Origin of the sequence: Brevibacterium luteolum, from assembly GCF_025147615.1 — a bacterium.
GTDB classification, from domain to species: Bacteria; Actinomycetota; Actinomycetes; order Actinomycetales; family Brevibacteriaceae; genus Brevibacterium; species Brevibacterium luteolum.
In genome coordinates this window covers 1-54,879 of the sequence record NZ_JALXPM010000014.1, presented here as the reverse complement: position 1 = coordinate 54,879, position 54,879 = coordinate 1, and the positions used below count along the sequence as shown (strand labels likewise).

Annotated in this window: 49 protein-coding genes; 10 read left to right on the top strand and 39 right to left on the bottom strand. The window is 68.1% G+C overall.

All coding sequences use genetic code 11. The annotated features are described in order from the left end of the window. On the top strand, positions 1 to 1,181 hold a 1,181-nt coding region (locus M3C25_RS05385), incomplete at its 5' end, for a S8 family serine peptidase (RefSeq protein WP_259855287.1). 214 nt (positions 1,182 to 1,395) lie between these two features. Here M3C25_RS05385 and M3C25_RS05380 read toward each other — a convergent pair. Beyond that, entirely contained in the window at positions 1,396 to 2,274 is an 879-nt protein-coding gene (locus M3C25_RS05380; RefSeq protein ID WP_259855286.1) for a helix-turn-helix domain-containing protein, read from the bottom strand. A 515-nt stretch (positions 2,275 to 2,789) separates the two neighbouring features. On the opposite strand from M3C25_RS05380, the gene M3C25_RS05375 reads away from it, so the two are divergent. Next, positions 2,790 to 3,797, top strand: a complete 1,008-nt coding sequence (locus M3C25_RS05375) for an IS481 family transposase (RefSeq protein ID WP_259855285.1) — start codon at positions 2,790 to 2,792, stop codon at positions 3,795 to 3,797. Positions 3,798 to 4,069: 272 nt separating this feature from the next. Here the strand turns inward: M3C25_RS05375 and M3C25_RS05370 are convergent, their stop codons facing one another. Further along, positions 4,070 to 4,585, bottom strand: a complete 516-nt coding sequence (locus M3C25_RS05370; protein ID WP_259855284.1) for a hypothetical protein — start codon at positions 4,583 to 4,585, stop codon at positions 4,070 to 4,072. Between the two features lie 46 nt (positions 4,586 to 4,631). Here M3C25_RS05370 and M3C25_RS05365 point away from each other — a divergent pair, with 46 nt between their 5' ends. After that, complete coding sequence (locus M3C25_RS05365; protein WP_259855283.1) at positions 4,632 to 4,913, top strand: tyrosine-type recombinase/integrase; 282 nt, start codon at positions 4,632 to 4,634, stop codon at positions 4,911 to 4,913. A gap of 399 nt (positions 4,914 to 5,312) precedes the next feature. Here M3C25_RS05365 and M3C25_RS05360 read toward each other — a convergent pair whose 3' ends face one another. Then, on the bottom strand, positions 5,313 to 5,801 hold the full coding sequence (locus M3C25_RS05360) for a DedA family protein (RefSeq protein WP_259855282.1): 489 nt from the start codon (positions 5,799 to 5,801) through the stop codon (positions 5,313 to 5,315). Between the two features lie 156 nt (positions 5,802 to 5,957). Between M3C25_RS05360 and M3C25_RS05355 the strand changes: the two genes are divergently transcribed. Continuing rightward, entirely contained in the window at positions 5,958 to 9,956 is a 3,999-nt protein-coding gene (locus M3C25_RS05355; protein WP_259855291.1) for a Pls/PosA family non-ribosomal peptide synthetase, read from the top strand. Beyond that, a complete protein-coding gene (locus M3C25_RS05350; RefSeq protein WP_259855281.1) occupies positions 9,953 to 11,260 on the top strand; it encodes a M1 family metallopeptidase in 1,308 nt (435 codons plus the stop codon). Before M3C25_RS05355 ends, M3C25_RS05350 begins: the two co-directional genes overlap by 4 nt. A 31-nt stretch (positions 11,261 to 11,291) precedes the next feature. Here the strand turns inward: M3C25_RS05350 and M3C25_RS05345 are convergent, their stop codons facing one another. From M3C25_RS05345 to M3C25_RS05305, 9 genes are all read right to left on the bottom strand, one after another. Next, positions 11,292 to 11,786 (bottom strand): GNAT family N-acetyltransferase, encoded by a 495-nt coding sequence (locus M3C25_RS05345; protein WP_259855280.1) that lies wholly within the window; start codon positions 11,784 to 11,786, stop codon positions 11,292 to 11,294. A 76-nt stretch (positions 11,787 to 11,862) separates the two neighbouring features. Beyond that, positions 11,863 to 13,236 carry an MATE family efflux transporter gene (locus tag M3C25_RS05340; RefSeq protein WP_311200502.1) on the bottom strand — a complete coding sequence of 458 codons (1,374 nt, stop codon included), beginning with the start codon at positions 13,234 to 13,236 and terminating at the stop codon, positions 11,863 to 11,865. A 76-nt stretch (positions 13,237 to 13,312) separates the two neighbouring features. After that, on the bottom strand, positions 13,313 to 14,986 hold the full coding sequence (locus tag M3C25_RS05335) for a class I adenylate-forming enzyme family protein (RefSeq protein WP_259855279.1): 1,674 nt from the start codon (positions 14,984 to 14,986) through the stop codon (positions 13,313 to 13,315). A gap of 83 nt (positions 14,987 to 15,069) precedes the next feature. Beyond that, the gene (locus tag M3C25_RS05330) at positions 15,070 to 16,269 is read right to left on the bottom strand and encodes an acetyl-CoA C-acyltransferase (protein WP_259855278.1); all 1,200 of its coding nucleotides are present in this window, start codon (positions 16,267 to 16,269) and stop codon (positions 15,070 to 15,072) included. A gap of 58 nt (positions 16,270 to 16,327) precedes the next feature. After that, positions 16,328 to 17,464 carry an acyl-CoA dehydrogenase family protein gene (locus M3C25_RS05325; RefSeq protein WP_259855277.1) on the bottom strand — a complete coding sequence of 379 codons (1,137 nt, stop codon included), beginning with the start codon at positions 17,462 to 17,464 and terminating at the stop codon, positions 16,328 to 16,330. After that, complete coding sequence (locus M3C25_RS05320; protein WP_259855276.1) at positions 17,461 to 18,648, bottom strand: acyl-CoA dehydrogenase family protein; 1,188 nt, start codon at positions 18,646 to 18,648, stop codon at positions 17,461 to 17,463. Before M3C25_RS05320 ends, M3C25_RS05325 begins: the two co-directional genes overlap by 4 nt. A gap of 4 nt (positions 18,649 to 18,652) precedes the next feature. Then, on the bottom strand, positions 18,653 to 19,405 hold the full coding sequence (gene fabG, locus M3C25_RS05315; RefSeq protein WP_259855275.1) for a 3-oxoacyl-ACP reductase FabG: 753 nt from the start codon (positions 19,403 to 19,405) through the stop codon (positions 18,653 to 18,655). Between the two features lie 48 nt (positions 19,406 to 19,453). Beyond that, the gene (locus tag M3C25_RS05310; RefSeq protein ID WP_165882674.1) at positions 19,454 to 20,659 is read right to left on the bottom strand and encodes an acyl-CoA dehydrogenase family protein; all 1,206 of its coding nucleotides are present in this window, start codon (positions 20,657 to 20,659) and stop codon (positions 19,454 to 19,456) included. Positions 20,660 to 20,674: 15 nt separating this feature from the next. Beyond that, the gene (locus tag M3C25_RS05305; RefSeq protein ID WP_259855274.1) at positions 20,675 to 21,490 is read right to left on the bottom strand and encodes an SDR family oxidoreductase; all 816 of its coding nucleotides are present in this window, start codon (positions 21,488 to 21,490) and stop codon (positions 20,675 to 20,677) included. A 126-nt stretch (positions 21,491 to 21,616) separates the two neighbouring features. Between M3C25_RS05305 and M3C25_RS05300 the strand changes: the two genes are divergently transcribed. Then, complete coding sequence (locus M3C25_RS05300; protein ID WP_259855273.1) at positions 21,617 to 23,119, top strand: class I adenylate-forming enzyme family protein; 1,503 nt, start codon at positions 21,617 to 21,619, stop codon at positions 23,117 to 23,119. Between the two features lie 11 nt (positions 23,120 to 23,130). Next, positions 23,131 to 23,811 carry a TetR/AcrR family transcriptional regulator gene (locus M3C25_RS05295; RefSeq protein ID WP_259855272.1) on the top strand — a complete coding sequence of 227 codons (681 nt, stop codon included), beginning with the start codon at positions 23,131 to 23,133 and terminating at the stop codon, positions 23,809 to 23,811. Between the two features lie 63 nt (positions 23,812 to 23,874). Here the strand turns inward: M3C25_RS05295 and M3C25_RS05290 are convergent, their stop codons facing one another. From M3C25_RS05290 to M3C25_RS05170, 25 genes are all read right to left on the bottom strand, one after another. Continuing rightward, positions 23,875 to 24,510 carry an L-threonylcarbamoyladenylate synthase gene (locus tag M3C25_RS05290; RefSeq protein ID WP_259855271.1) on the bottom strand — a complete coding sequence of 212 codons (636 nt, stop codon included), beginning with the start codon at positions 24,508 to 24,510 and terminating at the stop codon, positions 23,875 to 23,877. 41 nt (positions 24,511 to 24,551) lie between these two features. Continuing rightward, the gene (locus tag M3C25_RS05285; protein ID WP_165882669.1) at positions 24,552 to 24,773 is read right to left on the bottom strand and encodes a hypothetical protein; all 222 of its coding nucleotides are present in this window, start codon (positions 24,771 to 24,773) and stop codon (positions 24,552 to 24,554) included. 24 nt (positions 24,774 to 24,797) lie between these two features. After that, entirely contained in the window at positions 24,798 to 26,033 is a 1,236-nt protein-coding gene (locus tag M3C25_RS05280; RefSeq protein ID WP_259855270.1) for an AI-2E family transporter, read from the bottom strand. Further along, positions 26,030 to 27,571 (bottom strand): ribosome biogenesis GTPase Der, encoded by a 1,542-nt coding sequence (gene der / locus M3C25_RS05275; RefSeq protein WP_102160777.1) that lies wholly within the window; start codon positions 27,569 to 27,571, stop codon positions 26,030 to 26,032. Before der ends, M3C25_RS05280 begins: the two co-directional genes overlap by 4 nt. Before the next feature lie 5 nt (positions 27,572 to 27,576). Further along, positions 27,577 to 28,242, bottom strand: a complete 666-nt coding sequence (gene cmk / locus M3C25_RS05270; RefSeq protein WP_259855269.1) for a (d)CMP kinase — start codon at positions 28,240 to 28,242, stop codon at positions 27,577 to 27,579. Continuing rightward, a complete protein-coding gene (locus M3C25_RS05265; protein ID WP_311200501.1) occupies positions 28,239 to 29,339 on the bottom strand; it encodes a prephenate dehydrogenase in 1,101 nt (366 codons plus the stop codon). The genes cmk and M3C25_RS05265 overlap by 4 nt, the downstream gene beginning before the upstream one ends. Then, a complete protein-coding gene (locus M3C25_RS05260) occupies positions 29,336 to 30,181 on the bottom strand; it encodes a pseudouridine synthase (RefSeq protein ID WP_259855268.1) in 846 nt (281 codons plus the stop codon). The genes M3C25_RS05265 and M3C25_RS05260 overlap by 4 nt, the downstream gene beginning before the upstream one ends. 73 nt (positions 30,182 to 30,254) lie before the next feature. Beyond that, the gene (gene scpB, locus M3C25_RS05255) at positions 30,255 to 30,953 is read right to left on the bottom strand and encodes an SMC-Scp complex subunit ScpB (RefSeq protein ID WP_259855267.1); all 699 of its coding nucleotides are present in this window, start codon (positions 30,951 to 30,953) and stop codon (positions 30,255 to 30,257) included. Beyond that, positions 30,950 to 31,843: a segregation and condensation protein A gene (locus M3C25_RS05250; RefSeq protein ID WP_259855266.1), complete on the bottom strand. Its 894-nt coding sequence runs from the start codon at positions 31,841 to 31,843 to the stop codon at positions 30,950 to 30,952. Before M3C25_RS05250 ends, scpB begins: the two co-directional genes overlap by 4 nt. A gap of 8 nt (positions 31,844 to 31,851) precedes the next feature. Further along, positions 31,852 to 32,688: a ParA family protein gene (locus M3C25_RS05245; protein WP_259855288.1), complete on the bottom strand. Its 837-nt coding sequence runs from the start codon at positions 32,686 to 32,688 to the stop codon at positions 31,852 to 31,854. 147 nt (positions 32,689 to 32,835) lie between these two features. Then, positions 32,836 to 33,798: a site-specific tyrosine recombinase XerD gene (gene xerD, locus M3C25_RS05240; RefSeq protein WP_259855265.1), complete on the bottom strand. Its 963-nt coding sequence runs from the start codon at positions 33,796 to 33,798 to the stop codon at positions 32,836 to 32,838. Next, positions 33,798 to 34,535: an NUDIX domain-containing protein gene (locus M3C25_RS05235; RefSeq protein WP_259855264.1), complete on the bottom strand. Its 738-nt coding sequence runs from the start codon at positions 34,533 to 34,535 to the stop codon at positions 33,798 to 33,800. Before M3C25_RS05235 ends, xerD begins: the two co-directional genes overlap by 1 nt. Further along, complete coding sequence (gene pyrG / locus M3C25_RS05230; protein ID WP_375545098.1) at positions 34,535 to 36,199, bottom strand: CTP synthase; 1,665 nt, start codon at positions 36,197 to 36,199, stop codon at positions 34,535 to 34,537. Before pyrG ends, M3C25_RS05235 begins: the two co-directional genes overlap by 1 nt. Positions 36,200 to 36,259: 60 nt before the next feature. After that, complete coding sequence (locus tag M3C25_RS05225) at positions 36,260 to 37,441, bottom strand: group 1 glycosyl transferase (RefSeq protein ID WP_259795276.1); 1,182 nt, start codon at positions 37,439 to 37,441, stop codon at positions 36,260 to 36,262. A gap of 60 nt (positions 37,442 to 37,501) precedes the next feature. After that, complete coding sequence (locus M3C25_RS05220; RefSeq protein WP_375545097.1) at positions 37,502 to 38,590, bottom strand: glycosyltransferase family 4 protein; 1,089 nt, start codon at positions 38,588 to 38,590, stop codon at positions 37,502 to 37,504. Positions 38,591 to 38,730: 140 nt separating this feature from the next. Continuing rightward, positions 38,731 to 40,359, bottom strand: a complete 1,629-nt coding sequence (murJ, locus tag M3C25_RS05215; RefSeq protein WP_259855262.1) for a murein biosynthesis integral membrane protein MurJ — start codon at positions 40,357 to 40,359, stop codon at positions 38,731 to 38,733. Further along, positions 40,359 to 41,204, bottom strand: a complete 846-nt coding sequence (locus M3C25_RS05210; protein WP_259855261.1) for a hypothetical protein — start codon at positions 41,202 to 41,204, stop codon at positions 40,359 to 40,361. Before M3C25_RS05210 ends, murJ begins: the two co-directional genes overlap by 1 nt. Continuing rightward, positions 41,201 to 42,205 carry a copper transporter gene (locus M3C25_RS05205; RefSeq protein ID WP_259855260.1) on the bottom strand — a complete coding sequence of 335 codons (1,005 nt, stop codon included), beginning with the start codon at positions 42,203 to 42,205 and terminating at the stop codon, positions 41,201 to 41,203. The genes M3C25_RS05210 and M3C25_RS05205 overlap by 4 nt, the downstream gene beginning before the upstream one ends. Beyond that, positions 42,202 to 43,473 (bottom strand): putative cytokinetic ring protein SteA, encoded by a 1,272-nt coding sequence (steA, locus tag M3C25_RS05200; RefSeq protein WP_102160649.1) that lies wholly within the window; start codon positions 43,471 to 43,473, stop codon positions 42,202 to 42,204. The genes M3C25_RS05205 and steA overlap by 4 nt, the downstream gene beginning before the upstream one ends. A gap of 27 nt (positions 43,474 to 43,500) precedes the next feature. After that, positions 43,501 to 45,210: a DNA repair protein RecN gene (gene recN / locus M3C25_RS05195; RefSeq protein WP_259855259.1), complete on the bottom strand. Its 1,710-nt coding sequence runs from the start codon at positions 45,208 to 45,210 to the stop codon at positions 43,501 to 43,503. Further along, entirely contained in the window at positions 45,207 to 46,184 is a 978-nt protein-coding gene (locus M3C25_RS05190) for an NAD kinase (RefSeq protein WP_170274333.1), read from the bottom strand. The genes recN and M3C25_RS05190 overlap by 4 nt, the downstream gene beginning before the upstream one ends. Positions 46,185 to 46,263: 79 nt before the next feature. Further along, complete coding sequence (locus M3C25_RS05185; protein WP_259855258.1) at positions 46,264 to 47,049, bottom strand: TlyA family RNA methyltransferase; 786 nt, start codon at positions 47,047 to 47,049, stop codon at positions 46,264 to 46,266. After that, on the bottom strand, positions 47,046 to 47,222 hold the full coding sequence (locus tag M3C25_RS05180) for a hypothetical protein (protein WP_259855257.1): 177 nt from the start codon (positions 47,220 to 47,222) through the stop codon (positions 47,046 to 47,048). Before M3C25_RS05180 ends, M3C25_RS05185 begins: the two co-directional genes overlap by 4 nt. After that, entirely contained in the window at positions 47,219 to 48,082 is an 864-nt protein-coding gene (locus tag M3C25_RS05175; protein ID WP_259855256.1) for an HAD-IIA family hydrolase, read from the bottom strand. The genes M3C25_RS05180 and M3C25_RS05175 overlap by 4 nt, the downstream gene beginning before the upstream one ends. Before the next feature lie 42 nt (positions 48,083 to 48,124). Continuing rightward, positions 48,125 to 48,994, bottom strand: coding sequence for an ICP22 family protein (locus tag M3C25_RS05170; RefSeq protein WP_259855255.1), 870 nt, complete (start codon positions 48,992 to 48,994; stop codon positions 48,125 to 48,127). Here M3C25_RS05170 and M3C25_RS05165 point away from each other — a divergent pair. Together M3C25_RS05165 and M3C25_RS05160 are read left to right on the top strand one after the other, a co-directional pair. After that, the gene (locus tag M3C25_RS05165) at positions 48,953 to 49,819 is read left to right on the top strand and encodes a hypothetical protein (protein ID WP_259855254.1); all 867 of its coding nucleotides are present in this window, start codon (positions 48,953 to 48,955) and stop codon (positions 49,817 to 49,819) included. The genes M3C25_RS05170 and M3C25_RS05165 overlap by 42 nt on opposite strands. 180 nt (positions 49,820 to 49,999) lie before the next feature. Then, entirely contained in the window at positions 50,000 to 52,096 is a 2,097-nt protein-coding gene (locus tag M3C25_RS05160; protein WP_259855253.1) for a choice-of-anchor I family protein, read from the top strand. Between the two features lie 62 nt (positions 52,097 to 52,158). Here the strand turns inward: M3C25_RS05160 and M3C25_RS05155 are convergent, their stop codons facing one another. Further along, positions 52,159 to 53,160, bottom strand: a complete 1,002-nt coding sequence (locus M3C25_RS05155; protein WP_102161566.1) for an IS481 family transposase — start codon at positions 53,158 to 53,160, stop codon at positions 52,159 to 52,161. Between the two features lie 111 nt (positions 53,161 to 53,271). Between M3C25_RS05155 and M3C25_RS05150 the strand changes: the two genes are divergently transcribed. Beyond that, positions 53,272 to 53,961, top strand: coding sequence for a GNAT family N-acetyltransferase (locus tag M3C25_RS05150; protein ID WP_254220830.1), 690 nt, complete (start codon positions 53,272 to 53,274; stop codon positions 53,959 to 53,961). A 9-nt stretch (positions 53,962 to 53,970) separates the two neighbouring features. Here the strand turns inward: M3C25_RS05150 and M3C25_RS05145 are convergent, their stop codons facing one another. Next, positions 53,971 to 54,690, bottom strand: a complete 720-nt coding sequence (locus tag M3C25_RS05145) for an SIR2 family NAD-dependent protein deacylase (RefSeq protein ID WP_259846832.1) — start codon at positions 54,688 to 54,690, stop codon at positions 53,971 to 53,973. Positions 54,691 to 54,879 lie beyond the last annotated feature (189 nt).

The window sequence follows — 54,879 nt, the reverse complement described above, 5'->3', positions numbered from 1 at the left end:
GGCCCTACCTGGACGATCACCGCACCAACTCCGAGACCTCACCGATCGAGGACCCCGGACAAGCATGGAACGCGCTCACCGTCGGCGCGTACACCGACCTCGCTGACACTCCACAACATCCGCAATACGCAGGCTGGTCTCCACTCGCCGAGTCGGGTGAACTGTCCCCGCACAGCCGCACCTCCCTGCAGTTCGACCAGCGTCGGTGGCCCATCAAACCCGACATCTGCATGGAAGGCGGCAACGTCCTCGCAAACGGGGTCGGGGACTTCAACGAGCGACACTCGCTGCTGTCGTTGCGCTCCACCGGCAACACCAGCGATACCGCCCTCACCTCCGCGAACGCCACCAGCGCGGCCACAGCCCAAGCCTCCCGGCTCGCCGCGCTCGCGATGGGCCGATACCCCGACTACTGGCCCGAGACCATCCGTGGCCTGCTCACGCACTCCGCCGAGTGGACGCCGGCAATGGCGCAGCAGGTGAAGGCGAAGATCGGCAAGAACGAACGGCACCAGCTGCTGCGCCAGTACGGGTGGGGCGTACCCACCGAGGACACGGTCCTCAACTCCTCCCGCCAGGCCGTCACGCTCATCTCGCAAGACCAGTTCGTGCCTTTCCACGGAACAAGCCGCGCCATGCGTCACTTCCGGCTCCACTCCCTGCCATGGCCGGCAGAGGTCCTCGAAGAGCTCGGCAGCACCGACGTGCGTCTACGGATGACACTGTCCTACTTCATCGAGCCCTCCGCGGCCAGACGCGGCTGGCACAATCGATACGCGTACGCCTCCCATGGGCTGCGGTTCGATCTGCAAGGCCCACTCGAGAGCCAGACCGACTTCATCGCCCGGATCAACCGCGAAGCGCACGACGCCGAAGACGGATCAGCACCCGGCAAGAACTCCTCCGACCGGTGGCTGGTCGGAGCACGGGCCAGAAACCTCGGCTCCCTGCACCAGGACGAATGGCACGGCACCGGAGCCGAGCTCGCCCGGTGCAACAGCGTCGCGGTATTCCCCGTTGGCGGCTGGTGGAAATACAACACCCGCGCCGGACGAGCAGACCTGCCCGTCCGCTACGCACTCCTCCTCTCGCTGCAGACCACAGAACAGAACGTCGACCTCTACACACCGATCGCGACGCAGCTGCACGTTCCCATCGCGACCACTGTTCCGGCGACCTGAGCGTCGCGCACTCCCCACCGGATCACATCACGTGACCGGTGATGATCCACGCCAAAGCAAGCGGAGGGGTCGAGACGACCAGGACGAGGACAGAAAGCCGTACGGTGCGCCCCCAGCTGTCCAGGGCCGACCGGACGGTCTTCCACCCGGCATCACCAAGCTTGGGACCCAGCACTCGTATCACCTTCCTCTCCTCGTTCATGACGGATCGTCTCTATTTCTTCTTCCGGGCCTTCTTTGGGTCCGACGGCATCCGAACCTTCGACGTCGTCTTCTTCGCACGCGCCTTCGTCTCCTGCTGCGCGGTCTTCTGCAACTTGCTTCGCGCGCTGTAGCTGAACGTCCCCGTTAGCGAGTAGTGCATCCGAGTAGTCATGCCCGTCGCCGAGAGCGGCGCCTCGATCCGCTCTTCCCGAACCGTCAACAGCCCGAGATCCTGCAGCTGCTTCACGCCGTTCTGGACAGTACGAGCCTTCAGCCCGTACCAGTCATCCATCCGGTCGTAGGTGAACCAGCAGTCCTGCTTCCCATTCGTCTCACTTGCCACGACCAGTAAGACGGCCAAGCCCGGCAGAGAAAGTTCGGCGAACACTCCCTTGTTCCAGAATGCGTCCGGAAGCGCGAAGTACGTGTGCCAACGATCATCACGCCCACCCGGGAAGCTGTAGGGCTCGCCGGCGTCCTCTCGCCTGGGTGTCACACGCACGAGACGATCCACACGCTCGCGCGGCTCAATGAGCCCGAGATCCTCCAGTCGCTTCCAGCAGCGCGAGAGCGTCGTATCCGACCAGGTCAGCCCGCCAGATGCGGTCAGTGCCCGTGTCCACGCCCCGGCAGGAAGCGGCGTCCTGCGCTCCTGCAGCCACGGCCAGCAGGTCAGCAAGAGCAGATAGAGCAGAAGCTCGCGATGGCGTCGCCCAGAGACCATCCGCGAGAGGGTGCTCGCCCGCGGCTTCCCTTGGTCTGGGAGCTGCACCAGGATGTGGCGCAGCTGCGCGTAGCCACGGCCCGAAAGCTTCGTCATATACGCGCGGGTGCTCTCAGGCGTCGCTCCGCCTGGCTTGTCGAGCGGCTCGGATGTTCTGTCGTTCATGCCTCCTACCAAACCACACTTCGCTACCGGGTCTATTTCTGTGAGACCGGATCCACTTGCCGTTTGGTGCTAGATCATGTGACGCCTCCCTGCGACACCCTGATGAGATGCCGAGATGTAAAGCCATGCGATACCCGTTACAAGGGCTGGCTCCCACGCGGGCTGCCTCGGCTGCACGCCACTGAGCAGTTCGCTCGCGACTTCAATCCGGAACTGTTTCGACGCCTCTCGCGGCGTGTCGTGTTTCCGCCCAGGGCAGCACGGCAGATCAAGCCCTCCCTAAAGCCTCAACAAGCGCGTCTTGTCAGTCTGAACTGATGCAGACATAAAGACCTTTCCTGAGTCCAGAGCCTTCAGTACGCCTGACGGGACGCAGCGTCGAAGCGAGGTGCGAGATTGGCTAGGTGTTGTGGGTCATGACGTTGTAGTCACCGACTGGGGATGAAGGAACGGGTCCCTGGACTGCACGATGGGTGGTGTCTAAGCAACCATCCAGCAGAAAGAGACCCGCTCCGATGACCCACGCTAACGCCCCGCTGACCCCGGAAGGAAGACACCGCCTCGTCACCCGCGTCCTCGCAGGCGGCCGGCCCATCGCTCACGTCGCCGCTGAAGCCGGCATCGCTCGCTCCACACTCACGAAATGGGTGGCACGCTACCGCGATGAAGGCACCGACGGGCTTGAAGACCGCCCCAGCGCGCCAACAGGCCGCCCCACGCGAATCCCCCTCGAGGTGCTGGAGCTGATCGATCGCTGGCGTCGCGATCACAAGTGGTCAGCACGGCGGATCCACCACGAACTGGCCCGGCTCGGCCATCACTGCTGCCTGCGCACAGTGTCCCGGTGGCTGAAGTGGCTCGGGATCAACCGTCGTCGCGACCTCGACCCGACAGGAGAGAACAACCGGCAGGTCGGGACGATCACCGCCAGGTTCCCCGGCCACATGCTCCACATGGACGTGAAGAAGGTCGGGAAGATCCCCGACGGGGGCGGCTGGTGGGCGCACGGTCGCGGCAGCAGCAAAGCGCTGGCGTCCAAGCGCGCGCACAAGCAGCGCGTCGGCTACACCTACCTGCACTCAGCCATTGACGGGTACTCCCGGCTGGCTTACACCGAAGCGCTTGAGGACGAGACTGCACAGACCACGATCGGGTTCTTCGCCCGGGCTCGCGCGTACTTCGCCGCCCATGGCATCACCCGACTCATCCGAGTCGTGACGGATAACGGGGCGAATTACCGGGCCTCACGGTTCGTGGCGGCTGTGCAGTCGCATGCCTCACGGCATCAGCGCACTCGTGTGTACACGCCGCGGCACAACGGGAAGGTCGAACGTTACCAGCGGCTGCTTTCCGAGGAGTGCCTCTATGCGCGCGTCTATGAGTCCGAGCAGGCTCGCCGGAAGGCGGTCGGGGTGTGGGTCCATCACTACAACTATCATCGGCCTCATACCGCCTGTGCAGATCAGCCACCGGCCAGCCGAGTCCACGAACGTGTAGACAACGTCATGACCTCATACAGCTAGGCCGCGCACTCCGATCGGTATGCACGGCCGCATCGCCTGTCGACGGCTCTCCAGCGGCCGCTACGAGGCGCACCCGGTACCGAGACTGGGAAGGTAAGTCCCGAGCGGTCCAACACACCGGCGGTTCCGTCGCCTCGGCCGAACTTCAGCTGAAACGCAAGCTGTCCGAGCGCCCGCTGTATCAGCCGATGTTCACCGGGATGAGCACCGACAGCAGCTTCGCCCACCTGGTCGACTACTGACTTGAGGACATCGAGGTTGAGGACCGGCTCTCACGAACGACCCGGCTCTTTTACGAGCGCAACATGCGCACCCTCGTGCTGCCGGTCTTCCCGAATCTGACCCTGCGAGAGATCGGTGTGGCCCGGTGCAACTACTTCATCAAGCAGCTCGCCAAGCAGAGCTACAACCGCGCCCGCCAAGCCCGCAACGTCATGCGCCTCGCACTCGGCCTCGCAGTTCGGCACGAACTCATCCCGCGCAACCCAATGGACAACGTCTGCCGACTGCGCCGCCCGGCCCGAGAGGTCAACTCCTTCACACCGGAAGAAGTCTGTCTCATCCGTGCTGCCGTTCGGCAGTGGGAAGAACGAGAGATCACCGCAGGGCCGCGCCCCGACGGTCAGCTCGACCAGATCGTCGAGATCATGCTCGGCACTTCCGCCCGCGTCGGGGAGGTGCTGGCCATCCGGCTGTGTGACCTCGACCTCAAGTCGGCAACACCCACGGTGCGAGTCTGCGGCACAATCGTCAGCCGCGCCGGAGATCCCACGCACCGGCAAGACCATCCGAAGACTGCCCGCTCCTTACGGCGGATTGCGCGGGCAGGACACGTTGCTGTTCTCTACCCGCAGCGGAATCCCGCACACCACGAACAAAATCCGCCGCCGGCTCCGCGACATCACGAGCAAGGCAGGACTGGACGAGGTCACGCCGCACCGCTTCCGTCGCTCAGTCGCGACCGCGATCAACGACGCCGCCGGCATCGACCTCGCAGTAGCGCTCCTCGGCCACACCGATACCCGGATCGCCCAGATGCATTACGTACCCCGAGATGAGATCGTCGACCCCGCCACCGCGTACCGTCTGGAGTCCGCCTTCGGTGCCGCCGGATAGAGAGGGTGTGGCTCGGCTGCTCATCGGTGGCCGAGCCACACCTCGACATCTGGGAGACCTCTCGCGATCCTCGCGGCGCATGACCGCGAGGAGATTTAATGCGGCGCGCGAGAACCCCGCGTAAACTGAATATCAGCACGATCCCGCGGCCCTCGGTCCTCACGACGAGCCGGGACCAAACCGGGACCAGAAACATGGGATGCAGGCCTTGCAGGAGACCCAGAAACCCGCAGAAATCCCAGAGAATCCGCCAAATATTCTCAAAGAGGTACCTGGGGGTGCAGAGGTCGTGAGTTCGAATCCCGCTAGCCCGACCAGCGATGAGGGCCCCGGTCGCCGACCGGGGCCCTTGTGCATCTGCGGGCACCCTGGGCTGAGGCTGAGGCCAGTCGCGTGGGTTCAGTCTTCGGGTTCCGGGCCTGTCTCGGCGCGGCGCAGCCCGACCGTCAGCCCGACGATCGCGGCGACGAAGACGGCACTGAGCCCGAGCGTGACGGCCGGGCTCTCCCGGTAGGCGGTGACGATCGCACTGAGGCCGACGAGCCCGACAGTCGAGTAGATGAGCGCCCACACGGCTCCGCCCAGACCGAGGGCCGGCAGATAGCGGCGCAGGCTCATGCCGATCGATCCGGCAGCGAGGTTGACGACCGTCTGCACGCCGATGAGCAGGAAGCTCACCGCCACTGCTGCCGCCCCATAGCGGCGCAGCAGCTGCTCGGCGTGCTGATAGCGACCCGACTGCATGATCCGCTCGACCCGCTGGATGCGGCTGACACCGCGCCGGGCGAGCCTGCCGAGCAGGTAGGTGCCGCCGGCACGGAAGATGATGACGGCATACATGATGAGCCACACGACGAAGAGCGGCAGCGGCCAGTCAGCGGGATTCACCGCTCCATCGTAGACCCTCACTTCGGTTCACTCACCTGCAGAACCCGGCATCCGGTGTGAGCTTGCCTACCCCAGGCTCCGGCCCGGTGCTCCCGCGCTGCCACCCGGCCACGGGCTAGGATTCACTCAGAGCCCGTCTGAGCCCGGAGGAACCACATCATCGTGCATGCACCGCAGTTCCCGGGAGCGCACCTCGCTGCCCCTGAACGCACGCTCATCGACATCCTCATCGACGTCGCAGCCCAGCACCCCGAAGCACCAGCCCTTGACGACGGTGTGCGCTCCATCAGCTACACCCAGCTGCTGGAGGCGATGCGCGACTTCGGCCACCAGCTCCACGCTGCCGGTGTCGGCCCCGGCGACAAGGTCGGCGTGCGCGTCCCCTCAGGCACCCTCGACCTCTACATTGCGATCCTCTCGACCCTCATGATCGGCGCAGCCTACGTCCCCGTCGACGTCGACGACCCGGATGAGCGGGCCGCCACCGTGTTCTCCGAAGCCGCCGTCACTGCGATCGTCACCGCCGGGCTGCAGATCGAGTCGCGCCGCGACCCCGCGACCGAGGCGGTGCCCGCCCTGCGTGCCCCGGAGCCTGATGATGACTGCTGGGTGATCTTCACCTCCGGTTCGACCGGCAAACCCAAAGGCGTGGCCGTCACCCACCGCTCAGCTGCCGCCTTCGTCGACGCCGAAGCGCGGATCTTCTGCCAAGACGAGCCGATCGGCCCCGGCGACCGGGTGCTCGCAGGCCTCTCGGTGGCCTTCGATGCCAGCTGCGAGGAGATGTGGCTGGCCTGGGCGCACGGTGCCTGTCTCGTGCCCGCCCCGCGCGCACTTGTGAAGTCCGGCATGGATCTCGGCCCCTGGCTGGCCGGCCGGCGCATCAGCATCGTCTCGACCGTGCCCACCCTGGCGGCCCTGTGGCCGGCCGAGACGCTTGAAAGCGTCCGGCTGCTCATCTTCGGCGGCGAGGCCTGCCCACCGGAGCTCGCCCAGCGGCTGTCCGATGGCACCCGCGAGGTGTGGAACACCTATGGGCCGACCGAGGCGACCGTCGTCGCCTGCGCCGCCCCGCTCGGCGGGCCCGGTCCGGTGCGCATCGGCCTGCCGCTCGACGGCTGGGACCTCGCCATCGTCGACTCCGAGGGCATCGCGGTTGCCGAAGGCGAGACCGGTGAGCTCATCATCGGCGGCGTCGGCCTGGCCCGCTACCTCGACCCGGCCAAGGATGCCGAGAAGTACGCACCCATGCCCACCCTCGGCTGGCAGCGCGCCTACCGCTCCGGCGACCTCGTCGTCAACGACCCGGCCGGGCTGCTGTTCGTCGGCCGCGCCGATGAGCAGATCAAGCTCGGCGGCCGCCGCATCGAACTCGGTGAGATCGACGCCGCCCTCCAGGCGCTGCCCGGTGTCGCCGGCGGAGCTGCCGCAGTCAAGGACACCCCGGCTGGCACCCAGCTGCTCATCGGCTATCTCGCTCCAGCCGACACCTCGGCGCCGGCGCCCCTGACCGGCTGGGAGGCACAGCTGCGCGAGGTGCTGCCACCGGCGCTCGTCCCCCGCCTGGCGGTCGTCGACACGCTGCCGACGAAGACCTCGGGCAAGGTCGACCGCAATGCTCTGCCGTGGCCGTTGGAGGAGATCCTCGATGACGACTCCGGGGAGGCCGTGCCCGAGGAGGCCGCCTGGATCGCCGAGCAGTGGCAGGCCGTCCTCGGCGGCCGGCCCGGCATGGACACCGACTTCTTCACCGCCGGCGGCGGCTCGCTGGCTGCCGCCCAGCTCGTCTCCCGGCTGCGCGCCCGCCACACCTCGATCACCGTCGGCGATGTCTACTCCCGGCCGCGCTTCGGTGCACTGGCCGAACTCTGCCTGGGCGAAGAAGGCGCCGCCAGCCCCGTCGCCGGCCGGCACCGGGACGTCACCCGCACCCGCCGGTCGATGCAGTGGCTGCAGACCCTGCTCGGCATGCTGCTGCACATCCTGGCCGGCATGCGCTGGGTCGTCCTCGTCATGGCCGGTGCCAACCTCGCCGCCTGGCAGGGCGCTCCGCTCATCACCACCCCGTGGTGGCTCATCATCGCCCTGTGGCTCGTGTTCGTCTCCGGCTGGGGCCGGATGCTCGTCTCGGCTCTCGCCGCCCGCGCCCTCATGGCAGGTGTGAAACCCGGGGTGTATCCGCGTTCGGGCAGCGTGCACCTGAGGCTCTGGCTGGCCGAGAGCATCCAGGACCTCGCCGCCGCCGTCTCGGTCGCCAACGCCCCCTGGGTGACGTGGTATGCCCGGCTGCTGGGCAACAAGATCGGCCGCGACGTCGACATGCACACCATCCCGCCGGTCACCGGCCTGCTGACGATCGCCCGCGGTGCGGCCGTCGAACCCGAAGTCGACCTCAAGGGCTGGTGGGTCGACGGCGACCTGCTGCGCATCGGCACCATCGACATCGGCCGCGACGCCACCGTCGGGGCACGCTCAACACTCATGCCCGGCACCCGCATCGGCCAAGACGCCCACGTCGAACCCGGCTCCGCGGTGACCGGGAAGGTGCGCAAGAACCAGGTGTTCTCCGGCTCACCGGCCGTGCGCATCGGCAAGAAGAAGCGCACCTGGCCCGACCCGCCCGACCGGCGTGCGCGCACGCCATTCCTGTTCTACGCCCTCGGCTCCCAGCTGCACGCCCTCATCCCCTACATCGCACTCATCCCCGGGATCGCGCTCATGCTGGCACTCACCGGGCCCGAGGTGTTCGCCCAGCCGCTGACGCTGCTCGCCTGGGCACCAGTACAGGCGCTCATCTGGTTCCTCACCACCGCACTGCTCGTCGTCGTCTCCGTGCGCACCTTAGCGATCGGGATGCGCGAGGGCCTGTTCCCGGTCCGGTCGATGATGGGCTTCAGGCTGTGGGCCACCGAGCGGATCCTCGATATGGCCCGCGACCTGCTCTTCCCGCTGTATGCCAGCCTGTTCACCCCGATCTGGCTGCGCATCCTCGGCGCGAAGGTCGGCCGCAACGTCGAAGTCTCCACCGTCCTGCTTGTGCCCTCGATGACGCAGATCGCCTCCGGGGCGTTCCTAGCCGATGACACGATGGTCGCCTCCTATGAGCTCGGCCACGGCTGGATGCGCATCGGCCGGGCCAAGGTCGGCAAACGCGCCTTCCTCGGCAACTCCGGCATCGCCGCAGCCGGACGCCGTGTGCCGAAGAACGCGCTTGTCGCCGTGCTCTCAGCCGCACCGATCAAGGCGAAGAAGGGCAGCTCGTGGATCGGCTCCCCGCCGGTCGAGCTGCGCCGCAGCGAAGTTGATGCCGATGAGGCACTGACCTACAACCCGCCTGTCCGCCTCAAGGTCGCCCGCGGCTGCTGGGAGGTGCTGCGCGGCCTGTCCGTCATCACCGCCGGGCTGCTCATCACCGGGCTGCTCATCACGCTCTACGGACTGCTCGCAGCCGGTGCCGCAGTCGCCGAGGCGACCGGCGCCTCGGCAGCGGTGCTGGCACCCCTGACGCTCGTCATCGGCTCCGGTGTCGTCATGATGGCCGCAGGAGCTGTGGCCGCCGGGGTCGCGGTCATCGCCAAGTGGGTCTTCGTCGGCCGCACCGGGCCGAGTGAGCATCCGCTGTGGTCGAGCTTCATCTGGCGCAACGAGGTCGCCGACTGCTTCGTCGAGCTCATCGCCGCCCCGTGGTTCGCCCGCACCGCCGTCGGCACCCCGGCACTCGTGTGGTTCCTGCGCGCCCTCGGCGCCAAGATCGGCCACGGCGTGTGGTGTGAGACCTACTGGCTGCCTGAGGCCGATCTCGTGACCCTGTCCGACAACTCCACGGTCAACCGCGGCTGTGTCGTACAGACCCACCTGTTCCACGACCGGGTGATGTCCCTGGACACCGTCACCCTCGATGCGGGTGCCACACTCGGGCCCAACAGCGTCATCCTGCCAGCGGCCACGATCGGCCAGGCCGCCACCGTCGGGCCGACCTCGCTGGTCATGCGCGGGGAGTTCGTGCCCCCGCACGCCTACTTCTCCGGCAACCCCGTCGTCCCGTGGATCGACGCCCCGCCCCTGCCGGAGACCCCGCACCGGCCCGAACCGGCCGGCACAGAACGCACCACCTGCCCACCTGAGACCCCGACCGATTCCGAGGACGCCCGTTGACCGCTGTCGACTCCTACACACCTGACTCCGGCACCACCATGCTGCGGGTCGAGCACTACGACCTCACGCTCGACTACCGCATCGCCCCCAACCGGCTCGCCGGCCATGCGCGGCTGCGGGTCCGCCTGCTGGAGGACAGCAGCGCCTTCGAACTCGACCTGGCCGGCCTGCAGGTGTCCAAGGCGATCGTCGACGGCACCCGCGCCCGGTGGCGGCAGCGCGGACGCAAGCTCATCGTCCAGCCCCGCCGGGCCTATCAGCGCGGCAGCCTGGCCACCGTCGAGATCTCCTATGCCGGCAATCCGCAGCCGGCGATGGGCATGTGGGGTGATGTCGGCTGGGAGGAGCTGACCGACGGGGTGCTCGTCGCCGGTCAGCCCAACGGGGCGGCCACCTGGTTCCCGTGCAACGACCATCCTTCGAACAAGGCCGACTTCCGCATCTCGGTGCTCGTCGAATCGCCCTACACGGTCATCTCCAACGGCCGGCTCGTGAGCACCTCCCGCAAGGCCGGGCGCACCCGCTGGGTGTGGGAGTCCCAGGCGCCGCTGGCCCCGTACCTGGCGACCGTGCAGATCGGGCAGTACGAGACGACCGAGCTGGCACCGGCCCAGCGGCCGGGCCCGGTGCCGATGAGCATCGCCTGCTCACGCGGACTCCGGGAGCGCACCCAGCGTGCACTGGGCAAGCAGCACGACATGATGCGCATCTTCAGCGACTGGTTCGGCCCGTACCCCTTCGAGCACTACGGCGTCGTCATCACCGATGACGTCCTCGAGATCCCGCTGGAGTCCCAGCCGCTGTCGATCCTGGGACCGAACCACCTGGCCGCGACCTGGGAGGCCGAACGGCTCGTCGCCCACGAGATGGCCCATCAGTGGTTCGGCAATTCGCTCACCCTCACCCACTGGTCGGACATCTGGCTCAATGAGGGCTTCGCCTGCTACTCCGAATGGCTGTGGTCCCAGGCCGCCGGGCGCGGGCGCACCGATGAGCTCGCCCGCATCCACTGGGATCTGCTCGAGCGCCAGCGCCAGGACCTGGTGCTGGCCGACCCAGGCCCAGCCGATATGTTCGATGATCGGATCTACAAGCGCGGGGCGCTGACGCTTCACGCCCTGAGGCTGCACATCGGCGATGAGTGGTTCCGGCGGCTGCTGCGCGGCTGGACGCAGCGCTACCGACACGGCTACGTCACGACCGCCGACTTCCTCGACCTGGCAGCAGAGGTCACCGGCTCCTCGGTCGCACCGATCGTCGACCCGTGGCTGTACGAGGAACGGCTGCCGCAGCTGCCGAGCTGACCGGTCCCCGTCGCGCGCCCCGGCGCTGGACTCAGAGCCGTTTGAGCATGACATCGCTGTCGCCTGAGCGGCCGATGTCTGAGAATCCGAGCTGAGTGTAGAGGTGCTTGGACATGTTGCCGTCGGACACCGACAGGCTGAGCGCCGGATGACCGGACACAGCAGCAAGCCGGCACAGCGTGTGCAGCAGCTGGCGGCCAGCACCCTTGGCCTGGAAATCCGGTGCCACAGCGATGGACACCTCGGGAATGTCATCGGCCACCCAGCCGAAACCGGGCGGATCGCTCAGCAGCCGGCACCAGGCCGCACCGACCGGCTGGTTCTCGTCATCCCAGGCGATGACGGCGATGTCACCGTCGCGGCCCCAGCCGTCGATGTAGGCGGTGAGCTGGTCGTCGGCTTCGATGACTGAGGCATCTCGCTCAGGGGCGCCGGGTGACCAGTTGATGCACTGCAGCAGGAAGGGCAGCAGCAGCTCGCGTGCTGCTTCCGGCGTGCGGTCTGCTGGCAGCGGTGTGATGTGCATGGATGTCCTCTCCGTCTTCGGCCTCCACCAGCGTAATCGCAGTCAGCGCGAAGTCTGTGCAGATTCCGTCTGCTGATCAGGAGCGTTCGGCAACCGCCTCGGCGCGGCGGATCCAGGCGTCGTTGCGGACCCGGAAGCCCAGGCCGAGTGCGCGCAGGGCGACGAACCCGATGCCGAAGCAGGCCCACAGCACCGTCACCGTCGGCCACTGGGTGTAGATGAGCGCGAGGATGCCACAGTAGCCGAGGAAGGCGGCCAGCTGCGCGAAAGCGAGGTAGCGGGCGTCTTCAGCACCCATGAGCACGCCGTCGAGGGTGAAGACGTACCCGGCGATCGGCATGCCGATGGCCAGCACGATGACAAGCGGGGTCAGCAGGCCGCGCACCTCCGGATCGGAGGTGAACACGAACCCGATGAGCGGTGAGACAGCGGCGAGGATGATGCCGACGAGGGCGCCGAAGCCGATCCCCCACTGGATGAGCCGCCGGTTGATCGCAGCCACCCGTTCGCGGTTGCGGTAGCCCAGCTGCAGGCCGATCATCGCCTGCCCGGCGATGGCGAGCGCGTCGAGGACGAGGGCCAGGGAGTTGAACAGCGTCTGGATGATCTGGATCGCGGCCAGCTGGACGGTGCCCAGACTGGTGGCGAGCACGATGAGGACGATCATCGCTCCGCGCAGGGACATATTGCGCATGAGCAGCCAGCCCGACGTGCGGGCTGAGGCGAGCACTCCGGACCAGTCCGGGCGGATCGGTGCGTGATGGCGGCGGGCGGCACGCACGGCGATGACGAGGTAGATCGAGCACATCCCGACATGCGCCATGACTGAGCCGAGTGCGGAGCCGGCCACGCCCATGCCGAGGCCGTAGATGAACAGCGCATTGAGACCGATGTTGGCGAGGAACCCGCCGACGGCGACGTAGAGCGGGGTCTTGGTGTCCTGCAGTCCGCGCAGCAGCCCGGTGGCGGCAATGACGGTGAGCATGAACGGCAGTCCCCACCAGGAGATCGCAAGATACGCATGGGCGCCGGCTGCCACCTCGGGAGCGGGGTTGAACCAGCTGATCGGCAGCTGAAGCAGCGGCAGTCCTGCTGCCAGCAGGATGAGCGAAGTCAGCAGCGCCAGCCAGATGCCGTCGAAGCCGGCGCCGATCGCTGCCGGGGTGTTGCCTTCGCCGAGTCTGCGGGCGACCCGCGGAGTGGTGGCGTAGGCGAGGAAGATCATGAGGCCGAGCACCGTCTGGATGATCGTCGAGGCGATCGCCAGCGCACCCAGCGATGGCGGTCCCAGGTGGCCGACCATCGCGGTGTCGGCGAGCAGGAAGACCGGCTCGGCGGCCAGCGCTCCGAGTGCCGGCAGCGCGAGGGCGAGGATCTCCTTGTCGAGGAAGCGGTTGCGGGTGGTGATCGGTGGGGCCTTTCGACGGGCGGTGGGGCTCGGACATGCCAAGAGGCGGATGCCGGGTGGCATCCGCCTCTTGATCATAGTCCCGCAGGTGTGTGCGGGAGCGGTTCGAGACTGTGACTCAGCTCGCCTCGCTGGAGGCCTGCTCGGCTCCGATGCGGCGCATCTCGCGGCGCAGGATCTTGCCCGAGGCGGTCTTGGGCAGCGCTTCGATGAAGTTGACGTGGCGCGGGGCCTTGTAGGAGGCCAGGTGCTCACGGCAGTAGGCGACGAGTTCGTCCTCGGTGGCCTCAGCGCCGGGCTGGAGGCTGACGAAGGCGGTGACGGATTCGCCGCGGTACTCATCGGGCACGCCGACGACGGCGGCTTCCAGCACGGCCGGGTGGGTGTAGAGGACGTCTTCGACCTCGCGCGGCCAGACCTTGAAGCCGGCGGCGTTGATCATGTCCTTTTTGCGGTCGACGATGAACACCCAGCCGTCTTCGTCCATGAATCCGACGTCGCCGGTCTTGAGCTCCCCGTCGGGGATCTCCGAGGCCGAGGCGCCGGGGTTGTTGATGTACTGGCTGACGACCATCGGGCCGCGCACGCAGATCTCGCCGACCTCGCGGGGGCCGAGTTCGTTGCCCTCGTCGTCGAGGACGCGCACGACGGTGTCGGGCACCGGCAGTCCGCAGGACAGGTTGCCGCTGTCGGGATCGACTGGGGCGCGCATCCCCGGCGGGACGACGACGCACTGGGCGGTCGTCTCGGTCAGCCCGTAGCCCTGGCCGATGTAGTGGCCGGTGCGCTCCTCGAACTTCCGCACGATCGCATCGGGCAGCGGAGCACCGCCGGACATGAGCGACTTGAAGGAGTCGAAGGCGTCGGTGTCGAAGGTCGGGTGTGCCAGCAGCGCCATGTAGGCCGTAGCCGGGCCGACCATGTACTGCGGCTTCTCACGGCGGAAGATCTCCAGGGTGCTGGCCGGTTCGAACCGGTAGTTCATCGCCAGGGCCGCGCCGATGGCGACAGAGGCGATGAACTGGCAGACGAAGCCGGTGATGTGGAAGACCGGTGCGAGGGTGAAAATGACGTCGTTCTCGTCCAGACCCTGGTGGATGCCCAGGGACAGGGAGTTGACGCTGACACCGCGGTGGGTCACCGCCGCGCCCTTCGACCGGCCGGAGGTGCCGGACGTGTAGCCGATGATCGCGGTGTCATCGGGGCTGAGCTCAGAGGCGGGCACCGAGCGGCCCTCGTTGGCCTTGACGACGTCGAGGAGCTCTTCGCAGCCGGTGTCGTAGTGGTCGGCGAAGATCCCGAAGATGCGCTCATCGTTCGTCGTCTGGAAGTCGGTGTCCTGACAGGTGAGCACCCATTCGAGATCCTGGCTGTAGTTCTTGACCCGGTCGAGGTAGGCCGCAGCGGAGACGACGAGGCCGCGGATGCCGGAGTCGGCGAAGATGTGGCTGAGCTCGTCGCGGTACATCGGGTTGAGCGGCACCGGGATCGCACCGACCTTCCACGCCCCGAACACAGCGATGTGGTAGTGCGGGGTGTTCTGCAGGTACACGCCAATCCGGTCGCCCTTGCCGATGCCCTTGTCGGTCAGCCAGGCAGCATAGGCGTCGGTCTGCCGATCGACCTCGGCCCATGTCGGTTCGTAGCCGAAATAGGTGATGGCGCGGCGGTTGGGGAACTTCTCGACCGTCTCGCGCAGCAGCGCGTCACCGGTGGTGTGCGGAACGGGCTCATTGAGCTGGGACAGGTGGCTGTAGGTCTTGAGCCAGGGGCGGGTCTCCGAAATGCTCATCGTCTCTCCTCGGATCGTCATGTTCGGAATTCGGGGTGTGCCCGGCGGTCAGCGGTGACCGCCGGGCGCAGGCCGGCTGATGATCAGCAGACCTCGAAGAGCCCGGCGGCGCCCATGCCGCCGCCGATGCACATCGTGACGACGACGAACTTGGCGCCGCGTCGCTTGCCTTCGATGAGGGCGTGGCCGGTGAGCCGGGCACCGGTCATGCCGTAGGGGTGGCCGACGGAGATGCCGCCGCCGTCGACGTTGTAGCGCTCGGGGTCGATGCCGAGGCGGTCGCGGCAGTACAGCGCCTGCACGGCGAAGGCTTCGTTGAGCTCCCACAGGTCGATGTCGTCGACGCTCAGGCCGTGCTGGTCGAGCAGCTTCGGCACGGCGAAGACCGGGCCGATGCCCATCTCGTCCGGTTCGCAGCCGGCGACAGCCATGCCGCGGTAGATGCCCAGCGGTTCGAGTCCGCGGCGGGAGGCCTCGTCATCGGACATGAGGACAGCAGCCGAGGCGCCGTCGGAGAGCTGCGAGGCGTTGCCGGCGGTGATGGACGGCTGGGCGGAGGCGACACCGGGTTCGAGCACCGGGTTGAGGCCGGCGAGGCCCTCCAGGGTGGTCTGCGGGCGGTTGCCCTCGTCCTTGGTCAGGGTGACGGTCTTCTCGGAGATCTCCTTGGTCTCTTTGTCCTGGATCAGCTGCACGGACTCCAGCGGCACGATCTCCTCATCGAGGCGGCCGGCCTCCTGGGCGGCGGCGGTGCGCATCTGGGATTCGTAGGCGTAGGCGTCCTGGTCTTCGCGGGAGACGTCGTAGCGTTCGGCGACGACCTCGGCGGTGTGCAGCATCGGCAGGTACAGGCCCGGCATGTTCTCGACCAGCCACGGGTCCTTGGCGCGGAAGGTGTTCATCTTGTCGTTCTGGACGAGCGAGACCGATTCGACGCCGCCGCCGACGGCGATCTTCATCCCGTCGTGGATGATCTGCTTGGCGGCAGTCGCGATCGCCATGAGGCCCGAGGAGCACTGCCGGTCGAGCGTCATGCCCGAGACGGTGACGGGCAGGCCGGCGCGCAGGGCGGCCTGGCGGGCGATGTTGCCGCTCTGGGAGCCCTGCTGGAGGGCCGCACCGAGGATGACGTCGTCGACGTCGGCGCCCTCAATGCCAGCGCGCTCGACGGCATGGCGGATGGCGTGGCCGGCGAGTTCCTGCGGCTGGGTGTTGTTGAAGGCTCCGCGATAGGCCTTGCCGATCGGGGTGCGGGCGGTGGAGACGATGACTGCGTCTGTCATGGGTGTCCTTTCTGGATGACGAGGGGCGCCTCGTTAGTCTATTTCGTCTGTGTGATCCTCAGCACGTCGGAAGTTCGAGGAGTTCGGCCAGGGCTGCGCGGTTGGCTGCTGGGTGCCCGAGGATGAGTTCGCCGGCCTTGGCCCGCTTGAGCAGGAGGTGGACCGGATATTCCCAGGTCATGCCGTTGCCGCCGTGCAGCTGCACGGCTTCCTCGGCTGCCTGCACGGCGACCGGGGCGGTGTAGGCGAGCGCGGTGAGTGCGCAGATCTGGGCTTCGTGCAGGTCCTCCTCGCCGTGTTGCCAGTTCGCGGCCGTCTGGGCGGCGTAGGTGGCGGCGGCGTCGGCCTGGCTGACGGCCAGCCAGAGATCGGCCAGCCGGTGCTTGATCGCCTGGTAGGAGCCGATCGCCCGGCCGAACTGCACGCGGGTACGCACATAGTCCAGGGTCGTGGAGAACGCCTGGGCTGCGGTGCCGGCGAGTTCGGCCGCGAGCGCCACCTGCCCGGCCAGCGTCGCGGCGGTGGCCGCTGCCTCCGCCTCGGGCCCGGTGGCGATGACCCGTGCGGCAGCACCCTCGACGGTGACGTCGGCGAGCCGGCGGGTCTCATCGAGGCTGAGGAAAGGCGCGATACGCGCATCTGCCGGGTCGATGACGACGATCGTCGTGTCCTCCCCGCTGCCGATGACGGCGATGAGGTCATCAGCGCCGTCGGCTTCCATGACGCCTGCCACGGTCCCGCTGACGTGAACCGTTGCCGCATCCTCCGCGCCCGAGGCGTCACTCGCCTCAAGCCCGCTGGTCAGGATGGGGCTGGTGGCGGGGAAGGTGACGGCGGCGTAGCGCTCACCGGCAGCCAGGGCGGCTGCCAGTTCGGAGTCCCCGGCGTGGGTGACGAGCGTGGTGGCGATGACGCCGGAGGTGAGGAAGCGCAGCGGTGCGGCATGCCGGCCGATGGCGTGGGCGACGACAGCGGCCTCGGCGAGGCTGGCGCCGGCTCCGCCGTCTGCTTCGGGCACGAGCAGCCCGGCAAGGCCGAGTTCGCGTGCCCACCCGACGTTGAGCTCACGGGAGGCGACAGCTGGGTCGTCGTAGACCTCGGCGACGGTGCCGGGATCGCAGCGTTCGGTGAGGAACGCGCGCACGGTGCGTCTGAGGTCGGCGGCCAGCTCGGTTTCGAGCATCTCGATGGTCATTTGGGCAGGTCCTTAAACGGCAGGTCTTTGTCGGTGCGGTGTTCGCCGGGCAGGCCGAGGACGCGTTCGGCGATGATGTTGCGGATGATCTCGCTGGTCCCGCCTTCGATCGAGTTGCCTTTGGCGCGCAGGTACCGGTAGACCGGCGTGCGGCCGGTCATCGAGTAGTGCTCGGGCCGGCGCATCTCGTAGCTGTCATGCCGCAGCCCGTCGACACCGCGCATGCGCACATCGAGAGCCGAGAGCTGCTGAGCGTTGCGGGCGAATGACAGCTTCGCACCCGAGCCTTCGGGTCCGGGCTGGCCGGCGGCGACCTGCTGGGCGGTGCGCTCTCCGAGCATCCGGGCGGTCTCGGACTCGACCCACAGGCGCATGAGCTCATCGTGCAGCAGCGGGTCGCGGACCTCGGGCTGTTCGCGCCAGGCCTTCGTCACAACCCCGAGCATGCCGCCTTCCCGGGGTGCTCCCCCGCCGATGGCGACCCGTTCGTTATTCAGCGTCGTGTTCGCGATCTTCCAGCCCTCACCGGGCTCACCGAGCCGCATCGAGGCAGGCACGGGCACATCGGTGAGGAAGACTTCGTTGAACTCGGCCTCGCCGGTGATCTGGCGCAGCCCGCAGGTTTCGACGCCGGGGGCGTGCATGTCGAGCAGGAAGTAGCTCAGTCCGCGGTGCTTGGGCACGGTCGGGTCGGTGCGGGCGATGAGGATCGCGAGATCGGCGTTGTGCGCTCCGGAGGTCCACACCTTCTGCCCGGTCACGCGGTAGGTGTCCCCGTCGAGGACGGCCTTCGTGGCGACGGCGGCGAGGTCGGAGCCGGCGCCGGGTTCGCTGAAGAGCTGGCAGACGATCGTCTCGAGCGTGTAGATGCGTTTGAGCCACGTCTTCTGCTCATCAGTGCCGTAGCCGGCGATCGTCGGGGCGGCCATGCCGAAGCCGATCGCGTTGTCGTGCCGGTCTGGGCGGTGCAGTCCGGCGGCGTCGACGGCGGCATCGGCGTAGTCCTGCAGGCTCGCCGAGACGCCGAGGCCGCCGGCGCCTGGCGGGAAGTTCACCCAGGCCAGGCCGTGGTCGTAGAGCAGTCCGGCGTGCGCGCCCTTCGACTCGGCGTCGGTGCCGGTGAGCCCGGCGGCCGCGGCTGTGGCTGCCGCGACCGCCTCGTCGATGCGTGCGTGTTCGCTCACCGGATCAGTCCTTGGGTCCGCCGGCGACGTAGATGACCTGACCGGAGACGAAGCCTGCTCCTTCGCTGGCGAGGAAGGATGCCGTGTGCGCGATGTCCTCGGGCTTTCCGGAGCGGCCGACCGGGATCTGGCTGACGGCCATCTTGACGAAGTCGTCGAACTCGACGCCGACGCGCTCGGCGGTCGCCTTCGTCATGTCGGTCTCGATGAAGCCCGGGGCGATCGCGTTGGCGGTGACACCGAACTTGCCGAGCTCGATCGCGTAGGTCTTCGTCATGCCCTGGATGCCGGCTTTGGCAGCCGAGTAGTTCGTCTGCCCGCGGTTACCCAGCGCCGAGGTCGAGGACATCGAGATGATGCGGCCGAACTTCTGTTCGACCATGTGCTGCTGGCAGGCCTTGGTCATGAGGAAGTTGCCGGTCAGGTGGACGTCGAGGACCTTGGTGAAGTCGGCCGGGGTCATCTTGAACAGCAGGTTGTCCTTGATGATGCCGGCGTTGTTGACGAGCACGGTCGGAGCGCCGAGCTCATCGGCGGTGCGCTGCACGGCGGCGTCGGCCTGGTCCTCATCGGTGATGTCGGCTCCGATGCCGATGGCCTGTCCGCCGGATGCTCCGATGCGGGTGACGACGTCGTTGCAGGCGTCTTCGCTCAGGTCGACGACGGCGACCTTCATGCCGTCAGCAGCCAGTCGCTCGGCGATCGCTGCGCCGATGCCGCGGGCGCCTCCGGTGACGATGGCGGTGCGCTGGGTCATGGGTTCTCCTTCAGGTTCGGGGTGTGTGCGCTCAGGTGGTGCTGCAGCTCAGGATGCGTACTTGCGCAGCTCGCGGCGGGCGATGGTCATCTTGTGAACCTCATCAGCGCCGTCGACGATGCGCAGGGTGCGGGCGTGGGAGTACATCTCGGCCAGCGGGAAGTCATCGGTCACGCCGGCGCCGCCGTGGACCTGGATGGCCCGGTCGATGACGGTCAGAGCGACCTTCGGGGCTGCGACCTTGATCTCGGAGATGAGGTTGCGGGCCTCCTTGTTGCCGACCTTGTCCATCATGTCAGCGGCATGCAGGGTCAGCAGGCGGGCCTGGTCGATGTCGACGCGGGCTTCGGCGATCCAGTCCTGGATATTGGCCTTGGCGGCCAGCGGCTCACCGAAGACGACGCGCTCGTGGGCGCGGCGGCACATGAACTCCAGGGCGCGCTCTGCCATGCCGATGGCGCGCATGCAGTGGTGGATGCGGCCGGGGCCGAGGCGGGCCTGAGAGATCGCGAATCCCTCTCCTTCGCCCTTGAGCACGTCCTTGGCCTCGACGCGGACATCGGTGAAGGTCACCTCGGCGTGGCTTTCGCGGTCGAGGTAGCCGAAGACCGGCAGGGAGCGGACGATCTCGACACCGGGGGCGTCGGTGGGCACGACCATCATCGACTGCTGGCGGTGCTTCTCGGCGTTCGGGTCGGTCTTGCCCATGACGATGAGGACCTTGCAGTCGGGGCGGGCGCCGTTGGAGGTGAACCATTTGCGGCCGTTGAGGATGTAGCCGTCGCCGTCCTTCTCCATGCGCATCTCGATGTTGGTGGCATCCGAGCTGGCCACGGCCGGTTCGGTCATCGCGAAACCGGAGGCGATCTCACCGTCGAGCAGCGGGCGCAGGTACTTCTCCTTGTGCTCATCGGTGCCGAAGAGCGTGAAGACCTCCATGTTGCCGGTGTCTGGGGCGTTGCAGTTCGTCGCCTCGGGCGCCAGGTTCGGTGAACGGCCCATGATCTCGGCCAGTGGGGCGTATTCGAGGTTCGTCAGGCCCGGGCCCCATTCCTCGTGCGGGTGGAAGAGATTCCAAAGTCCCCGGGATCGGGCTTCGCCCTTGAGCTCCTGGAGGATCGGCGGGACGGCGTGCGGGTCGTCCTGGGCTTCCATCTGCTCCCGGTAGACGGGCTCGGCAGGATAGATGTGGGAGTCCATGAAGGACTCCAGCTTCTCGCGCAGCTCCTTGGCGCGGTCAGTCTCGTCGAACATCGGCTGGCCTTTCTTTCAGGTGTTGTCGTGTGTGCGGGCCTCGGCTTTGAGCCAGGCCTGGTAGCGGCGCATGCCGCGCAGCCATCGGTCGTAGTCGGAGCCCTTCATCTGGAACATCTCGGCGACTTCCGGGTGGGGCAGGATGAGGAATGTGCCGTCGTCGATCGCGTCCATGACGCAGGTGGCGACGTATTCGGGACTGAGCACCTCGCCGGATTCGGCGACCGAGCGGCTGGCGACCCGCTCGGCTGGAATGTCGGAGGTGAGCCCAGCCATGAGCAGTTCGGTGCGCACGCCCATCGGGCACAGGCAGGCGACCTGGATGCCGTCATCGCCGTAGGTGATGGACAGCCATTCGGCGAAGGCGAGCGCGGCGTGCTTGGACACCGCGTAGCCGGCCTGCCCGATCTGGGTCAGCAGGCCCGCCGCCGAGGCGGTGGTGACGAAGCAGCCTGCTCCCCTGGCCTGCCAGGTGGGGATGAGCGCCTGGGCAGCGCGGATGTGGGCGCGCAGGTTGATGTGGAGGATCGCGTCCCAGTCGGCGTCGGATTCGCCGAGTCCGCGTGCGCCGGCGATGCCGGCGTTGGCGACGTAGAGGTCGATCTCACCGAGTTCGGCGCGGGTGCGGGCGAGCAGTTCGGTGATGCCGTTTTCGGATGCGCAGTCGCCCTGCCAGGCGCGGCAGCCGAGTTCGGAGGCGACCACGGAGACCGTGTCGGCGACATCGGCGAGCATGACGAAGGCGCCGCGGTCGATGAGCTGTGCGGCGATGGCTCGGCCGATGCCACCGGCTCCGCCGGTGACGACGGCGACTGCGCCTGAGACGTCCATGGGTGTCCCTTCTGGAGAATTCTCCTGCTGCCTATGTGATGCAGGTGACATCTCAACTTATAGTTGACGTGAGCGTCAATTTCAAGAACTAACGAACGAACGTTTACCTCCTGGAAGGAGATCCCCATGTCGCAGGTGTCGCTTCTCGCCCCGCTGCTGGAGCATGCGCGCACCCGTCCGGAGCACATCGCGGTGCGCGGCCCGCGGGCTGACCAGCGCACATCCCTGACCTACCGGCAGTTCATCGATGCGATCGCCGCTCGCACACGCGAGCTCCAGGCCTCCGGACTCCGACCAGGTGAGCGTGTCGGGCTCATCGCCCCGACCTGCCGGGAGTTCCTCATCGAGTTCCTCGCCGTCGAGGCCTGCGGGGCGATCACCGTGTGCTTCAATCCCCTCTCGACGGTGCCCGAACTGGACTTCGTGCTCTCCGATTCCGGTGCCGGCCACCTCATCATGCACCCGCTCTGCCCCGAGGCAGGCTCTGCGGCCGCAGAGGCGCTCGGCATCGCCGCTGAGCTTCTCACGCCCATCGACATGGATGCGCTGCCAGCAGCGAGCCCGGACTTCGCCCCGGTCACCCGGGACCCGGAGGACTGCGTGCTGCTGCTCTACACCTCGGGCACCACCGGCCGTCCGAAGGGGGCGATGCTCTCAGCGCGCACCCTGCTCACCGCCGTCACCGCCGCCGAGGCGGTGGCCGGCCTGTCCCCTGCTGATCGGGCCGGCACTGCGCTGCCGCTGTTCCATGTCTTCGGGCTCGGCTCGGTGGCCTACCCGGTGCTGGCCAACGGTGCCACCATCACTCTGCTGCCGCGCTTCGATGCTGATGAGCTGCTGGAGACGATCATCGCCGATGAGCTCACGATCGTGGCAGGCGTGCCGACGATGTGGAATGCGCTCACCCACGCGACCGCCGGTGAGGGCGTCACGACGCCGCAGCTGCGCTTGGCGCTTTCGGGCGGGGCGGCGATCTCGCTGGAGCTCATGCGCGCCTTCCACGCTCGGTTCGGCGCCTCGATCACTGAGGGCTACGGGCTGACCGAGACGTGCGCTTTCGGCACCTTCAACGCCGCCGAGGGCGAGGACAAGATCGGCTCAGTCGGTCTGCCGGCCCCGACGATGGACGTGCGGATCGTCGATCCTGCCACCGGTGAGGCGTGTGGTCCCGGGCAGACCGGGGAGGTGCGGCTGTGCGGCCCGCTCGTCATGCTCGGCTACTGGAACCGGCCTGAGGCCACCGCTGAGGTCTTCGACGCCGACGGGTTCTTCTGCACCGGTGATCTCGGGCATGTCGATGAGGACGGTTATCTCTACATCGTCGACCGGCTCAAGGACCTCATCATCCACGGCGGCTACAACGTCTACCCGCGTGAGGTCGAGGAGGTTCTCTACGCCCATCCGCAGGTCTTCGAGGCCGCTGTCATCGGGGCGGCCGATGAGCACTACGGCCAGCAGGTCGCCGCTGTCGTCACCCCGATGCCCGGTACCGAGCTGACAGGTGATGAGATTGAGGCGTGGTGCCGGCAGTCGCTGTCGGCGTACAAGATCCCGCGCATCATCCGCATCGTCGACGGCCTGCCGAAGGGCCCGACGGGCAAGATCCGCAAACGCTCGATGGAACTGTGAAGGAGTGAGCGATGACCATCCAGCGTCAGCCCGGTGCACCGCTGACCGAGCGCGGCCTCCGCACCCGGCAGGCCCTCATCGACGCGGCCATCGACGTGTTCTACGAGCAGGGCTACTTCTCCACCCGGCTCTCGGCGATCACCGAACGGGTCGGGTGCTCGACCGGCACGCTGTACACGTACTTCGCCAACCGGCAGGAGATCCTCGCCGCGATCATCGAGGAGTCCTATGCTCCGGTGGTCGCTGCCGATCATGCGTGGGGCGACCCGGATCATGATGCAGGCACGGGCGTTCCCGGCCCCGAGGCGCTCATCGCCAAGATCCGGAAGGCGACAGGAGTGTACGTGCGCCGGTACCGGGACAACGCCCGGGAGGTGGCGCTCATGGACCAGGTCGCTGCGGTCGATCCGGAGATCCGGGACATCCGGCTGGCGCGCAACCGGGTGTTCTACCGGCGCAATATGCGCAGCATCGAGCAGATGCAGGCCGCCGGGCACATCCGCGCCGATCTCGATCCGGATCTGACGGCCAAGGCGCTTTCGGCGATGGTGAGCCGCACGTGCAAGTCGATCTACGTCGATGAGCCCCAGGAACGCTATTTCAGCGATGCCGGCGTCGAGGAGCTGGCCGACAAGCTCTCACAGCTGTGGGTCTCCGCCCTCGAACTCGCCCCGGACAGCACTGAGGACTGAACACTGAACAATGAGCTCCCATGGCTCGGCGCCTCGGCACCTCGGGACCGCGGGGTCTGCCGGTTACGCTTCGTCGATGTCGTCGAAGCGGGAGATGTCACCGGCACCGATCCGGCGCACGACCGGAGCGCCAGGCGTGAAGTCGATGACCGAGGTCGGGGTGGTGCCGGGCACTCCGGAGTCGATGATGACGTCGACGTGCTTGCCGAGCGCCTCGGCGACGTCCTCAGCGTGGGTCAGCGGCTCCTCGTGATCGGGCAGCAGCAGCGTTGAGGACAGGATCGGCTCACCGACCTCTTCGACGAGGGCGAGCGCGGTGGCGTTCTGGGGGATCCGGGCACCGACCGAGTGCTTCTTGGGGTGCATCATCTTCCGCGGCACGTCCTTCGTCGCCTTCATGATGAAGGTGTAGGGCCCCGGCGTCAGGGACTTGATGGTGCGGAAGGCGTAGTTGTCGACGATGACGAACTGGCCCAGCTGTGCGAAGTCGTGGCACATGAGCGTGAAGTGGTGCTTGGAGTCGAGCTGGCGGATGCGGATGATCCGTTCGATGCCGTCCTTGTTCTCCAGCGCGCAGCCGAGCGCATAGCAGGAGTCGGTCGGGTAGGCGACGAGCCCGCCATCGGCGATGGCCTTGGCAGCCTGGCGGATGAGCCGCGGCTGCGGGTTCTCAGGATGGATATCGAGTATCTGTGCCATTGGCCAAGTCTATCGAGACATGCAGGCTGTGCACACCGGCCTCAGTCCAGCCCGCAGACCCGCCGTCGGGCCATGAGCGTCACCGCGGTGGCGGCGGCGACCGCGGCCAGTGCTGTGAGGCTGACATGGGTGCCGTCTGGGCGCAGCTCCTCACCTGCCTGCCCGGCCAGCGCGAGGAGCACGAGGGCGGTGAGCGCACACACGGCTGCGGCGCTGACGATCCAGAGCAGAGCACTCACAATGATGCTGAGGAGGGTCTTCACGACTGCGCCTTCCTGCAGGGGCGGTCAGTCGAGGTCGATGACCGCGCGCTTCGGTGAGCGACCGGGGACTGCCGTTTCACTCATCGTCAGCCCCGGCTGGGAGTCCTCCACCGCCTCGATGTGAGACTCCTCACCTGAATTGTCCATCGACTCGCTCGGGCTGGCAAGGAGTGGCGACTCTGCCGCGCGCACATCAGAGGCGACAAGCAGGTTGATCCAGCGGGCGCGCGGATCGGCGTCGACGAGCAGCGCCTTGACCAGCAGGGTCGCCGGCAGGGCCAGCAGCGCACCGAACCAGCCGAGCACCCACACCCAGAACAGCAGGGACAGGAACGAGATGAAGGGGGTGACGCCGACGGACTGGCCGGTGAACTTCGGCTGGATGATCGCCTGGATGACGAAGTTGAGCAGGCTGTAGGTGATGACGACCCACAGGGCGTCCCACCATCCGCCTTCGATCAGCGCCATGATGGCCGGCGGCACCAGGCCGATGACGAAGCCGATGTTGGGGATGTAGTTGGTCAGGAACGCCAGCACACCCCACACGAGCGCCAGCGGCACGCCGATGATGAGAAGGGCGACGACGTCGAGGGCGGCGACGATGAGGCCGAAGACGGTGGCGACGACCCAGTAGCGGCGCACGCCGACGGCGAAGGTGCTCATCGCCTGCACGAAGCGCGGCTGCACGCCCGAGGCCAGGGTCATGCGCCGTGGGAAGGCCAGAGAGTCCATGACGATGAAGAAGGTCGCCATGATCGCAGTCGTCACGAGCGTCACGACCAGGGTTGCGTTCGACAGCACTTCGCGCAGCGCGGCGGCGAGCTGGTTGACGTCGAAGTTGGCCATCTGCTCCTTGACGAACTCAGGCGTCAGACCCAGCGATGAGCTGCCGGCGAGCAGGTCGCGGTAGAGGTTGTCGAGCTCATCGGAGTATTCGGGGATGACGAGGACGAGCTCGGCGATCGACCAGCCGGTGAGTGCGAAGAACCCCGCGACGACGCTGAGCACCAGCAGTACGGTCACCACAGCGGCAGCGGCGGCCGGGATCCGGCGGCGGATGAGCCAGGCCTGCACCGGATAGCCGACGATCACGAGGTTGAAGGCCAGGAACACCGGCGCGATGATGAGCTGGAGGTCCTTGATGAACCCGACGGCGAAGAACAGCCCGGCCAAGCCGAGGACGATGATCGTGAACCGCGGCAGCGCCCACTCCCGGGGCCGGACCGCCTCAGCGGTTGCCGGCCGGCCTGCGCTGGTCAACGGCCTTTCCTCTTCTCCCGGATCCGCATGCTCACATCGATCGGGGTGCCGGTGAAGCCGAAGGTCTCCCGCAGCCGCCGGATGATGAACCGGCGGTAGCTGGGATCGAGGAACCCCGTGGTGAAGAGCACGAACTTTGGCGGCCGGGAGGACGCCTGTGTGCCGAAGAGGATGCGCGGCTGCTTCCCGCCGCGCAGCGGGTGCGGATTGGCAGCGGAGAGCTCACCGAGGAAAGCGTTGAACCGGCCGGTCGGGATGCGGGTATCCCAGCCTTCGAGAGCAGCCTCCATGGCGGGCACGAGCTTCTCAGCGTGCCGGCCGGTCTTTGCGGAGATGTTGACGCGCGGGGCCCAGGAGACATGGCCGAGATCGCGCTCGATCTCGCGTTCGAGGAAGTGGCGGCGCTCCTCATCGAGCAGGTCCCATTTGTTGAAGGCGAGCACGAGCGCACGGCCAGCGTCGAGGACGAGGCGGATGATCTTCATATCCTGATCGCTCAGCGGCTCATTGGCCTCCAGCAGCACGACGGCGACTTCGGCACGCTCGAGCGCGGTCTGGGTGCGCAGCGCTGCGTAGAAGTCAGCACCTGAGGACTGGCGGGCGCGCTTGCGGATGCCGGCGGTGTCGATGAAGCGCCACTGCTTGCCGCCGAGTTCGACGAGTTCGTCGACCGGGTCGCGGGTGGTGCCGGCGGTGTTGTCGACGATGACGCGTTCGGTGCCGACGAGCTGGTTGAGCAGCGAGGACTTGCCGACATTCGGCCGGCCGACGAGCGCGATGCGGCGCGGGCCGCCGACCTCTTCGGTCTGCCCGGTCGCCGAGACCTCCGGCAGCATCTCCATGATCGCGTCGAGGAAGTCGGCCACTCCCCTGCCGTGCATGGCTGAGATCGGGTGCGGCTCACCCAGCCCGAGTGACCAGAGTTCGGCGGCCATGAGCTCGCCGCGTTCGTCATCGACCTTGTTTGCTGCCAGCAGCACCGGCTTGCCGGAGCGGCGCAGCATCCGCACGACGTGTTCGTCGGTGGCCGTCGGCCCGGTGGTGGCGTCGACGACGAAGACGACGCCGTCGGCCATCCGCACGGCGATCTCGGCCTGCTCGGCGATGCGGGAGGCCATGCCGCGCGAATCGATATCCCAGCCGCCGGTGTCGACGAGCGTGAGCGGGCGGCCGTTCCATTCGGCGTGATAGCTCACCCGGTCGCGGGTGACGCCGGGGACGTCTTCGACGACGGCCTCGCGGCGCCCGAGGATCCGGTTGACCAGCGTTGACTTGCCCACGTTGGGCCGGCCGACGATGGCGAGCACCGGAGCCGGTCCGCGTCCGCCGTCTTCGGCCTCGATGACGCCGTAGGCTTCGAGCAGCTCCCGGTCCTCCTCCTCCAGTTCGTACTGGTCGAGGCCGGCGCGCAGCGAGGCGGCGCGCTGTTCGGCGTCATCGTGGTCGATCGCCTGCACGCGCTCGGGCAGCGAATCGTCGGGGTGTTCGACGAATCCGTCGGCTGGATGAGATCCGGGCTCCTGTGCGGAGGGCGACATGGTCATCAGGCTTTCTGTGCGGCGGTGACGAGTGCGAGGACTGCGCCGACCGACTGGTCGAAATCGATGTGGGTGGTGTCGAGTGTGTGCACGCCGTCTGCGGCGGTGAGGAAGCTCGTCGTCTTCGCGTCCTTGGCGTCGCGGCCGAGGGTGACGTCGCGGGTGGCGGCCACCGCCTCGGCGCTGGCATTGCCGTGGGTCTCCTTGGCGCGGCGGACCACACGCACTTCGTCATCGGCGGTCATGAGGATGCGGACCGGGGCGCCGGGGGCGACGACGGTGGTGATGTCGCGGCCTTCGACGACGATGCCAGGTGAGGCTGCGGCGATGATCTGGCGCTGCATCTCGATGAGCTCGCTGCGCGCCTCAGGCACGGCGGAGACGACCTGCACGCTGGCCGAGACCTCCGTCGAGCGGATCTCCTCGGTCACGTCGATGCCGTCGACGGCGACGGCAGGGGCGGCCGGGTCGGTGGAGATCTCCAGGTCAGCGCCGCGGACGAGTTCGACGACGTCGCCGGGATCGGTGACGCCGCGGGTCATGCACAGCCAGCCCATCGCCCGGTACATCGCGCCGGTGTCGAGGTAGGCGTAGCCGAGCTGGGTGGCCACGGCCTTCGAGACGCTGGATTTTCCGACGCCGCTGGGGCCGTCGATGGCGATAACGGTCATTGCTGTCCTTCGTGTTCGATGACGGCTTCGGGAACCCACCAGCCGCGGGAGGTGAGGCCCTCTTCGAGTTCGCGCTGCCGTGCCGGCACGACAGCGACTTCGACACTGCCCAGCTTAACGCCGGTGGCGTGCTCGATCCGGATGTCCTCGATGTTGATGCCGAGCTCGCCGACATCGGCGAAGAGCTTGCCGAGCATGCCGGGGGTGTCGTCGATGAGGACGGTGATCTCCGCGTACTTCTGCGGGGCCTGGCCGTGCTTGCCGGGGATCCGGTCGTAGCCGTCGTTGCCGGCGGTGATCGTCTGCGCGATCGTCGCGATCGCCCCGGGTGCCAGGTCGAGGGCGCTGATGAGGGTGTCGAGGTCTGCGCGGATGCTTTCGAGCACCTCGCGGACCTCGGCGGCGTTGCCGGCCAGGATCTGGGTCCACAGGCTGGCATCGGAGGCGGCGATGCGGGTGACGTCGCGCAGCCCCTGCCCGGCCAGGGCAACGCCGTCGGCGGGCATGTCGACAAGCTGGGCGGCCATGAGGCTGGCCATCACCTGCGGGGCATGCGAGACACGGGCGACCGAGGAGTCGTGGAACTCCGGGTCGAGGTGGACGACGGCCGCACCGACGTCGGTGGCCAGTGCGACGATCTGGGCGAGGCGGGCAGCTGGGGTGTCGTCATCGGAGCAGACCACCCAGGGCCGGCCGACGAACAGGTCGTCGCGGGCGGCGATCGCCCCGGACTTCTCGCGGCCGGCCATCGGATGGGAGCCGATGTAGCGGTCGAGGTCACCGGGTGCGCAGGCTGCGCGCACCTCGTGCAGCAGCACGGTCTTGACGCTGGCGACATCGGTCACGGTCGCCTCGGGGAACCGGTCGAGGGCGGTGAGGATCGTCTGTCCGGCCACGTCGGGCGGTGTGGCGACGATGACGACATCGGTCGCCTCAGGTTCGCCGACGGTGCCTGCGCCGAGGTCGGCGGCCAGCCGCTGCGCGGTCGGTGACAGGTCGGCAAGAGTCACCTCGTGTCCGGCGCCGGTGAGCGCGAGTCCGAGTGAGGTGCCGAGCAGGCCGGTGCCGATGACGTGCACACTCATCGTCTGGCTCACAGACCGACCGCCTGCATGAGCTCTCCGATCTCATCGGGGCGCAGGTCGCGGACCTTGCCCTGGCGCTGTTCGGCCAGGGCGATCGGGCCGAAGTGGGTGCGCACGAGCCGGTCGACGGGGTTGCCGACGGCATCGAACAGGCGGCGCACGATCCGGTTGCGGCCTTCGTGCAGGACGAGTTCGACGAGCGCGCGCCCGGGTGTCGAGTCGATGAGCTTGAAGGAGTCGACCCGGGCGATGCCGTCGTCGAGTTCGATGCCCTCGCGCAGCCGGGCGCCGACGTCCTTGGCGACCGGGCCGCGCACCTGGGCGAGGTAGGTCTTGGGGATCTCATAGGACGGGTGGGTCAGCCGGTTGGACAGCTCCCCGTCGTTGGTGATGAGCAGCAGGCCCTCAGTCTCGGCGTCGAGGCGGCCGACGTGGAAGAGCCGTTCGGGCCGGTCGCGCAGGTACTCGGCCAGGCTCGGCCGGCCCTCGGGGTCGTCCATCGTCGAGACGACACCGGCGGGCTTGTTGATGGCGAGGTAGACGCGGTCGGGAGCGGTGACGATGCGCATCGAGTCGACGTGGACGGTCTGGGTCTCCGGGTCGATGCGGGTGCCGAGTTCGGTCACGATCTGCCCGTCGACTTCGACGCGGGCATCGGCGATGAGCTGCTCGCAGGCGCGCCGGGAGCCAAGGCCGGCATCGGCGAGCACCTTCTGCAGGCGCACACCGTCAGGCTGGTGGACGGCGTTGGCCGCCGAGGTGTTCTGCTGGGCGGTACGCTGCGCCTGGCTGCGCTGTCGGCGGGTCGGGCGTTTGGACCGGTGGCCGGGTCCGCGTGGATTGCTGCGAGTCATAGGGGTCATTGTCTCAAACCCGCACGTGGTTGCCGAACCGGGCGCGAGGTGTGGCTGCAGCTTGTGCTGCCGCTCAGGTCTCGGCAGGCTCCCCGCCGGCTTCCAGGCCCACCTCGGCTGGTGCTGCCGGTTCGTCGGCGTCTGCACCGAGGTCGATGTCGTCGCCGGTGGCCACGTCGTCGTCTGCCGGCAGGAAGGGTGCGATGTCGGGCAGTTCGTCGAGGCTGTCGATGCCGAGGCTTTCGAGGAACTGGCCGGTGGTGGTGAACTGGCGTGCTCCGGTGAGCTCTTCGGTGCCGGCTTCGACGATGAGGCCTCGCATGAGCAGGGTGCGCACCACACCGTCGACGTTGACGCCGCGGATCGCGGAGATCCGTGCGCGGGTGACCGGCTGCCGGTAGGCGATGACGGCCAGGGTCTCCAAGGCCGCCTGGGACAGGGTGGCGGTCTGGCCGGCGGTGAGGAAGTCGGAGACGAGGTCGTGGTAGTCGCTGCGCGAGTAGATCCGCCAGCCGCCAGAAGCCTCCCGGAGCTCGAAGCCGCGCTGCCGGCTGCCCGGCTGCGCTCCGTCGTAGTCGGCCTGCAGCTGCCGGCAGGCGGCGGTGACGGTACCGGCCTCGATGCCCAGGCTCTCCGCCAGCGCTTCGGCGGTGACGGGGGCGTCTGCGATCATGAGCACGGCTTCGATCCCGGCCAGCAGCGTGTCCTCAACCTGCGCCCCGACCTGCTCCTCGACCTGTTTGTCAGCCTGCGCTGTGTGCTGCTCGCTCATGTCGGCTCCTCGTCATCGGGTGGGGTCGGGGCGTCCCATTCGTCGGTGTCGGGCAGTGCGATGGTCGCCAGGTCTGCAGCTTCTGCGGCCACCACGGTGAGCTCGCCGAGCGGGGCGGGCTGGTCGAAGTCGCACATGCCGGCCTTGAACAGCTCGAGCAGTGCGAGGAACCGGGCGACGACGACCAGCGTGCTCTCGGCATCGGCGATGAGGTCCGAGAAGGTCAGCCGGCCGTGCTGGCCGAGGCGGGTGAGGACCACGGTGCGCTGTTCGGCGACGCTGATCTGGGGCAGGTGCAGGTGGTCGGTGCTCACCGTCGGCGGGGTGTGGTCGCGCTGCAGGACGGTGGCGTAGATCGCGGCGAGGACCTGCGGGGTGGCGGTGATCTCCAGGGGCGGCAGGATGTCGCGCAGCCCGTCTTCCAGCGGCACTGAGCGGGCGGTGCGGGTGGCGGCGTGTGCCATCTGCTCGGCGAAGACGGCGGAGACGGCCTTGTAGGCGCGGTACTGCAGCAGCCGGGCGAAGAGCAGGTCGCGGGCTTCGAGCAGCTCCAAGTCGAGTTCGTCGTCGACGTCGCCGCGCGGCAGCAGCCGGGCGGTCTTGAGGTCGAGCAGGGTCGCTGCCACGAGCAGGAAGTTCGACAGCTCCTCGAGGCTCTGCTCTGCCCGCAGCGCGGTGACGTAGGCGATGAACTCGTCGGTCACCTCGGCTAAGGCGACATCGGTGATGTCGAGCTTGCGCTTGGAGATGAGCCCGAGCAGCAGGTCGAAGGGGCCGGAGAAGTTCTCCAGTGTGACGACGAAGCCGCCGGACTCGTTATGCCCGGCGGCTTCGCTGGTCTCGGCATCACCGGCGGCCGGGGCCGAGGCGTCCTGCTGTGCCGTGGTCATCGCTGGGCTCAGGGTGCTCCCCCGCGGGCCACGAGCTCGCACGCCAACTGACGGTAGGCCTGTGCTCCGGTATGGGTGGGGGCGAAGGAGATGATCGGCTCAGCTGCCACCGAGGCGTCGGGGAACTTCACGGTGCGGCTGATGACGGTGTCGAAGACCCGGTCGCCGAAGGCCTCGACGACCCGGGCGATGACCTCCTTGGCGTGCAGGGTGCGGCCGTCGAACATCGTGGCGAGGATGCCGTCGATCTCCAGGCCGGGATTGAGGCGGTCCTGGACCTTCTCGATCGTCTCGACGAGCAGGGCGACACCGCGCAGCGCGAAGAACTCGGTCTCCAGCGGGATGATGACGCCGTGGGCGGCGGTGAGCGCGTTGACGGTCAGCAGGCCGAGCGAGGGCTGGCAGTCGATGAGGATGACGTCGTACTCATCGGAGACCTTCGCCAGGGCGCGGGCGAGGACCTGTTCGCGGGCGACCTCGCCGACGAGCTGCACCTCGGCAGCGGAGAGGTCGATGTTGGCCGGCAGGATGTCGATGCCCACGACGTTGGAGGGTTCGATGACCTCGTGCGGGTCGAGCCGGGAGTTCATCAGCACGTTGTACACGCTGCGCTCGAGGTCGTGCGGGTTGAGGCCGAGCCCGACGGAGAGCGCACCCTGCGGGTCGAAGTCGACGAGCAGCACCCGGCGGCCGTAGTCGGCCAGCGCGGCTCCGAGGTTAATCGACGAAGTCGTCTTGCCGACGCCGCCCTTCTGGTTCACCATTGCGATGATCCGTGCCGGGCCGTGCCCGTCGAGCGGCGGCGGTTCAGGGTACTCGACCTGCGGTCGCCCGGTCGGGCCCATCACCTCGGCATCTGGGATGTCCAGCTTCTGCTGCGAATCAGCCACGCCAGTCTCACCTTTCGTCTCGGATGTGTTCAGCTTATCGTGCGCACCGGCACTTTCGTCGTTCCACCGCGCCTGCTGCCGCAGGCTGGGCTGTGTGCCGGTTCAGCGGGCCCGCGGGTGGGTGGTGGCGTACACCTCGCGCAGGGTCTGGCTCGTCACCCGCGTGTAGATCTGGGTGGTCGTCACGGCGGCATGCCCGAGCAGCTCTTGGACGACCCGGATGTCGGCGCCGCCTTCGAGCAGGTGGGTGGCGAATGAGTGGCGCAGCGAGTGCGGGCTGATGTCGTCATCGAGGCCGGCGTGCTGGGCGGCGGTCTTGATGGTCTGCCAGGCGGATTGGCGGCTGAGCCGGCCGCCACGCTGGTTGACGAACACCGCGCCGGCGCGCTGCCGGCCGGTCTGCTGGCCGGCACCGGCGCGGGCGGTCATCTCCGGCCGGGCGCGCACAAGCCATGCTTCGAGCGCTTCGGAGGCGTGTGAGCCCAGCGGCACGAGGCGTTCCTTGCTGCCCTTGCCGTAGAGGCGCACGATCCTCGATTCGAGGTCGATGTCGTAGATGTCGACGCCGATCGCCTCGCTGATCCGCGCGCCGGTGGCGTAGAGGAACTCCAGCAGTGCCCGGGCCCGCAGCTGAACCGGTTCGTCTCCAGCGCAGGCAGCGAGCAGCCGTTCGACCTCAGCGATAGTGAGCGCATGCGGCAGGGAGTCGACGTCGCGGGGTGGGGAGATCTCAGCGGCCGGGTCATCCGACACCCGTCCTTCGGCGTGGAGGAATCCGAACAGCCGCCTGATCGCCACGGTCAGCCGTGCCCGGGAGCGCACCGCCAGGCCGGTGTCGGCGATGAGGGCGAGGAAGGTCTCCAGGTCAGATCCGGTGACGGCGGTGAGGTCGCGGATCTGCTGGTCTTCAAGCCACGTGAGCAGGCGGGCCAGATCACGAGCATAGGCGTCGAGCGTGTTGTGCGACAGGCCGCGTTCGAGCTGCAGGTGGGCGAGGTAGTCGCGAACCGGATCGGCCAGCCCAGCCGGCGCCTCGGGCAGCAGTTCGGCGGCGTGGCGGGCCATCAGGATCCGTCGGCGGCAGGCCCGGTTCGGGTGCGGGTGCCGCGGGCGCGCAGCTGCACGTCTCTGGCCGGCCACGGTTCGTCGGCTGCGCGCATGTTCTCCCAGCCGCGGGCGCGGGCGTGGTCGGCGTGCAGGATCGCCAGCGCGGCGGTGCCGTTGGTCACGCGTCCGGCCAGCACCGCTTCGACGGCCTCGGTCAGCGGGATCCAGACCGGCACGATGCCGTTCTCCTCCCCGTCGCGCAGATGGCGTTCGGCCTCCGGGACGGCGCTGAGGTCGCGGGCGGCGAAGATCCGCAGCGTCTCGCTGACCCCACCGGGCGTTGAGAGCTGGTCGGCGAGCAGGTGCCACTGCCCGGCTTCCAGGTCGGCTTCCTCACCGAGTTCGCGCTGGGCTGCGTGCAGCGGTTCCTCACTGGGCACATCGAGCAGGCCGGCTGGGATCTCCCAGTCCCGGCACAGCACCGGGTGCCGGTACTGCTGGATGAGCAGGATCCGGTCCTCGGCGTCGATCGCAGCGATCGCGACGGCCCCGGTGTGCTGGACGAAGTCGCGGGTCAGCGGCTCGTCGGATTCGGGCAGCGAGAAGGTCTCGCGCCGCACGTCCCACACGTAGCCGCGGAAGGCGGTTTCACTCGAGGTCACCTCAGCGGGAGTGAACTCGTCGCGCAGCTCGGCTGCCAGGCCCTGCTGTGCTGTCAGGGCTTCGGCAGCCGAGGTGGCGTGTCGGGCGTGCATCAGACGCTTTGCCGGTCGAGTGCTGCGCGCACGAGACCGGAGAACAGCGGGTGGGCCTCTGTCGGCCGGGACCGCAGCTCCGGGTGGGCCTGCGTGGCGACGTAGTACGGGTGGACGTCGGCGGGCAGTTCGACGAACTCGACGAGCTGCTGGTTCGGCGAGGTGCCCGAGATCACGAGCCCGGCGTCAGTGAGCTGCTCGCGGTAGGCGTTGTTGACCTCATAGCGGTGGCGGTGGCGCTCGGAGATCTCGTCAGTGCCGTAGACACCGGCGACGATGCTGCCCGGCAGCAGGTCGGCACTGTACAGGCCCAGGCGCATGGTGCCGCCGAGGTCGCCTTCACCGTCGACGATGTCGAGCTGTTCGGCCATCGTGGCGATGACCGGCGCCGAGGTGTCGGGATCGAATTCCGTTGATGACGCCTCGTCGATGCCGGCGACGTTGCGTGCGTATTCGACGACCATGCACTGCATGCCCAGGCACAGGCCAAGCGTCGGGATGCCGTTCTCGCGGGCGTAGCGCAGCGCCCCGAGCTTGCCTTCGATGCCGCGGATGCCGAAGCCGCCGGGCACGCAGATCGCGTCGAGGCCGGCGAGGTGCTCGGCGGCGCCTTCAGGGGTTTCACACGAGTCGGAGGCAATCCAGTGGATGTTGACCTTGGCGTCTTCGGCGAATCCGCCGTGGCGCAGCGCCTCCGTCACCGACAGGTAGGCATCAGGCAGGTCGATGTACTTGCCGACCAGGCCGATCTCGACTTCGTGACGCGGGTTGTGCACGCGTTCGAGCACCCAGTCCCACTGGTCCCAGTCGACGTCGCGGAAGGGCAGGTTGAGGCGGCGGATGACGTAGACGTCGAGGCCTCCATCGTGCAGGACCTTCGGGATGTCGTAGATGGACCGGGCGTCGACGCAGGAGACGACGGCTTCGAAGTCGACGTCGCAGGCCGAGCCGATCTTCGCGCGGATCGAATCCGGCAGCTCCCGATCGGAGCGCAGCACGATCGCATCAGGCTGGATGCCGATCGAGCGCAGGGCTGCCACCGAGTGCTGGGTCGGCTTGGTCTTGAGCTCACCCGAGGGCCCGAGGTAGGGCACGAGGGAGACGTGGATGAAGAAGCAGTTCTCGCGGCCGACGTCGTGGCGGACCTGGCGGGCGGCTTCGAGGAACGGCAGCGATTCGATGTCGCCGACGGTGCCGCCGACCTCGGTGATGATGACGTCCGGAGCCTCACCGTCGGTGCGCTCGGCCTGGGACCGCATCCGCAGCTTGATCTCATCGGTGATGTGCGGGATCACCTGGACGGTGTCACCGAGGTAGGCGCCGCGGCGCTCCTTGGCGATGACCGAGGAGTAGATCTGCCCGGTGGTGACATTGGCGCTGGCGTCGAGGTCGGTGCCGAGGAAGCGCTCGTAGTGGCCGATGTCGAGGTCGGTCTCTGCGCCGTCGTTGGTGACGAACACCTCGCCGTGCTGGAAGGGGTTCATCGTGCCCGGGTCGACGTTGAGGTAGGGGTCGAGCTTCTGCATCGCGACTGTGAGCCCGCGCTGTGCGAGCAGATGTCCCAGCGATGATGCTGTCAGTCCCTTACCGAGGGAGGATGCCACACCCCCGGTGACGAAGATGTGCCGGGTTGTGTTCTGTCCGCTTGTTCGCAATCGATTCACCACGGAATTGAATTCTATCAGGGAGGAGGGCACCGCGTCCCGCCAGGGACGCGGTGGGAATCAGCGGCGCTCGATCGGGCGGGTGCCGGCATGCATGCCGAGGACCGTGTCGTAGATGTCGAGCAGGATCAGCCCGGCGGTGTCGACGCTGGTGGAAGCGGCTACCCGGTCCTTGGCTGCGACTGCTGCGGTGGCACGGGCGGCGGGGTTGTCGACGTAGTCGGCGATGGCGGCCAGCAGTCCGGGCGTGTCGTCGGCGGCGACGTGGGTGACGCGCTCACCCCAGATGCGGGCACCGCGCTCCCGGCCGATGTGGACGACCGGCCTGCGCATCTGCATGAGCCCTTCGGTGCTCAGCCCGGTCATCCGGTCGGCGGCGATGACAAGATCGGCGGCAGCGGCCACCTCGGCGGCGGAGTATTCGCTGGCCACGCGGATGTGGTCGAAGCGGTTGGCGATCTCGCGGCTGACCTGGTCGCGGGCTGCTCCCCCGCCGGTGAAGGCGACCACCCAGCGGCGGTCGGGACGGTGGCTCGGCAGCCTGATCGCGGCATCGAGCACGGTGGTCAGGTCGGTGCCGTCGCGCATCTCGATGGGGCTGGCGATGAGCCAGTGGCCGGCAGGCACGTCGAGGTCGCGGCGCACCCGCTTGCGGTCGCGGGTCAGCGCCGTGGCGACATCGGCGCGCGGGTCGAGGTCGGGGCGCAGCAGCGGGGCGCGTTCGGTGACCGGGACTTCGAGGTCGGCGAAGTACTCGCAGACCGGGTCGGTGGTGCCGAGCACGGCAGTCGAGGTGCGGGCGACGGTGCGGGCCAGCAGCGATTCGACGGTGCTGGATTCGTCGAAGCGCTCGACAGTGGTGATGATCGCCGGCTGCATCCGCTGCGGCAGACCGGTCAGGGCGAGACCGGCGAGCGCTCCGGCGTGCAGTCCGTGGGCGTGGACGAGGTCGACGTGCCGGTAGTACTTGTGCAGTGTGAAGGCGTGCGAGGCGTCGGAGACGCGGATGCCGCGCACCGCGCCGATCTCGATGTGGACGAGCAGCGGGTCAGCGGTGTCGAGACCGAGCGTGTCGAACACGGACCGGCGGGCAGCGATGGCGGTCGGGTAGCCGGCCTGCAGGTGGCGCGCGATGGTCTCGCGGGCCATCTCGACGACAACGGAATCGGCGGTGTCGAGAACGTGCATGATCCGGGTGCTGGGATCCGGTCCGAGGGGCGTCTGGCTGGCGAGTTCGCTCATGGCTGTCGCTCTTTCTGCTGGTCGCGGATGGGTTGCGTCTGTCTCTAGACTAGCGATGTTTCAGCGGCTGCCGGCATCGAGCAGGGACGTGTAGTGGCGGAGGATCGTGCGGGCGACTTCGGGTTCGCGCGGCAGGTCGAGTGCCTTGTGGGCCGCGCGGCGACCGAGTTCGGCGCGCATCTGCTCTTCGGCGGCGAGCATCCGGATGCCCTCGGCCATCGCCTCGGCGTCCCCGGGGGTGATGAGCAGGCCGGCGTCACCGAGCAGTTCGGGGGTGCCGCCGGTCGCGGTGGCGATGATCGCTTTGCCGGCCATCATCGCTTCCTGCAGCACGAGTGCGCGGGCCTCCCACAGGCTGGAGAGGACGAAGATGTCAGCGGCTTGGTTGAGGGTGGTGACGTCATCGCGCTGGCCGAGGAAATGCACCGGCAGCTGTTCGGCGATGACGCGCTTGCGCAGCACCCGCATCTCCTCCTCATCAGCGGCTCCGGCGATGAGCAGATGCACCCGGTCGTCATCGAGGCGGGCCAGGGCGTCGAAGAGCAGACCGTAGTTCTTCTGCGGGGCGATCCGGCCGACGGCGAGCATGAGGACGGTCTCGCGCGGCAGTGCGAGTTCGCGCAGCAGTCTGGAGCGCAGCAGCCGGTTGTTGACGTCTTCGGCGAACTGCGGGTCAGGCGCTGCGGCTGGGGCGAAGACGGCGTTGCGGGCACCGTGGTCGCGAGCGCGGACGACGAGGTCGGAACTGGCCCCGATCGTCAGGTCGGCGCCGCGGGCGACGTACATCTGCACGGCCTTCTCGGCAAGTTCGCGGATGCCGCTGCCCATCGCCTGGTTGTGCCAGGAGACGACGGTGTGGGGGCGTTTGCGCTTGGAGATCCGGTTGGCGGCCGTGAGTGTGGTGAAGCCGGCGCGGAAGCCGTGGGCGTGGACGATGTCGGCGTCGAAGGTGGCGATGAGCTTGCGCAGCCGGTTGATTGAGACGGTGTCCCTGACGCTGAGACTGGTGCCGAGCTCGAGGGGTGCGAAGACCACCTGGCCGAGAGCGTCGAAGCCGAACTGCTCGTTGGTCGCCGATGGGCCGATGACGCCGACGGTGTGGCCTGCCTGCGCGAACTCCCGGGCCAGGGAGGCGACGTGGGTTCCCACTCCTCCGGTAGAGGTGGCTAAGACCAACAGAATCCGCAGGCTGCGCATGGACGATGTCCTCTCAGTCGATCGCTCACCGGCGCCTTCGGCGCCGCTTCAGCCAGTCTAACGAATCCGGAGGGCTCTGCTGGCCGGTCGGATCAGCGGCCGGCCAGCTGGCGCAGCGAGGTCACGAGCCGGCGGTTGAGCACGAGGGTGAGTCCGGCCATGACGGCGACGGCGATGAGGCCGGAGACGAGGCCGGAGACGACGGCGCCGCCTGCTGGCGGCCAGCTTCCTGTCACGGTGAGCATGAGCTGGGCGCCGCCGTAGCCGGCGGCGGCTGCGGCAAGGGAGGTGAGCCCGGTGATGAGCAGGTTGCGCGTCATGCCGTGGAGGGCCTCGGCGCCGACGGCTCGGCGCATGAAGGTCAGGTGGAGCACGGCGGCGACACTCATGCCGACGGCGTGTCCGAGGCAGACGAGGATGAGGGTGGTCGCAGCGCGGCGGCTGGGCTCGGTGGTGGTGATGACAGCGGCTCCGATGAGCACGGTGGCGATGACGGAGATCCATCCGGTGGTCGTGCCGATCGCAGCGTAGCGGGCGGATTCGAGGGCGGCGTACATGCGCATCGCCCAGGCGATCATGCACCAGCCCGGCACCGCAAGTGCCATCACGAGGATTGCGGTCGACATCGCAGCGAAGGGCACGGCTTCGGATCCGGAGGCGGCGTCGAGGGCGGTGAAGAACTGCTGCAGCGGCACGGCTGCGGCCACTAGGATCGCAGCCCCCAGACCGCCGGCGATGAGGATGGCTGCGGTTGTCGTCGCCACGGTGCGCGGCACCTCAGCGGCGGCTTCTGCGGCCTGCCGGGACAGGCGCGGGAACACGACGGTGGCGATCGGCACGGCGAGCACCGCATACGGCAGCATGTACACGGCCTGGATGTAGTTGAACAGCACAAACACGCCGGTGCCGCCGGTGCGGTTGGAGACGGTGAGCACCGAGAGGATCGCGATCTGCTGGGCGATGAGTGCGGTCATGCCGGCGGTGCCCAGGCGCACGGCACGGCGGGCGACACCGTCGGGGAAGGTGAAGGTCGGCCGCAGCCGCACCCCGGTGGCTGCGGTCGGCAGCCACAGCGGCAGGGCCAGAGCGACGACTCCGGCGGTGGTGCCCCAGGCGAGCAGGGCCAGAGGCCCGGCGGCTGCGGAGTCCGCGTCGGTGGGAACTGCGCCGTAGGCCAGGTAAGTGCCGATGACGACGAGGCTGGAGAGCAGCGGCATGAATGCCGGCCACAGGAACTTCCGGTGTGCCTGCAGCACTCCGGTGAGCACCGCTCCGACGGCGTAGAGCGGCAGCTGGGCGGCGAAGATGAGGAGGAACTGCCCGGCGTAGTGGGCAGCGGCCGGGTCAGCCCCGGCGCCGCCGGCGATGAGAGCTGCGGCCAGCGGCTGGTGGAACGCGGCCACGAGCACGGCCAGCGGCACGGTCAGGGCCAGTGACCAGGTCAGCAGCGCCGAGGCGATCCGGTTGACCTGCTCGCGGTCGGCGCGTGCGATCGGGGCGGCCAGCAGCGGCACGACCGCTCCGGCCAGGGCACCTCCGGCGACGACCTCGTAGAGGATGTTCGGCACCTGGTTGGCCGCCTGGTAGGCGGTGCCGACGACGCCGGCGCCGACGGTCGGAGAGAAGACGAGCCAGCGGACGAACCCGATGACCCGTGTCAGCAGGGTGATGACGGCGACGGCCAGTGCCGCCCCGGCTGTGGCCCGCAGCCAGCGGGGCATCAGTGCACTCGTGCCCAGGCGTCGAGCTCGCGCAGTCCCGGGGTGCTTTCGATGACCTCGGTGAAGGAGACCTTCTCGCTGGTCAAGGTCAGGCCGGCCAGCAGGGCGAGGCTGAGGGCGAGTTCGGTGCGGGAGGCGTCGAGGGCGGCGGCGGTGCCGAGCAGGCTGCCGAGTGCGTTGGCGCCGGTGTCGCCGAGCATCGTGAGCCCGGCGGCGTCATCGGCGAAGGCCGCGGCGACGACGCCGAGGCTGCCGCCGGTGAGCACGAGGGCGGCGCCGCGGCCGGTGAGCAAGCCGATGCCGGCCAGTGTGGCGCTGGCTTTGAGTGCGCGGGCCGGGCGCAGGTCGAGGAGGTTGATGAGGTTGGCGGTGCCGGCGATGACGCCGCCGGCCAGCACGGCATCGGCGAGGCTGCCGGCGATCTGGGAGCCGAACAGCTCGTCGGCGTCCCGGCCGATGAGTGCGGCGACGACCGACGAGGCGGAGATGCCGAGGATTTTGAGACCGCCGGTGGTGACCTCGCCCCGGGCGAGGGCGCTCAGGTGTCCGCGCAGTCCCTTCTCGCTGCCGGATTCGGCGAAGTCGTCAACAGCGCCGAGCACCCCGGCGGCGGTGGTCGCCAGGGTGGCGGCCAGACGGTGCGGCAGCGGGTCCGCGAAAATCGCCACAGTCGTGGCGCCGGCGGCAGCGGCGGGGCCTTCGATGAGGGAGACGGTCTCTCCGGCGTGGTTGGTGCGGTCGAGGCGGTCGCTGAAGCCGAGGCGGTCACGGGCGGCGATGACTCCGCGGGTGGCGGCGTAGCCTGCAACGGCGGCGACGGAGGCGGTGACGAGCGTGCGGATCATTTCTCTGCTCCTGGCATGATGGCGTCGGCGTTGGCTGCGAAGCCGTAGTGGCCTTCGGACGTGTCGTCGTGCAGGGCAGCGACGGTGAGTGCGTTGATGACCGGTCCGGCACCGAGTTCGATGCTGTCGACGCTCGAGACGCCGATGTCGTTCTCGCGCACGTAGCCGACCAGGCCGCTCTCAGCACCGGCGGTGGTGCCGGCGACGACGGTCGGGGTGGCTTTGTCGAGGTCGGTGGCAAAGGCCGAGTAGGCGTTGGCCTCTGGACGCGGCGCCTCGGTGGCGCCGGCATCGCTTCGGCCTGCCTGTGCCTCGGGCACCGGCGGGGCGATGAGCACGATGACCTCAGCGACGGCGTAGCTGCCGCCGTTGAGACGTCCGGCGGCACCGAATGCCTGGAGCACGTCCTCGGACTGCTTCTGGTCATACCGGGTGCCCTCACCGCCCTCGGGGGCGGCAGGGGCCTCGGTCGCATCGCCGGCCGGAGCCTCGCTGGCGGCCTCCTCGGCAGCACCGCCGGCGGAGACGGCTGCCGCCAGCGCCGTGGTCAGCGCGCTCGCATCGTCATCGGGCAGGTTCGGATCGATCGAGCGCAGCGTGTCGAGCAGGTCCTCAGCGCCCTTCGGGTCGAAGGCGTCGGCGGAGAGCTCACCGCCGTCGTTGACCGTGGCGCCGGCCTCGGACAGGCGGTCGCGCACAGCGTTGACGGCATCGGCGTTCGTGTCGGCGACGCGCACGAGCGTCACCGGCACCTCGGCCAGCCGGTCCTTGAGGAGGTCCGGGGCGGTGGCGGCGATGAACTCGTTGAGGTCGCTGACGTCGGCCTTCGACTGGTCGAGCTCGGTGCGCAGTTCGTCGCGGTCTGAGCGCAGTGAGTCGACCTGGCTCTGCAGGGATTCGCCGATCGGTTCCTTCAGCGGTCCTGCGCCGAGCACGATGCCGATCGCCAGGGCGACGAACACCGAGATGAGGGACACGAGGTGGTAGCGGAAGTCGATCACGTCAGAGGAGGCCCTTCGTCGAGCAGATGAGTGGCGGGCAGATGGGATTCTAGCGGCAGCACGGCCAGTGCCTCAGGGGTCGGGGCCGGTGAGAACAGGTTCTCGATCCATTGGATGAGTCCGTCGAACTGGGCGCCGATGAGCCCGAGCAGCGTCTGTCCGGCCGGGGTGGCCGACATCGCGACGAACAGCGCGAACAGTCCAGCCAGGGCGAGGATCGTCAGCTGCCAGGAGGAGATCCGCTGCCGGTACAGCAGTGACACGCCCTTGGCGTCGAGCAGCTTCGAGCCAACACGCAGGCGGGTAAGGAATGTCGAGGCCATGCCGCGGCGGCCCTTGTCGAGGAACTCGATGAGCGTGTCGTGGGTGCCGACGGCGACGATGAGCGGGGAGCCCTTGTCATCGGCGAGCAGCATCGCGATGTCCTCGCTCGTGCCTGAGGCGGGGAAGATGACGCATTCGAGGCCGAGGTCGTGCAGCCGCTCGACACCGGGCGCTCGGCCGTCGCGGTAGGCGTGGACGACGAGTTCGGCTCCGGAGCTCAGGGCGGCATCGGAGACGGAGTCCATGTCGCCGACGATCATGTCCGGGGAGTAGCCGGCTTCGAGGATCGCATCGGCTCCCCCGTCGACGCCGATGAGGATCGGGCGGTATTCGCGGATGTAGGTCCCCAGCATCGCGAGGTCTTCTTTGTAGTGGTAGCCGCGCACGACGATGAGCGCGTGCCGGCCGGCGAAGCTCGTGCGCACGTGCGGGACGACGAAGTCCTCCGAGAGCAGGTCGGAGTCCTTGCGGATGTACTCGATGGTGTTCTCGACGAAGTCGACGAGCACCTTGTTCATCCCGGACTCGGCGTCCTTCATCTGCTTTTCGATGCTCAGACGGGTGTGCACCCGCCCGTCGCCCAGGGGTGTGCCGTCGCGTTCGAGGACCCCGTCGCGCAGCTGCAGTTCCTCGCCTTCGGTGATGGAGTCCATGAGCTCTTCGCCGGCTTCGTCGATGAGCGGGATGCCGGCGTCGACGATGATCCCGGGCCCGAGGTTGGGATAGCGTCCCGAGATCGACTTGACGGTGTTGACCACGGCTGCCGGGCGGCATTCGACGAGGGCCTCAGCGGAGACGCGGTCGATGTCGGAGTGGCAGATGACGGCGATCTCACCGGGCTGGAGTCGTTTGGTGAGATCCTTCGTGCGGCGGTCGACGCGCGTCACGGCGGGACCGATCGTCAGATCGGTCTCGATGGTCTCGCGGCTCTTGCGGATCTTCATGGTGCCGCCATTGTCGCATGCGGCATGTCAGAACTGTGCTTTCGCCTCGGCTGCGGTGTCCATGAGTTCGACGGCGTGCGCGCGTGCCGAGCCGGAGTCGGCCATCCCGCCGAGCATCCGGGCCAGCTCCTCTTCGCGTCCGGCGCGGTCGAGGGCGGTGACCCCGGAGACGGCCCCGCCGGACTGGTCGTCTTTGACGACGGTGATGTGCGTATCGGCCCACGCGGCGACCTGCGCGAGGTGGGTGACGACGATGACCTGGGAGTGGGCGGCCAGGCGGGCGAGCCGGCGGCCGATCTCGATGGCGGCTTTGCCGCCGACGCCGGCGTCGACCTCGTCGAAGACGAAGGTCGGGAAGGTGTCCTTGGCGGCTTTGACGACTTCGATGGCGAGCATGACACGCGAGAGCTCACCGCCGGAGGCGAGCTTGCCGATCTCCCCGGGGGCGGCTGCGTCGTGGGCGCTGAAGAGCATCGCCACCGCATCGGTGCCGAGGCTGTGCGGGGCAGCCTCGTCGATGTCGAAGACGATCCTCGCCCGCGGCATCGACAGGGCCGACAGCTCAGCGGAGACAGCGGTCGCGAACTCCTCTGCCGCCTGCTCGCGCAGCTCACGCAGCCGGGCTCCGGTCTCAGCGACCGCCTCGGCGGCGGCTGCCACCGCATCATCCATCCCGGCCGAGGAGCTCTCAGCGTTCTGCAGCTCCAGCAGCTCAGCCCCGGCCTGGGTCTCGAAGGCGAGCACCTCGGTGACGTCGGCGCCGAAAGCCGACAGCGACCCGAGCGCCGCCCGGCGGGCCTCGGTGTCCTCCAGGGACTGGCCTTCGAGGTCGGTGAAGGAGGCGACGTAGGCCGAGAGCTCGGTGGCGGTGTCGGTCAGCCGGATGCGCACATCGGTCAGCGCCTCGACGTGGGCCTCCAAGCTGGCGTCGGTGCGCGCAGCGCGGGTGACGTCGGCGATCGCCTGCTCGACGGCGTCGAGGGCGTTGTGGGTCTCCTGCCAGTCGCTGCCGGCGAGTGCGTCATGGGCGGTGCCGACGGCCTGCTTGAGGTCTTCGGCGGCGCCGAGCCGGGCGGCGAGGGCTTTGAGCTCCTCGTCCTCGCCTTCGACCGGGCGGACCGCGTCGATGGTCTCGAGGCTCTCGGTCAGATAGGCGATGCGGGCGGCGCGTTCGGAGGCGGTCTCACGCAGGCGGGCGGCTTCGGCTTCGAGCTCCTGCCAGCGTTTGAAGGCCTGCTGGTAGCTGGTGAGCGCATCGGCGATCGCGGTGCCGCCGTATCGGTCGAGCAGTGCGCGCTGTTTGGCAGCTGAGCGCAGGGTGATCTGCTCGGACTGGCCGTGCATGGAGACGAGCGCGTCGCCGACGTCCTTGAGGACGGCCAGCGGTACGGTGCGTCCGCCGGCTGTCGCCCGGGCGCGTCCGTCGGCGGGGATGCTGCGGGTGAGGATGGCCTCTTCGTCGGCTTCTCCCCCGGCTTCGTCGATGCGGTCGGTGAGCTGCTCGCGCGCCTCGGCCGGCTGGTCGCGTAGGTCGAAGATCCCTTCGACGATCGCCTTCTCGGCCCCGGCCCGCACGACGCGGGGTTCGGCACGCGCGCCGGTGAGCATGTCGAGGGCGGTGACGAACATCGTCTTGCCGGCGCCGGTCTCACCGGTCACGACGGTCAGGCCGGCGCCGAGGTCGATGTCGGCTGCTGAGATGACGCCGAGGTTCTCGATGCGCAGACTCGAGATCATCGATCTCCTCGCTGCTGCTCCTCGGTGCTGACGACCGGCACGGCGTTCGTGTCAGCGGTGTGGCTGGGGCCGCGCCATCCGGTGACCGGCAGCTGGAACTTCGCGACCAGCCGGTCGGCGAACCGGCGGGCCGACAGGCGGGCGAGCGCGACCGGGGTCTTCGAGCGGCGGGCTTCGATGCGGGCGCCTGCGGGCAGTTCGATCTCGTGGCGGCCGTCGCACCACAGGCCGGCGTGCATGCCCGGCTGGGAGGGCCGGAATTCGACGCCGAGGTGGGAGTCGGGGCTGACGACGAGCGGTTTGGTGAACAGGGCGTGGGCGGAGATCGGCAGCATGAGCAGCGCTTCGACATCCGGCCATACGATCGGACCGCCGGCGGAGAAGGCGTAGGCGGTCGAGCCGGTCGGGGTGGCGAGGATGACGCCGTCGCAGCCGAAGGAGGACACCGGTCGGGAGTCGACGCCTAAGATCACGTCGATCATGCGGGTGTCTTCGCTCTTCTCGATCGTCACTTCGTTCAAGGCCCAGGTGCGGTGGATGACCCGGCCGTCGGCGATGACGCGCACGTCGAGGGCCATGCGCTCGTCGACGTCGTAATCGCGGCTGACGGCCCGGTGGACGGCGACGTCGAGGTTCTCGCGTTCGCTTTCGGCCAGGAATCCGACGTGTCCGAGATTGACGCCGAGCAGCGGGACGGTGAGGTGGCGGAACTTCTCGGCCGCACGCAGGATCGTGCCGTCGCCGCCTAAGACCATGACGAGTTCGCAGTCGCGTTCGAGGGTGTCGATGGCGTCGTCGTCGCAGACCCTCACGGGGGTGACGAGGCTGCCGATGTGGCTGAGGAGCATCTCGTAGTCGGAGGCGAGCATGACCGGCAGGATCCCATCGGAGTGCAGCGTCTGGCACACACTCAGGGCTGCTTCGCGCGAGTCGGCTCGCTGCGGGTGAAGTACGACGACGATGCTGCGATCCACGTATCTCCCCTTCCTCGTCGTCTCGACTTTCTCCGCACGTGCGCCGGGACCTGGACGGCTGCTGGCTGGCGCGCTGATCTCAGTCAACTGTACAAGCCTGGGAATCTGCTTGGGTGATGTGGATGAAGAACTCGCGGTTGCCGCTGGGGCCGGGCAGCTGGGTCTCGACCCACCCGTGGACGCAGGCTCCGGCGGCTGTGGCGGCCTCAGCGACGGTGTCGATGGCGGCCTGGCGTTCGGCTGGGTCGGTGACGACTCCATGTTTGTTCACGGCGTGGCGGCCGCGTTCGAACTGGGGTTTGACCATGAGCAGCAAGGTTCCGCCGGGCCGGGTGACGGCCAACAGCGGTTCGATGAGCAGGGTCAGGGAGATGAAGGACACATCGGCGACGATGAGGTCGACACCCTGTGAGTCTGCCGGCAGACCGGACAGCTGGTCGCGGGTCAGGTGCCTGAGGTTGGTGCCCTCCATGTTCGTCACGCGGTCATCGTCCCGCAGCTGGTCAGCCAGCTGGTCGTGTCCGACGTCGACGGCGTAGACGTGTGCGGCGCCGGCGGAGAGCAGCACCTGAGTGAATCCGCCGGTCGAGGCACCGGCATCGAGGCACACGGCACCATCAGGCAAGTCTTCGAGGCCGAAGTCGCGCAGTGCACCGAGCAGTTTGTGGGCGCTGCGGGCGACCCACGGGTCCTCACCGGAGATCTCGATGACGTCGGCAGCACTGACCTTCTGGGAGGGCTTCTGCGCAGGCTGGCCGTTGACGAGCACATGGCCGGCCGCGATCTGCCGGGCCGCCCGGTTGCGGCTGGCAGCCAGCCCGCGGGTGACAAGGGCCGCGTCGATGCGCTGCAGCGGCTGGCTCATAGGGAGGACAGGCCGCGTTCCATCTCCTCGAGCAGGCACCCGGCCTGGTCGAGGGCGGTGGCGTCATCCGCCTGGTCGATGGCGTCGACGGCTTCCTGCCAGCTGGCGGTCTCTAAGGCACCGGCGGCTGCGGCGGGGCTGGCGGCCGGGCCCGAGGCGGTGGGCTGACTCATGGGTTCTCCTGGGAGTCGGCGGCCGGGAGGAAGAGCTCGGGCAGGCGGGTCAGGATGAGGTCGGGCCGGGAGCCGGACTCGGCTGCCTCGACGTCGTCGACCTGGTGGATGCCGGTGAGCACGAGTGCTGTCGGGTAGCCGGCTGCCTTGCCGCCAGCGATGTCGGTGTCGAGCCGGTCGCCGATCATGAGCGGCCGGCGAACCCCGATCGCGGCAGCGGCCGAGGAGATCATGAGGGCTGAGGGCTTGCCGGTCACGGTCGGGGTGACCTCGGTGATGGTCTCGACGATGCGCACGAAGGAGCCGTTGCCCGGCATCGGGCCGCGGTCGGTGGGCATGCTGATGTCGCGGTTGGTCGCCCAGTAGGCGGCACCGGCGCGGATCGCCTCGCAAGCGGCGGCGAGGTCGTACCAGTTGAGTTCGCGGTGGAAGCCCTGCACAACGGCCACCGGGGTCTCAGCCGAGTCAGCGGCGATCGGGTTCAGGCCGCTGTCGCGCAGGCAGTCGGCCAGTGCCGGTGAGCCGATCGCCAGGATCGGGGCCGCAGCCGGGAACTCGGCGGCCAGCGCCCGGGCAGCGACCTGCGCGGAGGTCGTCACCTGGTCGGCTTCGGCCGGCAGGCCGTAGGAGCGGATCTGGGCGGCGATGTCGGCTGCGCTGCGCGAGCCGTTGTTCGTCACGAACCCGTATGCAATCCCCGCTTCGGCCAGCCGGGTGAGCGTCTCATGCGCCCCGGGCACCACCTCGGGACCGGCGTAGATGACCCCGTCGAGATCGAACAGGACGCCATCGACGTCGCCGAGGTGGGCGGCGGCTGCCAGCAGCGGCTCATCGGTGGTCGTGGGTGCGCCTGGGTTCATTCGGGTGCCTCCTGGTGTTGCAGACGGCTGGTGCTCACGGCCTCAGAAAAGGGTCTCCTCCTGCGGCGGCTCCTCTTCATCGGATGCCTGGGTGCCGGCGTCGGGTTCGATGCCGGCCTCGACGAGGATCTCCTCGAGTTCGGCTTCGATCTCGTCTTCGAACGACATCGGCGCAGCCGGCTCGGGGGCCGGTTCGTCGGCCTTCTCGGCAGCGGAGTCCGCGCCCGAGGCGTCGGCTGGCTCTGCAGATGTCTCACGTGCATCGTCAGCCGCCGGCTCGTCCGGCTGCTCGGTGTCAGCGGGCTCTTCCGGTGGCGTGTCGGCTGCTTCGTCAGCGGCAGGCGCCGCGGCCGGTTCTTCACCAGCGGAGTCGTCTGCTGTCTCAGCGTCTGCTGCGGGCTCGACAGCGGTTTCGTCTGCGCTGTCGCCGGTGTCTTCGCTGTCGGTTTCCTCGTCGGGCAGCTCGTCGATCGTCATGATCTCGACGTCGGCGTTGGGGTCGGGCTCCTCGTCGCCGTACATGACGTTCTTCATCTTCGCTGTCCGGCGGGCCAGCTGCTCGTACTTGTCAGCCAGTTCGATCTCACCGTCGATGCGCAGCAGATCCGCGTATGCCGACAGCAGCCTCACGGTCGCTCCAGCCGGGTGGCCGGTGAAGCCGGCGCTGCTGAGCACGGTCTTGGCTTTCTCATTGTCGCCGAGGTCGCTGTGGGCCCCGGCCTTGACGATGAGCAGCTCGATGCGCACCGACGGGTCGAGATCGGCTGCCTCGAACTCCTCGGCGACTTCGATGGCCTTCGCCGGGTTGCCGCGGCCGCGTTCGCAGTCGGCCATGAGTGCGGCGTTGTCGTTCGAGCCGGTGATGCGGCGGTGGGTGCGCAGTTCGCGCAGCGCCTCACCGTAGTTCTCCATTTGGTAGGCCACGATCCCGACGGCTTCGCGGACGGCGCCGATGCGGGCGGCACGGCCGAGGGCAGCCTGTGCGTGTTCGTAGGCGAGCTCGGGTGCGACGTCGACGAGCTGGCCTGCGGCAACGAGGTGCTTGGCGACGACCTCGGCGTTGGTCTTCTCCAGCGGGCGCAGCTGCCGGCGGGCCTCGGAGTGCAGCTCCTTGCCGGTGATGCCCTCGGGGATGGCCGGCTCGTGCCGGCGTTCGCGGCGGGTGCCGCCCCGCTCCCGATCATCGCGCTTGCGGTCGTCGCGGCGCTTGTCATCCCTGCGGAAGTCCTTGCCGCCACGCCGGTCGTCCCTGCGGAAGTCTTTGCCACCACGGCGATCATCGCGCCGGAAGTCGTTGCCTCCGCGGCGATCGTCACGTCGGCGATCGTCACGTCGGAATCCTTCGCCACCACGACGGTCGTCGCGACGCCGATCGTCCCGGCGGAAGTCCTTGCCACCGCCTCGGCGATCGTCGCTGCGATCATCACGTCGGCGATCGTCACGTCGGAATCCTTCGCCACCACGACGATCATCGCGGCGCCGATCGTCCCGGCGGAACCCTTCGCCACCTCGGCCCCGGTCATCGCGGCGGAAGCCGTCACCACCACGGCGGCCATCGCGCCTGCGGTCATCGCGAGGACGATCATCACGCCGCTCGTCGCGCCGGAAGTCCTTGCCACCTCGGCCGCGGTTGCCGAAGCCACGATCATCACGTTGCGAGCGGGGCTTCTGATGGTGCTTGCCGCCGCCGCGGGGACGCTGATGCCCGCCGTCGTCGCGGCGCGGGCGGTCCTGTGATTCGTCGTCAGACTTCGACACTGTGCTCCCTATGTGGCTGTCGGTGAGATGCCCGCCCAGTCTATCGCCCCGGTGCGGCCGGGAAAGAATTCACGCCCGCGTCATCTTCCTCTCAATTCAGCGCCCACCTGGGCTTCTAGTGTCGGTATCTGCCCATCTGCTCTCAACTGGAGAACCTGCATGCCTCGCTTCATCTCGGGGCTGACCGCGCTCAGCGTCGTCAGCCTCACCGCCCTGGCTCCCGTCGGCCTCATGCCTGCCACGGCCGCCAACCCCGACTACTTCACCTCGCATTCGGCTCCCGGAGCCGAGGTGGAGCTCTCGGTGCTCGGATCGCACCGCGCTGACATCTTCGACGCCGGGGCCGCGGAGATCGTCGCCCACTACGCGGCCAAGCAGCAGACGCTCGTCGTCAACGCCGAAGCCGGCACCGTGCAGGTCCTCGACTCCTCCGACCCGGAGAAGCCGACCGCAGTCACCGAGCTGAAGACAGCGGGCATGAGCTCTGCTGACGGGGCCTCGGTGCCAGCCGGTGCGGTGGCGAACTCGGTGGCGGTGCGTGCTGACGGCCTGGCTGCCGTTGCGCTCGAGGCGCCGACGAAGACCGACGACGGCTGGGTCGGGTTTTTCGATCTGTCCGGTGATGAGCCGAAGCCGCTGGGTGCGGTGCGCGCTGGTGCACTGCCGGATTCGGTTGTCTTCGATGACGAGGGCACGCACGCGGTCATCGCCAATGAGGGTGAGCCGGCTGAGGACTATTCGGTCGATCCGGAGGGCACCGTCAGCGTCGTGGCCCTGCCCGAAGCGGTCCAGGCTCCAGGCCAGGAGGATGTCAAGACTGCAGACTTCCGGGCCTTCGAAGGTGACGCCCTGCCTGAGGGCGTGCGCGTCTTCGGCGGCCGTGAGGATGCCGGCACCGGCACCCCGAAGCACCCGGTGTCGGAGAACCTCGAACCCGAGTACAGCACCGTCATCGGTGGCAAGGCGTATGTCACCCTGCAGGAGGCCAATGCGATCGCAGTGGTCGACCTCGCCTCGGCGACGACGGAGAAACTCATGCCGCTGGGCACCCAGGATGTGTCCGAGGTGCCCTTCGATGTGTCGAACAAGGATGACAAGATCAACCGGGCGAACTGGCCGGTGCAGTCGTTCTTGCAGCCGGATACGATCCGTTCGATCGAGATCGGCGGACGCGACTACCTGCTGACGGCCAATGAGGGCGACACCCGCGACTGGGACGGTTACTCCGAGGAGATCCGGGTCAAGGATCTCGGCAGTGAGAAGAAGGGCCTGGCTCCGATCTGCGAATCGGTCGTCGAGGGCGTGACGAACCCGGATGGCTCTCCGATGACGATCGAGGACCTGCAGAAGGAGGAGAACCTCGGCCGCCTGACGATCACCAAGGCCGATGGGCTGAATGAAGACGGCAGCTGCTACGAGACGATCTACGGAGTCGGCGGTCGCTCGTTCTCGATCTTCGACACCGACGGCAAGCAGGTCTTCGACTCTGCTGATGATTTCGAGCGCATCACCGCAGAGGTGCTGCCGAAGAACTTCAACTCGAACAACTCCGAGTCGAACTTCGACAACCGCTCCGATGACAAGGGCCCTGAGCCCGAGGCGATCGAGGTCGGCCAAATCGGTGAGAAGACCTATGCGTTCATCGGCATGGAGCGCATCGGCGGGATCTTCGTCTACGACATCACCGATCCGGCGAAGTCCGAGTACGTCACCTACGTCAACAACCGCAACTTCGCCGTCCAGCCTGAGGACAAAGTCGCCGAGGCAGGGGACTCCGGTCCGGAGAGCATCGTCTTCGTCCCCTCGGCAGATCTCAAGGCCGATGGCGCTGCAACCGCCGGTGAGGCCGGCAATGCCGGCATGCTCATCGTCGGCAATGAGGTGACCGGGTCAACGACGTTCTACGCCGTCGACTCCAGCCTCGTCGGAGACGACCCGACCGAGGAGCCGACGGCCGATCCGACAGACGACCCGACTGGTGAGCCCACGGATGATCCAACGGGTGAACCGACGGACACGCCGACCACCGACCCGACCGGCGAGCCCACCACGGAACCGACCGGTGAGTCGACCCAGCAGCCGACCGACAGCCCGTCGGCCGAACCCTCGCCGAAGCCCAGCGATGAGCCCGGTGATGACGACAAGGGCAGACTGCCGCGCACCGCTGCCCAGATCGGCGCGCTGGCTGGCCTCGGAGCCCTGCTGGCAGCAGCCGGTGGTGCCGCTGTGTGGATGGCGCGCCGCCGCAGCAGCTGATCTCTGGCACCGATATCGGGTCCGCATCACGTCGATGCGGACCCGATTCGTCTGTCCCGTTGCTAGGTGTAGTTCCCCGTGAGGTTGTGAACGCGGTCGGCTGGGGTGAGGCCTCCGATAGCGGTGTGGGCTCGATGCTGATTGTAGTCGTGGAGGAACGTCTCGTAGGCGGCTTCCCGCTCGGCTTCACTGGAGTAGGGCCTGGCGTAGGCCCATTCGACCATCAGGGTCCGGTTGAACCGCTCGGCTTTCCCGTTCGTCTGCGGCCGGCGAGGTCTGGTGCGCTTATGCTTGATGTCTGGGCCGAGAGCTTGTCTGAAGTCGCCGGACCGGTAGCAGGACCCGTTGTCGGTCATCACCGCCTCCACGGTGACGCCGATGGTGTCGAAGAAGGCGTTCGCCCGGTTCCAGAAGCCGGCGGCGGTGTGTTTCTTCTCGTCGTCGAGGATCTCGGAGTACACCAGCCGGGAGTGGTCATCGACGGCGTGGTGCAGGTACCGATACCCGCGTGATGGGGACGCCTTCGCGCGGGCCGCCTTGGTGCGGGCCGACTGCGCCCGCAGGTCCTGGACTGAACCGCGGCCGTGAGCCCGCCAGCCGCCGCCGTCGGGGATCCGGCCCAGCTTCTTGACGTCGACGTGGACCAGCTGCCCGGGAGCATCGACCTCGTAGCGGTGCGGTTGTGGTCGCCGCACCGGCAGCCCGGTGGCCTGATCGATGCACTCCAGCTTCGGCATCCGGTAGCGGGCCAGCACCCGTCCCACCGTCGACCGCGGGATGCCCAGGTGGTAGCCGATGCGGTGCGGACCCCACCGCTTGGTGAACCGCATGGCGATGATCCGCCGTTCGGTGCGCTGCGCCAGCCGGTGCGGGCTGCGGTGCGGACGGCTGGAGCGATCCTGCAGCCCGGCCCCGGATCGGTGGCGGCGCACCCAGCGGGACACGGTGGCCGGGGAGACCTGGAACCGTTCGGCCACGCGGCGCTGGGACCAGCCGGCCTCAACAACCAGGGCGACCATCCGGCGCCTACCCTCGACGGTCATCGGTGCATTACGGTGAGTCATGGAAGACCTCCGGTTCGAGTGAGTGTGGTTACCCACTTCGATATCGGAGGTCTTCTTTCACCTCAAATCCCGATCACAACCTCCCGAGGAAGTACAGCTAGGCTTCACCTCATGCAGCACACCGATGTGATGTCCCTTGAAGAGATCTGGCCGCCGTACGCACTGACGATCGCGTGCGGGAACATGACCCTCTCCCCCGTACGCGATTCCGATCTGCCCGAATTGGCAGCCCTTGCCACCGGAGGCGTGCAGACACATCCCGGCGCATTCATTGTTGATTGGGATCAGGGAACTGCAGCCGAGGTCGCCCGGAACCTGGCGACCTACCACTGGCGCACCCGCGCTGCGACGAACCCCGACGAATGGACACTTGAGCTCACAGTGCGCGTCGACGGCGAAGCTGTCGGCGTGCAAAGCGCTGGCGCTCGTGCCTTCGCCAAGCGCCGCACCGTGGGCACAGGATCCTGGCTGAGTAAGACGCATCAGGGTCGTGGCATCGGCACCCGGATGCGTCAGGCGCTTGCTGTCACCTGCTTCGATCATTTCGGCGCCTGCGAACTTGCGACGTCCTACTTCGAAGGGAACAACTCGAGCCGGCGGGTCTCGGAAAAGGTCGGCTATGTCGATAACGGCTCAGTCATCGACGTCTCGGCCAGCGGCTCCCATGTCGGGCGTGAGTACAACATGCTGCTGACCCCGGATCGACTCGTCCGCCCCGACGAGGAGGTCACAGTGACCGGCGCCGAGGTGGTCGCTGAATTCCTGCAGCTGCCCACCGCTCCAGGAGTTTCTGAGCACTGAGCTGTCGGTTCAGCTGAGCTTGGACAACAGGGGCGGGAGGACGTCTTCGATGTCTCCGTCGAGGACGTCATCGGCCCAGGCGTCGAAGGGTGTCGGCTCGGCATTGACGATGTAGCCGACAGCGCCGTTCTCGATGGCCAGTGGGAACAGTGATGCCACTGGGGTGACGTTGAGGCTGGTGCCGACGGCGATGATGACCTCGCAGTCCTCGGCGGCGTCGATGGCTGCATCGAGGACGTCTCCATCGAGCATTTCGCCGAACAGGATCGTCGTGGCTCGGATGATCCCACTGCAGTCGGGGCAGCGCGGTTCGATCTCTCCGGCACGCACCCGGTCGATCATCTCCTGCATCGGCCCGGTTACCTGGCAGTCCTCACACCGCCAGGTGCGAACATTGCCGTGGACTTCGTGGACGAGCTCAGGAGAGCTGCCGGCCATCTGGTGCAGTCCGTCGACGTTCTGGGTGATGATGCCGCGCACTCGGCCGGTGCGCTTTTCGAAGTCGGCGATCGCGGTGTGGGCCTTCGTCGGTGCGGCTTCCCAGAAGCGCGATTGCGAACGGTACTGCCATGCCTTCTGCCGGATGGAGGCGCTGCCGAGGTAGTGCGATAGGGTCGAGGTGAGCTCGGCTTCCGGATCCTTCGTCCAGATCCCCTCCGGTCCGCGGAAGTCCGGGATGCCGGCGCCAGTCGAGATCCCGGCGCCGGTGAGAAACGTAATTCGATCCATGCCCTAAGAGTATGCGCACCCGGTGATCGATAGAACCGGGCTCCGGTCGACGAGTCGATGTGTTGCATGGTCAGCAGACCATGCTGTGAATGACGAAGAGCCCTGACCGCCGTGGTCAGGGCTCTTCGGTTAAAGATAATTGCGGCGGTGACTTACTCTCCCACACCCTGTCGAGTGCAGTACCATCAG

Excerpts from the sequence above, each read along its gene's own strand:
- M3C25_RS05380 (WP_259855286.1), bottom strand. The coding sequence starts at position 2,274 with ATGAACGACAGAACATCCGAGCCGCTCGACAAGCCAGGCGGAGCGACG.
- M3C25_RS05375 (WP_259855285.1), top strand. The coding sequence starts at position 2,790 with ATGACCCACGCTAACGCCCCGCTGACCCCGGAAGGAAGACACCGCCTC.
- M3C25_RS05370 (WP_259855284.1), bottom strand. The coding sequence starts at position 4,585 with ATGGTCTTGCCGGTGCGTGGGATCTCCGGCGCGGCTGACGATTGTGCC.
- M3C25_RS05345 (WP_259855280.1), bottom strand. The coding sequence starts at position 11,786 with ATGCACATCACACCGCTGCCAGCAGACCGCACGCCGGAAGCAGCACGC.
- M3C25_RS05335 (WP_259855279.1), bottom strand. The coding sequence starts at position 14,986 with ATGAGCATTTCGGAGACCCGCCCCTGGCTCAAGACCTACAGCCACCTG.
- M3C25_RS05330 (WP_259855278.1), bottom strand. The coding sequence starts at position 16,269 with ATGACAGACGCAGTCATCGTCTCCACCGCCCGCACCCCGATCGGCAAG.
- M3C25_RS05325 (WP_259855277.1), bottom strand. The coding sequence starts at position 17,464 with ATGACCATCGAGATGCTCGAAACCGAGCTGGCCGCCGACCTCAGACGC.
- fabG (WP_259855275.1), bottom strand. The coding sequence starts at position 19,405 with ATGACCCAGCGCACCGCCATCGTCACCGGAGGCGCCCGCGGCATCGGC.
- M3C25_RS05310 (WP_165882674.1), bottom strand. The coding sequence starts at position 20,659 with ATGTTCGACGAGACTGACCGCGCCAAGGAGCTGCGCGAGAAGCTGGAG.
- M3C25_RS05305 (WP_259855274.1), bottom strand. The coding sequence starts at position 21,490 with ATGGACGTCTCAGGCGCAGTCGCCGTCGTCACCGGCGGAGCCGGTGGC.
- M3C25_RS05300 (WP_259855273.1), top strand. The coding sequence starts at position 21,617 with ATGTCGCAGGTGTCGCTTCTCGCCCCGCTGCTGGAGCATGCGCGCACC.
- M3C25_RS05295 (WP_259855272.1), top strand. The coding sequence starts at position 23,131 with ATGACCATCCAGCGTCAGCCCGGTGCACCGCTGACCGAGCGCGGCCTC.
- M3C25_RS05290 (WP_259855271.1), bottom strand. The coding sequence starts at position 24,510 with ATGGCACAGATACTCGATATCCATCCTGAGAACCCGCAGCCGCGGCTC.
- der (WP_102160777.1), bottom strand. The coding sequence starts at position 27,571 with ATGTCGCCCTCCGCACAGGAGCCCGGATCTCATCCAGCCGACGGATTC.
- cmk (WP_259855269.1), bottom strand. The coding sequence starts at position 28,242 with ATGACCGTTATCGCCATCGACGGCCCCAGCGGCGTCGGAAAATCCAGC.
- M3C25_RS05260 (WP_259855268.1), bottom strand. The coding sequence starts at position 30,181 with ATGACTCGCAGCAATCCACGCGGACCCGGCCACCGGTCCAAACGCCCG.
- scpB (WP_259855267.1), bottom strand. The coding sequence starts at position 30,953 with ATGAGCGAGCAGCACACAGCGCAGGCTGACAAACAGGTCGAGGAGCAG.
- M3C25_RS05250 (WP_259855266.1), bottom strand. The coding sequence starts at position 31,843 with ATGACCACGGCACAGCAGGACGCCTCGGCCCCGGCCGCCGGTGATGCC.
- M3C25_RS05245 (WP_259855288.1), bottom strand. The coding sequence starts at position 32,688 with ATGGGCCCGACCGGGCGACCGCAGGTCGAGTACCCTGAACCGCCGCCG.
- xerD (WP_259855265.1), bottom strand. The coding sequence starts at position 33,798 with ATGGCCCGCCACGCCGCCGAACTGCTGCCCGAGGCGCCGGCTGGGCTG.
- M3C25_RS05235 (WP_259855264.1), bottom strand. The coding sequence starts at position 34,535 with ATGCACGCCCGACACGCCACCTCGGCTGCCGAAGCCCTGACAGCACAG.
- M3C25_RS05225 (WP_259795276.1), bottom strand. The coding sequence starts at position 37,441 with ATGAGCGAACTCGCCAGCCAGACGCCCCTCGGACCGGATCCCAGCACC.
- murJ (WP_259855262.1), bottom strand. The coding sequence starts at position 40,359 with ATGCCCCGCTGGCTGCGGGCCACAGCCGGGGCGGCACTGGCCGTCGCC.
- M3C25_RS05210 (WP_259855261.1), bottom strand. The coding sequence starts at position 41,204 with ATGATCCGCACGCTCGTCACCGCCTCCGTCGCCGCCGTTGCAGGCTAC.
- steA (WP_102160649.1), bottom strand. The coding sequence starts at position 43,473 with ATGAAGATCCGCAAGAGCCGCGAGACCATCGAGACCGATCTGACGATC.
- recN (WP_259855259.1), bottom strand. The coding sequence starts at position 45,210 with ATGATCTCGAGTCTGCGCATCGAGAACCTCGGCGTCATCTCAGCAGCC.
- M3C25_RS05185 (WP_259855258.1), bottom strand. The coding sequence starts at position 47,049 with ATGAGCCAGCCGCTGCAGCGCATCGACGCGGCCCTTGTCACCCGCGGG.
- M3C25_RS05180 (WP_259855257.1), bottom strand. The coding sequence starts at position 47,222 with ATGAGTCAGCCCACCGCCTCGGGCCCGGCCGCCAGCCCCGCCGCAGCC.
- M3C25_RS05175 (WP_259855256.1), bottom strand. The coding sequence starts at position 48,082 with ATGAACCCAGGCGCACCCACGACCACCGATGAGCCGCTGCTGGCAGCC.
- M3C25_RS05170 (WP_259855255.1), bottom strand. The coding sequence starts at position 48,994 with ATGGAGAACTACGGTGAGGCGCTGCGCGAACTGCGCACCCACCGCCGC.
- M3C25_RS05160 (WP_259855253.1), top strand. The coding sequence starts at position 50,000 with ATGCCTCGCTTCATCTCGGGGCTGACCGCGCTCAGCGTCGTCAGCCTC.
- M3C25_RS05155 (WP_102161566.1), bottom strand. The coding sequence starts at position 53,160 with ATGACTCACCGTAATGCACCGATGACCGTCGAGGGTAGGCGCCGGATG.
- M3C25_RS05150 (WP_254220830.1), top strand. The coding sequence starts at position 53,272 with ATGCAGCACACCGATGTGATGTCCCTTGAAGAGATCTGGCCGCCGTAC.
- M3C25_RS05145 (WP_259846832.1), bottom strand. The coding sequence starts at position 54,690 with ATGGATCGAATTACGTTTCTCACCGGCGCCGGGATCTCGACTGGCGCC.